This window comes from Bacteroides sp. AF29-11, from assembly GCF_003602895.1.
Lineage (GTDB): Bacteria > Bacteroidota > Bacteroidia > Bacteroidales > Bacteroidaceae > Bacteroides > Bacteroides uniformis.
In genome coordinates, this window is the sequence record NZ_QTLY01000002.1 from 355,348 (window position 1) to 413,018 (window position 57,671).

Here is a 57,671-nt window from a genome sequence, read left to right on the forward strand (position 1 = left end):
TGGGATATATGGAAAAGATTACGGAGTTCAGAAATACCTTGGCAGTACCTATTCATAAGTTATCGATAGACTCTCTGGTACAAGAGGTATGCCTCTGCCCCGAGTATTTTGAAGATATATACCGATTGACATACGATGAAAAACAGACGGTGTCATGGCGGGCAATATGGGTATGCGAGAAATTGAGCGAAATCCATCCCGGCTGGTTCATCCTACTGTACGATGAAATCATTCAACGGCTGATAGACTGCACGCACGACGGTTCCAAACGTCTCTTATTATCTATACTGTATAATATTCCCATCCCTACTCCAATCTCCGTCGATTTGCTGAATTACTGCCTGGACCACATGCTATCTCCGCAAGAAAGCATAGGAGTGCAAGCCCTTTCCATCAGAATAGCCTATCTGCTTTGCAGGAAGGAGCCGGAACTGCTGCAGGAATTGCAACTGATACTAGAAAATACAGAGCTTGATTTTTATTCAACTGGAGTCAGAACCACTGTTCGGAATACGCTGAAAAAGATACGTGCCACAAAGGGGCGCAAGTAAACAAAAAGTAATCACTGAAATAAAAAGTACGTTCTTTTGTTTTTTATTTCCGATTTTCCCTTACCTTTGTTGCCGTAAAGACAAAGGGGTGCCCCGACGGGCTGAGATTATACCCTCGAACCTGATGCAGTTAGTACTGCCGTAGGAATTGGATATTTCTTTCTTCACTGAACTTGCCGTAAAGACGCTTCTTTGTATTTACTTCCATTGTTTTATTTATACGAATCAGTAATTGAAATAGTTAAACTACCGATTTGCATTATTTCTTAATAAACAGAAAAATGAAAGTATTAGTCAACAACAAAGAAGTGAAAACCGGTGCCTCTACCCTTTCACAACTTATCGAAGAACTCGCCTTACCGACACAGGGCATTGCCATCGCCGTAGACAATCATATTGTGCTTCGCACGGAATGGCCCAAATATGCTCTGAGGGAATATATGTCTATCATCATCATCAAAGCAGCCTGTGGAGGATGAAGAAGATGAAGTACGAGAAACTGAAAAACTGCGGAATGCAGTTCATCACGCACTACACGGAACGATACTCGTATCTGGATGCTGCACGCATGGCTCTCGAAGGCGGTTGCCGCTGGGTGCAACTGCGCATGAAAGACACCCCGGTGGAAACGATAGAACCCGTAGCTTTGGAAGTGCAGGCCCTTTGCCGGCAATACGGTGCCACCTTCATCATTGACGACCATGTGGAACTGGCGCGAAAACTGCATGCCGACGGCGTACATCTTGGAAAGAAAGACATGCCCATAGCCGACGCACGCCGGATTCTGGGCGCGGAGTACATTATAGGCGGTACCGCCAATACTTTTGAGGATGTACTGCAACACTACAAAGCCGGTGCCGACTACATAGGCTGCGGCCCCTTCCGCTACACCACTACCAAGAAGAATCTGAGTCCGATATTGGGACTGGAAGGATATACAGCTATCATCCACCGGATGCAGGAGAAGGATATACACCTTCCGATAGTAGCCATCGGTGGAATAACCATAGCGGATATTCCAGCCGTTATGCAGACGGGGGTAAGCGGGATTGCCCTTTCGGGCACGGTACTGCATGCCGATAGTCCGGCAGATGAAATGAAAAGAATCATTTCTTTAATGGAGAATGAAAAATAAAGAATTAATATATGACGACTGATATGGAAAAATTAGTGATTGCGGGACGTGAGTTCAACTCCCGTCTGTTTTTAGGAACCGGAAAGTTCAATTCCGATGAAGTGATGGAGCAGTCTATCCTGGCATCCGGCACAGAAATGGTGACGGTAGCCATGAAACGCATTGAACTGGACAACAAGGAAGACAATATGCTGGTACACATACAGCATCCCGGTATCCAGCTTCTGCCCAACACCTCCGGCGTGCGCAATGCCGAAGAAGCTGTTTTTGCTGCACAGATGGCGCGTGAAGCTTTCGGCACGAACTGGCTGAAACTGGAGATACACCCCGACCCCCGCTATCTGTTGCCCGATTCTGTGGAGACGCTGAAAGCCACGGAAGAACTGGTCAAGTTAGGATTTGTGGTACTGCCCTATTGCCAGGCCGACCCCACACTGTGCAAGAGGCTGGAAGAAGCTGGTGCCGCCACCGTCATGCCGCTGGGTGCTCCTATCGGCACAAACAAAGGACTACAGACAAGGGATTTTCTGAGAATAATCATTGAACAAGCCAATATCCCCGTAGTGGTGGATGCCGGTATCGGTGCCCCGAGCCATGCGGCAGAGGCTATGGAAATGGGCGCTTCGGCTTGCCTGGTGAATACAGCCATTGCAGTGGCGGGCGACCCCGTGACCATGGCGGTAGCGTTCAAGCAGGCTGTAGAGGCGGGACGCATGGCATACGAAGCAGGTCTGGGCATACAGGCAGATAATTTTGTTGCGGAAGCCAGCTCACCGCTGACGGCTTTCTTGAATGAAAAATGACAAAACAGGGAGATTTACGATTAGACAATTTACGATTTACGATTGAAGTTACTCATGCAATCATAAACCTACCGGTTGAGAGAGGTTGTTTAACAATACAAACTCCAATCGTAAATCGTAAATTGTCTAATCGTAAATCTCTACATAACAAAACCTAAAGAAAAATGAACCAGAAGATAAAATTCCCCCGTTCCGAGAAAGTATATTTGCCGGGCACCTTGTTTCCCGAATTGCGCGTAGCTATGCGCAAGGTGGAGCAAGTGCCCAGTACGAACTTCGTTGATGGAGAAAAGGTACTTACTCCGAATCCGGAAGTGTATGTGTATGATACCAGCGGACCGTTCAGCGACCCTGCCGTCGAAGTGGATTTGAAGAAAGGGCTGCCCCGTCTGCGCGAGCCGTGGATACTGAAACGCGGCGATGTGGAGCAGCTTTCCGAAATAACGTCGGAGTACGGGCGCATGCGCCGCGACGACCGGTCGCTCGACTCTCTGCGCTTTGAGCACATCACCCTGCCCTACCGCGCCCTTCAAGGAAAATGCTGCACACAGATGTACTATGCCAAACAAGGCATCATCACGCCTGAAATGGAGTATGTGGCGATTCGCGAGAACATGAACTGCGCGGAGCTGGGAATAGAGACACACATCACACCGGAATTTGTACGCCGGGAGATTGCCGCCGGACGTGCCCTGCTTCCTGCCAACATCAACCATCCCGAAGCAGAGCCGATGATTATAGGCCGTAACTTCCTGGTGAAGATAAATACCAATATCGGAAACTCCGCCACCACCTCCGGCATTGAAGAAGAGGTGGAAAAGGCTTTGTGGAGCTGTAAATGGGGAGGCGACACGCTGATGGACCTCTCCACCGGGGAGAATATCCACGAAACGCGCGAATGGATTATCCGTAACTGTCCCGTTCCGGTAGGTACTGTCCCCATCTACCAGGCATTGGAGAAAGTGAACGGCAAGGTGGAGGACCTCACCTGGGAAATCTACCGCGACACCTTGATTGAACAATGCGAGCAGGGAGTGGACTACTTCACCATCCATGCCGGTATACGCCGCCATAATGTGCATCTGGCCGAGAAAAGGCTGTGCGGTATCGTGAGCCGTGGCGGCAGCATCATGAGCAAATGGTGCCTGGTGCACGACCGCGAGAGTTTCCTTTACGAACACTTTGATGACATTTGCGACATTCTGGCACAGTATGACGTTGCCATCTCTTTGGGAGACGGGCTGCGTCCGGGGTCTACGCACGATGCCAACGATGAAGCGCAGTTTGCAGAACTCGACACGATGGGCGAGCTTGTGCTGCGTGCCTGGGACAAGAATGTGCAGGCTTTCATCGAAGGTCCCGGCCACGTGCCCATGCACAAGATTAAGGAGAATATGGAGCGCCAGATAGAAAAATGCCACGATGCGCCTTTCTATACGCTCGGCCCCATCGTGACGGACATCGCACCGGGATACGACCATATCACGTCCGCCATCGGTGCAGCGCAGATAGGCTGGCTGGGTACGGCGATGCTCTGCTATGTCACTCCCAAAGAGCATCTGGCACTGCCCGATAAGGAGGATGTGCGTGTAGGTGTCATCACCTATAAGATAGCCGCCCATGCCGCCGACCTGGCAAAAGGGCATCCCGGAGCACAAGTGCGTGACAATGCACTGAGCAAAGCACGTTATGAATTCCGCTGGAAAGACCAGTTTGACTTGTCGCTCGACCCGGAACGTGCGTTCAGCTATTTTCATGCAGGGAAGCATGTGGATGGGGAGTATTGCACGATGTGCGGACCGAACTTCTGTGCGATGCGGTTGTCGAGAGAATTAAAAAAGAAATAAATGGGAATTGATAGAGCACTATGTTTTCAGACGAATTAGAACATATATCCTGGGAGGAAACCACGGCACGCATCCATGCCAAGACAGATGCGGATGTACGCCGTGCCCTCTCCAAAGAACATTGTAATGTAGAGGACTTCATGGCCCTCATCTCACCCGCCGCTGCCCCCTATCTGGAGACGATGGCACGATTGAGCAAGAAATACACCGAGGCACGATTCGGGAAAACCATCTCCATGTTCGTGCCTCTTTACATCACGAATTCCTGCACCAACTCTTGCGTGTATTGCGGTTTCCATATCAGCAACCCCATGCCGCGTACCATACTGACGGAAGAAGAAATCGTGAACGAATACAAGGCCATCAAGAAGCTGGCACCTTTCGAGAATTTGCTGTTGGTGACGGGAGAAAATCCGGCCAAAGCAGGCGTGCCCTACATAGCCCGTGCACTGGACCTGGCAAAACCCTACTTCAGCAATCTGAAAATAGAAGTGATGCCCTTAAAAACGGAAGAGTATGCAACGCTGAAAGAACACGGCATGAATGGCGTGATTTGTTTTCAAGAAACCTACCACAAGTCGAATTACAACATCTACCACCCCCGTGGCATGAAGTCCAAATTCGAATGGCGTGTCAATGGTTTCGACCGCATGGGGCAGGCAGGCGTCCATTCCATCGGCATGGGAGTGCTCATCGGTCTGGAGAAAGAATGGCGGACAGACATCACCATGATGGCTTATCACCTGCGCTATCTCCAGAAACATTATTGGCAAACGAAATACAGCGTCAACTTCCCCCGTATGCGTCCTTCGGAGAACGGCGGCTTCCAGCCCAATGTCATCATGAGCGACCGCGAACTGGCACAAGTCACTTTCGCCATGCGCATCTTCGACCATGATGTAGACATCTCCTACTCCACCCGCGAGCCTGCCGATATACGCGACCATATGGCAACACTCGGTGTGACAACCATGAGCGCCGAAAGCAAGACCGAACCGGGAGGATATTACAGCTATCCGCAAACACTGGAACAGTTTCATGTCAGCGACGAGCGCAAGGCTGTGGAAGTGGACAAAGCATTGAAACGCCTGGGGCGCGAACCAGTGTGGAAAGATTGGGATGCGAGTTTTGATTTGAAGGCTTTCAAGAGATGAGTGGCCGAATACAGAACCTTAATAATAATGAACAAATGAACCGATATGCCAGACAAACGTCCCTCCCTGAAATAGGCGAAGCCGGACAAGAGAAACTGCGTAATGCCAAGGTGTTGATAGTCGGTGTGGGAGGATTGGGTTCTCCCATTGCCCTCTATCTGGCGGGAGCAGGAGTCGGAACGCTGGGATTGGTGGACGATGACCAGGTCAGCATCAGTAATCTTCAACGTCAGGTTCTGTATGCTGAAGCTGACCTTGGGCAGCCTAAACCTCTATGTGGCGCCCGTAGAGTGCAGGGTTTGAACAGCGATGTAAACGTGGAAGTATACCCCTTCCGTCTGGACAAGAAGAATGCCGGAGAACTGATAAGGAACTACGATATAGTGGTAGACGGGTGCGACAACTTCGCTACCCGCTACTTGCTGAATGACGTATGCAACGCTTGGGGCAAGCCCTACGTTTATGGTGCCATTCAAGGCTTTGAAGGCCAAGTGTCCGTCTTCTGCTACGGTGAGAGTGCAAAAAACTATCGTGACCTCTATCCGGATGAAGAAGGGACACTGCTCATGCCATCTCCGGACAAATCGGTTATCGGCGTAACCCCTGCCATTGTGGGTAGCGTAGAAGCCAATGAAGTGTTGAAACTGATTTGCGGCTACGGTGAACCCTTGGCTGGAAAGCTATGGACGATTGATTTAAGGACCATGCAGTCGTATATTCTCTCATTATAGGCAAACATCCATAAAGATATGAAACTGATAGTCATTACCACGCCGCAATTCTTTGAAGGAGAAGCAGAGGCAGTTACCTCCTTATTCCAAAACGGTTTGGAAATACTCCACCTGCGCAAGCCGGGAGCTTCGGCAGAGGAGATGGGGAATTTTCTTCAACAGCTACCGATGGAATATATGCCACGCATTGTCACGCATGAGCAATTCCAGCTGGCATCCGTTTTCGGTCTGAAAGGAATTCATCTGAACGGGCGCAATCCGCAGATACCGTCCGGATATAAGGGACATGTCAGTCGCTCTTGTCACTCTCTTGAAGAAGTGTTGAAACATAAATCAGATTGTAACTATGTGTTCCTCAGCCCCATTTATGACAGTATATCCAAAGAAGGCTATTCTTCCGCTTACTCCTGCGATACCTTGCAGAAGGCGCAGCAAGCTGGTATTATCGACTCAAAGGTGATGGCATTGGGTGGCATCACCTTGGAACATCTTCCGGAAATAGCCGCTTTAGGTTTCGGAGGTGCCGTACTGCTGGGAGATGTCTGGCAGCAAGCGAAGGAAGCTTTCATCCCCCACTTCCTCCACCTGAAACAGCTTTCCTCTCACCCCTTTAATTTTTAATTTCTAATTTTTAATTATTTCATGCTTCCCCCTATTATCCTTTCCATTGCCGGTTCCGACTGTTCGGGTGGTGCAGGCATACAAGCAGACATAAAGACCATTTCCGCTTTGGGAGGTTATGCCGCTTCCGTCATCACGGCTGTTACTGCACAGAATACACTGGGAGTACAATCGGTTTATCCGATACCTGCGGATATGGTTAAGGCACAAATCGCCTCTGTTATGGATGATTTAAGGCCGGATGCCGTCAAGATAGGTATGGTATATGATGCCGGTATTGTGACCGCCATTGTCGATTGTCTTCAGACATATACTCCGGAGTGTATAGTCTATGACCCCGTCATGATATCGACCAGCGGACGGCGGCTGATGACCGAAGAAACCATACAAGTCATTAAGACGGAACTGTTTCCGCTATGCACCCTCATTACTCCCAACCTGAATGAAGCAAGCCTGCTTTGGGGGCGAACCATTGCCGGCACTGTGGAGATGCAGCAAGCGGCACAGGAATTATCCTGCAGATACAACACCGCTGTTCTTGTCAAAGGCGGACATCTGGAGGGCAATGACATGTGCGACGTGCTTTATTGCCGGCAACCTTCTGCCGGGGCTGACGTCCTGCCATCCGGATGCATCCTCTATTCCAATCCCAAAATAGAGAGCCGTAACCTGCACGGCACGGGGTGTACCCTTTCCTCTGCCATAGCTACATTTCTTGCCGGTGGCAGCAAACCCGATGAAGCAGTCTGCAAGGCTAAAGAGTATATCGGTACTGCGATAAACCGGGGGAAAGACATGAATATAGGGCACGGGAACGGTCCGTTATGGCACTTTCCCTTATAATGCGTTCTGACAAGCCTGCTCCTTAATAGCGTATACCCAGAATTTTCTTGGCGTCGTCTTTCTTGAACAGTGAATCAATGACGTCTAAAATCGCTTCGTAGTTTTCCGGGTCTACGATATTGGGAGCGAATATTCTGAGGACTTTCATCTTGTCGTCATCAAAAGTATATAGTGCCATCAAACTGGCACATTGTACACAGTTCAGACTGTTGTTTCGGGCAACGGTTCTCATCATTTCGATTTGATCATCCTTGAAAGGGCGGGACTTCACTTTTTCATAAAAATGCCGGAAGTCTTCGGGGTGCATCCCCCTGACATAAACCGGAGCTGGAGAATCTATCACTACTTCACTGGGAACAACCGGCAACGTACGTGGCTCTCCGGAGAATGAGTCCATTGCAACGACTCTCCCACCTTCAAAAGTCACGACAATCTGAGTTCGGCTGATATTACTTTTACCGGACAGCACTCTGGAATATTCCCATTCTTCTATATCCCGGTCGAAGCGGCGATACTCTGGAGTTCCCAATATCTTGGTGACCTCCTGCCTGCTCATCCCCTTCTGGATACTGTTCAACACATCTACCTTAGCATCATAAAACAAGCTGGAACAACTGCTGAATCCCATCGTCATTACCAGTCCCGCAATAATTAGTCTGATTGTTTTCATCTTATCGAGTTTTTAGTTGCCACAAAGGTAGGCAGAAACATGGATAGACCTCTTATTATCCCCCTATTTGTCAAAAGGGATTTCCCTACTTTTTTTAGCCATATACCTATTAATATGGAAATAATCCGTTATTTTTGCAGATACTATCACTATAAACAGGTAAAACACATGGAAAAAGCAAAAGTATACTACTCTGACTTGCGTACTTCCCCTACATCCAATCTTTTGGATAAAATGGAACGCTTGCTGAAACGGGCAGGCATCGAGCAACTCCCTTTGAAGGATAGCTTTGCTGCCATCAAAATCCATTTCGGCGAACCCGGCAATCTGGCATACTTGCGTCCCAATTATGCAGCTCGAATGGCAACCCTGCTCCGCAGCCTGGGAGCCAAACCTTTCCTGACGGACTGCAACACACTGTATTCCGGTCGTCGCGCCAATGCCGTAGACCACTTGCAAAGCGCGATGGAGAATGGGTTCAACCCCATTTCGGCCCAGTGCCAGGTCATCATCGGCGACGGACTGAAGGGAACGGACTACCGCGAAATCCCTCTGAACGGAGAATATTGTCCGGCACCCAAAATCGGTACAGCGATAGCCGACGCCGATATTGTAATCAGTATGAACCACTTCAAGGGACACGAACAAGCCGGCTTCGGCGGTGCTTTGAAGAATCTGGGCATGGGATGTGCCAGTGTAGGCGGAAAGCTGGAACTGCACTGCGCCTCGCAACCCAAGATTGACGTAGAAAGCTGCATAGGCTGCAACATCTGCGTGAAGCACTGCGCACACGACGCTGTGCACCTCAATACCAGCCGCAAGGCAGAAATAGACTACACCAAATGCGTAGGTTGCGGACAGTGCGTAGCCCTCTGCCAGCACGACGGTGCCGTGATGGGAGCCGAAGATACCTCCGAGCGCCTGAACTACAAGATTGCGGAATATGCCCTCGCTGTCGTTATGGGCAAGCCCCATTTCCACATCAGCTTCATCATGAACGTATCTCCCGAATGCGACTGCTGGAACCACAACGATGCCGCCATCGTGCCCGACCTCGGCATTCTGGCTTCGGCAGACCCGGTTGCACTGGACAAGGCATGTGCAGATATGGTCATCCAAGCCCCGATACTGCACGGTAACAATTGCCTTGCCACGGCACACGAGCACGACGACTTGTGTGGATGCGACAAGTTCCACTTGATGCACCCCGACACGGACTGGCTTGCCGGATTGCGCCATGCCGAGAAAATAGGATTGGGAACCATGGAATATGAATTGGTGAAGATTTGATTAAACCTTTTCAGTTTTAAACAGTCATACTAAAAATAGATTTATCAACTATAATATTATACAAATGGAAACATCTGCAAAACTTTATTCTTTGCCTTTCGGCAACGTAAAGACCTATCTATTCGCCCTGCTGTTCGTGGCAGGAAACATCGCCTTGCCGCAACTCTGCCATCTGGTCCCAGCAGGCGGTCCGACGTTGCTTCCCATCTATTTCTTTACACTGATAGCTGCTTATAAATATGGTTTCAAGGTAGGTCTGCTGACGGCTCTCTTGTCTCCGGTCATCAATCATCTGCTTTTTGCCATGCCTGCAGCAGCCGTGTTGCCGGCCATACTTATAAAGTCCGGTCTGCTGGCCGGAACCGCCGCTCTTGCTGCACGCTATGCCAAGAATATCTCTTTATTGGCATTGCTGGGTGTAGTCCTCTCCTATCAAATTATCGGTACGGTCTTTGAATGGGCGTTGTGCGGTAATTTCTTTCTGGCTGTGCAAGATTTCCGTATGGGCATTCCGGGCATGCTGATTCAGTGGTTTGGAGGATATGCACTGCTGAAAGCAATCGCAAAGAAATAAACGTATATTCTCAAACAGTATCCCTTAATCCTAAAACTTTGTTCGCACACTGCGGATACATATCCCCAGTTTGCGGATGTCTATCCCAAGGCTTGGGATAGACATCCGCAAACCATAAACAAAGTTTTTTCTTAACTGATAAAAACTTTTTCCCTAACTAAGAAAAACTTTCTCCTTAATAGAGAAGACTTTTCTCTTAATACTTTGAACTTTTTTCCGCTATTTTCCTTTCTCCCTACAATAAAATCATTAATTTCGTGCCGAACAATATATCATATTTTCAACATGGAAGTAGTAACGAACAACTGGTTCACTAAAAAATATCCAATAGGTTTTGCCTTAAGCGGCGGTTTCATCAAAGGCTTTGCCCATTTGGGTGCCATGCAATCCTTATTGGAACATGACATAAAGCCCAATATACTTTCCGGAGTCAGCGCCGGAGCCTTGGCCGGGGTATTCTACGCCGACGGCAATGAACCGCATAAAGTTCTTGACTACTTTGCCGGGCACAAGTTTCAGGACCTGACCAAACTGGTGATTCCCAAAGTCGGATTGTTTGAATTGGGAGAATTCATCGATTTCCTGAAAAGCAATTTGAAATCCAAAAAACTGGAAGAACTGCAAATTCCTCTGATTATTACAGCTACTGATCTGGACCATGGACGTTTGGTACATTTCCATAAGGGTGACATCGCCGAACGCATAGCTGCTTCGTGTTGCATGCCGGTATTGTTTGCCCCGGTCAATATAGACGGCACCCATTACGTGGACGGAGGTCTGCTGATGAACCTGCCGGTCTCTACCCTCCGCCGTATATGCGAAAAAGTGATTGCCGTGAATGTCAGCCCTCTGATGGCGACCAAGTATAAAATGAACATTGTGAGCATTGCCTTACGTTCCTATAACTTTATGTTCCGCTCCAACTCTTTTCCTGAACGCGAGAAGGCTGATTTGCTGATAGAACCTTATAACTTGGAGGGATACAGCAATACAGAGCTGGAAAAGGCGGAGGAGATATTCATGCAGGGATATAATACGACCAATGATATATTGGAACGTCTGCTCATAGACAAAGGCAGCATTTGGAAAGAATAAAATAACCATTCTATAACATAGAAAACAAAGAAATGAACGACGAAAACAAATTGATTATTTATCAAGTGTTCACCCGACTATTCGGAAACAACAATAACCACTGCATCAATAATGGCAGCATCACCGAAAATGGATGCGGCAAGATGGCTGACTTTACAGCCAAGGCGTTGGGAGAAATCAAGAAGCTTGGCGCTACACATATATGGTACACGGGCATCATCGAGCATGCTACGCAAACTGACTACCGCCGTCACAATATCCAACCCGACCATCCGGCCATTGTGAAAGGTAAAGCCGGATCTCCCTATGCCATCAAGGACTACTATGATGTCGATCCGGATCTCGCCAAGGACGTACCGGAGCGTATGAGAGAGTTTGAGAATCTGGTGCAGCGCACTCACCGTAGCGGTCTGAAGGTCATCATAGATTTTGTTCCCAACCACGTAGCCCGTCAATATCACTCGGATGCCCAGCCGGATGGCACTTCACAACTGGGTTCAAACGATGATACCAATTATGCGTTCAGCCCATATAATAACTTCTATTATATCCCGAAATCGGAACTGCATGGCCAATTTGACATGAAAGGTGCAGCCGCCGAACCTTATAGGGAGTTTCCGGCAAAAGCTACCGGAAACAACCGTTTTGACGCTTATCCAAACATCACCGATTGGTACGAAACTATAAAGTTGAATTATGGAGTGGATTACCAGAACGGCGGGACTTGCCATTTCGACCCCATTCCCGACACATGGACCAAGATGCTGGATATCATGCTGTTCTGGGCGGGAAAGAACATAGACGGTTTCCGTTGCGATATGGCCGAGATGGTTCCCGTAGAGTTCTGGGAATGGGCAATTCCGCAGGTCAAGGAACAATATCCCTCCCTGCTGTTTATAGCCGAAGTCTACAACCCGGGAGAATACAAGAATTACTTGTTCCGTGGCAAGTTTGATTATTTATACGACAAAGTAGGACTTTATGATACCTTGCGGGCTGTTACTTGCGGGTATGAATCGGCAACTGCCATCACCCGCTCTTGGCAAAGTCTGGGAGGTATAGAAAAACGCATGCTGAACTTTCTGGAAAACCATGACGAGCAACGTATCGCTTCCGACTTTTTTGCCAGTAACCCACGCAAGGCGATTCCGGCACTCATTGTGTCAGCTTGCATGAACACCAATCCGATGATGATTTATTTCGGTCAGGAGTTTGGTGAGCTGGGCATGGATAGTGAAGGTTTCAGCGGCCGAGACGGACGTACAACCATCTTTGACTATTGGAGTGTAGATACCATCCGCCGTTGGCGCAATGGCGGCAAGTTCGACGGCAAGATGCTGACGGAGGACCAGAAACACCTATACAGCATTTATAAACGGCTACTGACTCTTTGCAATGAAGAAAAGGCCATCTCTCAGGGGGCTTTCTTCGATTTGATGTATGCCAATGTCAACGGATGGCGCTTTAATGAACATAAGCAATATACATTCCTGCGCAAATTTGAGAGAGACCTGCTGCTGTTCGTCGTGAACTTCGACCATATCTCGGCAGACCTTGCCATAAATATTCCTTCCCATGCTTTTGACTTCCTACAAATACCGCAGATGGACCAGTACAAAGCTACGGAGCTGCTCAGCGGAAAAGAAGAAAACATAAGTCTGCTTCCCTATAAGGCTACTAATGTGGCCGTCGAAGGATATGGAGGAAAGATACTTAAGATAAAGCTATAACGGAGTCACAACTCTGGTGATTTATTAGATTTGACACTGATTATGCAGAACAACGCGGATTTCTTAATCGCTTCGTGGTTTTCCGCATAATCAGTGCCAAGTCTTTATTTGTTCTCTTCCATATATTCCTTCAGCCGATATAGCCGCGTGATGGCAGGATTATAAAAATCATCAGGATAATGTGCATCTATATCACTCAGGTTAGCTTGCACAAAGCGTTTCACATCCACTATGTTCTCAGCATCAGACAATGTTACACTTTGAGGGAAAGATGTGCTCTTTGCCCAATTTATCAGCGCTTTAACGCTATCTTCATCAAATTTATATTCGGCCATATTCTACATTTTTTCTTGCAAAGATAGTGCAAACCGGATGCAGAATAAAATGACCCACCCATTTTTTATGCTAAAGTTATCCTCATCTGCATGAACAAAATCCCGATTTGTTGTGTTATATAAATGTGTTTTTCATAGTATTAGATATAAGATTAATTAAAAGAGACGTACCCGCTTGTGATAAGTAAGTACATCAAAAACAGAAGCGTCTGTTTGATTGATAAATGTGTAAGGAGCATCGGTTTACCAGAGCCGATGCTTTTTTTTACCCTTCTTTGTAGCATGTTAGAAATATTATCCGTAAATTTGGCAGATAATAAGGAAAGAATATGATATGAATATCCCTGTTATATTTCAATTTTTGAAAGAACTGTCTGCAAACAACAATCGTGAATGGTTCAATTCTCACCGGGAACAGTATGAAGTCGCCCGCAGCGAGTTTGAAAACTTGCTTACAGTAATTATCTCCCGTATCTCTTTATTTGATGAAAGCATCCGTGGTATAGAAGCAAAGGACTGTACATACCGTATTTATCGTGATACACGCTTTTCCGAAGATAAAACTCCCTACAAGACACATCTGGGAGGATATATCAATGCGAAAGGAAAGAAATCCGACCATTGTGGCTATTACGTGCATCTGGAACCGGGAAACTGCTTGTTGGCCGGTGGAAGTTATTGTCCTCCCCCGCCCTTGTTAAGAGCTCTGCGACAAGCGGTATACGACAATATAGATGAATTTCGCAGTATAGTGGAAGATCCTGCTTTCAAGCAATACTTTCCCGTCATCGGAGAGAATTTTCTAAAAACAGCTCCAAAAGGATTTCCAAAGGACTATCCCTATCTGAAATACCTTCAGTGTAAAGAGTATACGGTTGCCTGCTGCCAGCCGGACAGCTTCTTTCTTGCTCCAGACTTTTTGGATCGTACAGACGACATCTTCAAGCAGATGAAGCGTTTTTCTGATTTTGTGAATTACACCATAGACGACTTTGAATAATTTACCTATATAACTAACTTAAAACATTTGAATTATGGTTATAGACAGACTTGAAAACATAGAAAAATATACTTTGCTGCATCCTCTGTTTGAGCAGGCCATTGATTTTTTAAAATCACATGACTTGCACTCTTTGGAAATCGGCAAGACCGAACTGAAAGGAAAGGACTTGCTGGTCAACGTGGCGCAGACAAACCCAAAAGAAAAAGAAAATGCCAAACTGGAAACCCATAAAGACTATATTGACATTCAAATACCCTTGTCCGGTACGGAGATAATGGGTTATACCGCCGCCCAAGACTGCCTTCCGGTTGATGCTCCTTACAATGCGGAAAAAGACATCACTTTTTTTGAAGGACTGGCGGAGGACTATATTGCAGTGAAGCCCGGAATGTTTGCTATCTTTTTCCCTCAGGACGGGCATGCTCCGGGTATTACCCCTGACGGTGTAAAAAAAATAATTGTGAAAGTTAAAGCGTAAATTTATCAAATATCCAAAACTCATCCTCTTTATGGAAACATTGAATTTAATCAAGAATGACCCATGGCTGGAACCTTTTGCCGATGCCATCAACGGACGTCATCAACATGCCATAGACAAAGAATCGGAATTGACCAACAAAGGAAAACTAACCTTGTCTGATTTTGCATCCGGATACCTCTATTTCGGCCTGCATCGTACTGACGATGGTTGGGTTTTCCGTGAATGGGCGCCTAACGCAACCCAAATCTTTATGGTCGGAACTTTTAACGATTGGAAAGAAGAAAAAAAATATAGCTTGAAGCGTAAAGCAAACGGTAATTGGGAAATCAAGCTTCCTGCTGATGCCGTGAAACACGGTGACTTGTACAAGCTGATGGTACATTGGGACGGTGGTTGCGGTGAACGCATTCCTGCATGGGCTACACGTGTCGTACAAGACGAACAGACTAAAATATTCAGTGCCCAGGTTTGGGCTCCGGAGAAACCCTATAAAATGAAAAAGCGGGTTTTCAAGCCATCTACAGATCCTTTATTGATATATGAATGCCATATCGGTATGTCTCAGCAGGAGGAAAAGGTCGGTAGCTATAAGGAATTTCAGGAAAAGATTCTTCCACGTATCGCCAAAGAAGGCTACAACTGCATACAGATTATGGCTATCCAGGAACATCCCTATTATGGTAGCTTCGGATACCATGTTTCCAGTTTCTTTGCCGCTTCTTCCCGTTTTGGTACTCCGGAAGAACTGAAGGAGTTGATTGATACAGCCCATAGTATGGGGATTGCCGTTATCATGGATATTGTCCATTCACACGCTGTGAAGAATGAAGTGGAAGGCTTGGGTAACTTTGCCGGTGATCCTAATCAATATTTCTATCCCGGTGGACGTCGGGAACATCCAGCTTGGGATTCACTTTGCTTTGATTACGGCAAGAACGAAGTTATTCACTTCCTGCTGTCTAACTGTAAATTCTGGCTGGAAGAATATCATTTCGACGGCTTCCGCTTTGACGGAGTAACCTCCATGTTATATTATAGTCATGGTTTGGGAGAAGCATTCTGTAATTATGGAGATTACTTCAACGGACATCAAGACGACAATGCCATTTGTTATCTGACACTTGCCAACCGGCTTATCCATCAGGTCAATGCCAAAGCCATCACCATTGCCGAAGAAGTATCGGGAATGCCCGGACTGGCGGCAAAATATGAAGATGGCGGCTACGGATTTGATTACCGTATGGCCATGAATATTCCCGATTATTGGATTAAGACAATCAAGGAGAAAATAGATGAAGACTGGAAGCCATCCAGCATGTTCTGGGAAGTGACCAACCGCCGCAAAGATGAAAAGACCATCTCCTATGCGGAAAGCCATGACCAAGCTTTGGTGGGCGATAAAACCATCATTTTCCGCTTGATTGATGCGGATATGTACTGGCACATGCAGAAAGGAGACGAGAACTATACCGTAAATCGAGGCATTTCTCTCCATAAAATGATACGTTTACTGACTGCGACTACTATCAATGGCGGTTATCTTAACTTTATGGGCAATGAATTCGGACATCCGGAATGGATTGATTTCCCCCGTGAAGGTAACGGTTGGTCTTGTAAATATGCCCGCCGTCAATGGGATTTGGTGGACAACAAGAATCTGGCATATCATTATATGGGTGACTTTGATGCTGCCATGTTGGTAGTTGTAAAAAGCATAAAGAACTTCCAGGCTACTCCGGTCCAAGAAATATGGCATAATGACGGTGACCAGGTATTGGCCTATATGCGCAAGGACTTGATTTTTGTATTCAACTTCAACCCTAAGCAGTCTTTTACTGATTACGGTTTCTTGGTTCCTGCCGGAACTTATGAAGTTATTTTGAATACAGATAATCCAGATTATGGCGGTAATGGTTTGACGGATGATACCATCAAACATTTTACCATCCACGATCCGCTTTATAAAAAAGACAAGAAGGAGTGGCTGAAGCTTTACATACCGGCACGTACAGCTGTTGTACTGAAAAGAACTAAATAATCATTTCATAACATTAAAAAAGAGGCAGATATCAATTCAGATATCTGCCTCTTTTTTATATAGGAGAGTCTTTTATTTCAATTGACTGTCGATGAAGTTCAACATCGTTTTTGCATTATCCATCATCTTCTTTTGAGCTGGTTTGTCTGCAGAGAGCAATGGAATAAGTTTATCCAAATATTCTTTGGCTTCCTTGAATTCAACTTTTGCTTTTTCTACATCTGTTTTCATGGTATTGGCACCCTTACTATAATACAAAGAACCCAGACTGTTAAGTGCATTTACATTATCTGCTTGGATAGCTATGGCTTGTTTAAATGCTTCTTCGGCTGCATCCATCTTTTTGGCTTTCTGCGCCATGATACCTTGATTTACGTAATAAGTGGCATACAATTTAGTCAATGTCTTATTACCGGGATTTGCTTCCAGCCCTTCCTTTAAAGTGGCAACATACTCATCATTTTTCTTCAAATCTTTCAAAGCACCGGCTTTACCTATATAAGCATTTGCCAGGTTATACTTTTTCTGTACAGCAATATCAAAATACTTCAAAGCTTCGGCAGGTTTCTTTATCTTATCGGCACAAACGCCACAGTTATATGCAATTACGGAATCTTGGTTGTTTGTTTGTGTCAGATAAGTACTAAATTTTGTGTAAGCTTCCTGGTAATTTTTAGCTTCAAGAGCAGCCTTACCATCGTTGACCAACTGGGCAGGGTCAGCATTCTGCGCAAAGAAATTCGTAGCTGCACAACATAGTGCAATAGATAAGATTAATTTTTTCATATGCTTTAATTCATTTAAAAGTTGATTCCCAAAGTTAGTTTACAATGGTATAGAAGCAAAACCTTTTTACTTTTTTTGAGGTTTTTAGCATAGTCGTAACAAGTGTTATTTTACGTAAAAGCAAATATCCGGATATGTGTGTTGGACTTTGTCACATATGTTACACTTATACTTAGAATATCATATTATCTTTGCCACAAAAAAAGATTATGGAACAATTACATGCACATGAAGTCCTTCACATGATGGAAGGTAATAGTTATACTGAGTTATCATTGAGAGAAGCCATTATCCAAAAATTCGGCGAGCAGCAGCGTTTTTTCACCTGCTCTGCCAACAATATGGATGTAGATACCCTGATAGAATTTCTTAAAAGAAAAGGAAAATTTATACCCGCCAATGGTGGATTTACAGTGGACATGACTAAAGTTTGCAATCACTGATGAGGAATATTAATTCCTTCTTCTGTTAAATTGAATATTATTTATGTTAATAGTTAACGGAAATAATATTCTACTAAACCATGTTATAATATCCGCTGATTACCCGCTAAAATTTGGATATCTCCTGCAAGTACGTATCTTTGTACTGTGTTTTTCATAGTATTAGATTTAAGGTTAATAAAAAAGATTGGCTGTCTGGGATAGATAGCCTTTTTTTATGTCTAAATGTCATCTTTTTAGTTATAGTTTTATTCTATCTTTGTAGGTCAGATAATCCACGCAGCATTAATAGAATAAACTGAATATGGGAAAACGCTTTATTTTTATCTTGATGGCATGCTCATTATTGAGTATAGCTACTGTTGTGCATGCACAGCATATTGACAAGCAAACATATACTTTTGCCATCAAAAAGGCTGATACTCTGAAACTGGACAAGTATGTAATGATTGATCAAATACAAGGGACACAATCAAAGCCCGTCATTCTTTTTGCATTTGGGGGAGGTTTCAAAGGCGGGAGAAGAGATAATCCCGATTACATTTCTTATTTTCATTTTTGGGCACGAGCCGGCTATGTGGTAGTATCAACAGATTACCGTACCCAATTAAAGGATATAGATAAATCGGAGTATTCGGACTTGCAAGGATTCTCTTCTGCCCTGCAACAAGCAATCACTTGTGCTGTAGAAGATTTTGGTGATGCTACAAATTATATAATTGAGCATAGTGTAGAATGGCAAATAAATCCTGCACAAATTATAGCTTGCGGTTCGAGTGCAGGTGCGATAACTGCCCTTCAAGCAGAGTATGAGATTTGCAATCAAACGGCTTTTGCGGACAGATTACCTGCCAATTTCAATTATGCAGGGGTCATTTCCTTTTCTGGAGCAATCTGTGCCAATGGTATTCCAAAATGGATAATGTCCCCTTGTCCTCTTATGTTGTTCCATGGTGATGCCGACAGCACGGTTCCTTTTACTAAGGCAGTAGTAGAGGAAATGGGGCTATGGGGCTCAAACTTTATCTGTATGCAACTGAAAGAAAAAGAGACAGCATACTATTTCTATATAGCGGAAGGTATAGGACATTCCCTATCCTATTCTCCTATGAAGGATAATCGTCATGACATCCTGAGCTTCCTAAACCGGTTGGTACTTGGTAAAGAAAAACGTTGCATTACGACTGTAGAGAAGAATCCGGAAATATCTAGATATAAGAGTGATTTTACAATAGAAGATTATATCTGTGAAAATATGCGTTAATTCCTATCTTTATATCCTTTCCAGAGTTTTTGTTTCTCCACCAATCAATTATCTTTGCACATTATTATTCTATAAAAACAAATCTTTAATTCTATAAATTATGTTGGTACGTATTATCAGTATGGTCATAGCCGGAGTTATTATAGTATATCTAGTCCGTTGGATTGATAATTTTTTCTCCAGGTATCGCAAATAAATCTTGCCTGCAATGTAAACCAAATACTCCAATTTGTTTCCCATTACAACCTATGCTGACAAAATGCGGACATTTTCTAATTCTAAAACAAGAAAACCGCAAAAGCTTTTTATTAGCCATTTGCGGTTTTTTCCTTGTGATTCCGTTGCGATTCGAACGCAAGACCCACGCCTTAGAAGGGCGTTGCTCTATCCAGCTGAGCTACGGAACCAGCCTTAATTGCGGTGCAAAGGTACGCTTTTTTACGAATATTGCAAATTTTTGTATCACCTTTTTTCGTTACCTATGTATAAAAGGCTCATTTGCTACATAAAAAGTAATGATTAGTTACCTTTACAAACAAGATACACGGTATTTATATACAGATGTATTAAAACATTTTGCAAATTATCAATGTTACTAATTATAAAAAGTAAAAATATGGAGGAATATTCAAATAGGAAAAGTAGCATTGACCCGAAAATGAATGAAAGAGTAATAACAGCTAAATTTTAAAGAGATGGAATGGGAAAATCAGTTGATACAAGAATTGCAATGGTCAAATAAAATCAGCAATAAGGCGAGTAAGGAATTGGTAGCCCAGGAAATTGCCGGACTGGCCAAAGACGGTGATGCCATAGGAGCAGGCTCCGGCTCTACCGTTTATCTCACTTTGTTTGCATTAGCTCAGCGAGTTAAACAAGAATCTCTGCATATAGAAATCATTCCGGCATCTGCCGAAATTTCGATGACATGTATACAGCTTGGCCTGCCGCAAACTACTCTGTGGAATAAGCGTCCGGATTGGACATTCGACGGTGCAGACGAAGTGGATCCGCATAATAACCTCATCAAAGGACGTGGCGGAGCCATGTTTAAGGAGAAACTCCTAATTAAAAGCAGTGGCAAGACTTACATCATTGTCGATGAGAGCAAGCTTGTCAGCAAACTGGGGAGCAAATACCCCATACCGGTAGAAGTGTTTCCACATGCTCTCTCCCATGTGGAAAACGAGATACGCTTATTGGGAGCTTCAAAAATCAGCCTACGTCTTGCAGAAGGAAAAGACGGTCCGGTATTTACCGAAAACGGTAATTTCATTCTTGACATTCATCTCAGCAACATTGTTCCTGATTTGGAACAGAAACTGAAAGCCATTACCGGGGTTATCGAAAGCGGGCTGTTCATCGGTTATGACATTACAGTCCTAATGGCAAACCGCTGATGTACCAAAGTACAAATAAGGTGGTCCATGCCAATAGAATGACTAAAGAATATCTCCAAGTATACTTCAGTAGTGAACCATAAGTGGATTGCCTATCATATTGCTGCATATAGGTCAAGACAAGTGGCATGTAGAACATAAAAGGTGTTATGGCATTTGTTGCACTGTCACCTATACGGAACGCACATTGGGTCATATCCGGCGAAATGCCCATACTTGCCAATACCGGAACAAAAATGAAAGACATAAAAGCCCATTTAGCTGTGGCAGATACCATAAAGAGATTGACCAGCGCCGTAAAAAGAATGAAGAGAATCAATATCCATAAACTACTCAAAGAGGCAGAGGACAGCAGATTAGCGCCTAAAATGGCAATGCACTTGTCCAAGTGGGAATATTCAAAACAAGCAAACATCTGTGAGGCAAAGAAAGCTATCACAAAATAAACGCCCAGCAGTTTCATCGGCTGCGTAAGTCCTTCTATCACATCACCGTCCGTACGGTATCGGCCGGAGGCAAAACCATAGACCATCCCCATCAAACCTATTCCAAACGAAAGCAAAAACAGAATACCAACTATAAACGGAGAACGAATCAACCCACCATTGACACTCCGCAATATCCCCCATGAAGAGAATGTAGCCCACAGAATAATGGCAATATACAGCAAGCCTGCAAATACAGCTCCCAACATAGCTCTCCGTTCCTTGCGGGACAGTTGTTTGTAGCCATTAAAATGAATATCCCCTGCATACATTCCCAAGTGCGGCAACAAGCTCCTGCGGGTAATATGATAAATGATGAATGCAAGCAGGAACGTGGAAACAAAGAGAAAATAATAATTGCACAGCGGTCCAGTCTGCCCCGGAGCAATATTCATCCTATCAGCCGCTTCTTGCGTTACAGAGGCAATCATGGGGTCTAATGTACTCAAAAACACATTAGCGCTATAGCCACAAGAGACTGAAACATAAGCTGTAATTATACCTCCAATGGGGTGCAGACCGACGGACTGGAACAAAGTTGCAGCTATCGGCAACAGAATGATATATCCTGCATCTCCCACTATATTGGACAACAGTCCTAAGACAATGACCAGCAGAATAATGCGCCAAGGATCACGTGGACGTCGTACCCCCCTGCGAATACATGCATCGATGAAACCCGAATGCTGTGCCACCCCTATTCCGAACATAGCCACAATCACCAGCCCTAACGGAGCGAATCCCGTAAAATTGGTTATGACATGGCGCAGCAGCCAGCGTATGCCCTCCGGACTCAGCAGGCTCTGCACCCGTATTTCTTCTCCAGTCTGCGGTTGCAGCACGCTCAGACCATAGACATCGAATATCCATGAAAGGAGGATGACTGCCAGCGTCAGCAGGAAGAACATCGTAGCGGGATGTGGCATTCGGAGTTTACTCATCGTCGGCTTCCAGATTGTCTATATTCAAGATTCGAAGTTCCAATGCACGCACCACCAGACGAGTGGCATTCACCCCCACCCGTTCACTAGGCGGGAAAAGACGGCCGACCAAGTCATTCTGCCGTTTCTCCAGCGACTTGACTCCAAAAGGCATTCCCCTAAGATTGGCAATCATTTCTTTGGTATAGCCCAGTGCCAAATGACGGAGGAAACGCTCGTCATACTCATCAATATCATAGCTTATGATTGCTTCCTGACGTTTTGCATCATTCAGGACAGATTTCTTGAAGCGTTCCACTATCTTCTCCAGTATCGGATAGTTAAAGACCAGCTTCTTGCCGTCCATCACTGCCTGCACATCGGTTTTGGTCAGCAACTCTCCGGTTTTCAGGATAATGCCGTCAGCGCCGGCTTCAAGTACGTCCACCCATAACTTCTCATTCAATATTTCTCCCGTGAATATCAGCACATGTACTCCCGGATAACGCTTGAAGATATTCCGGCAGATGTCCACCCCGATTGTGGTCGAACCTCCCAGTCCCAAGTCCAGCAGAACAAGATCCGGCACGCCGGCTTCAATCAATGTCCAGAACTCCTGCTCAGTCATAGCAGTACCTATTACCTCCGCATTGGGAATTTCATGGCGGAAAATCTCTTCCGTCCCTTTCAGCTCCAACTTGACATCTTCAACGATGATTACTTTAAATTTTTTGTCTTCCATATTTCATTTTTTCGGTAGCGTAAAATATATTGTAAAACCTCCTTCCTTTCCCGGTTCGGCATTGATACGGCATCCCCGGCGTCCGGCAAACTCGTCATGGTCGCGGATAATCTGCTTGCACACCAGATATTCCGTACCATACAGTTCTCCTTTCTCACCGGCCGTCATGCGGGACAAGTCGGGATAGAACAATTGGTTCAATTCTTCACGGGTCTTTTCCCTGCGCATATCTGTAAACAGAAAACGTATAAATTCCCCATCTTCCCGGGCCGACAGACAGACAGCTCCATCCAGAGTTACGGAGCAAGCCTCGTCTATCAGGTTTTCAAGCAGGAAACGCAACTGGTGCCAGTCACCGGTAATCCGTCCTTCCAACGGTTGTATCTTAAAATCAATATGCGCCTTGTTTCCCTTATACACTTTGCGGAAATATTTCCCGGCAGTAGCCATAAGTTCCGGCACAGATATTGTCGCACGCCTGAAAGTCACCTCTTCCAACTGGCGGGAAGCGCATGAACTGAGTGTCGTAAAGATACCTTTGTAATACTCTATCAATTCGCTGATGGCAACCACCGTTTCCCGCTCCTCCGCTTCTGTCTGTTTGCCGGACCGCAGTTTCCCTATCAGCTGCTTTATCTTGTTCGGATAATAAATCGTTTCATGCTTGATGGTCGAAAGACAATTATCCAGCACCATGTTCTGTACATGCAGCAAACTGTCTTCCCAGGAAGCTCGCCGGGCTTCATCTTGAGCCACTTCGATGTCCCGGTATTTCGTAGCCAACTTAACCACTGCATTGAAGATTACAATGGAGACATAACGGGCTATCAGTTCCAAAAGCAAATGGTCGGTCTCCTGCTCCGTACCTTCCCTGCGTTCCAGACACAGCACACCTATGCAACGACACATATTGCCTGCATCCACAACAAGCGGCAATGCTTGTATACCCTTTTCCGATATGTACACTTGCTGCTCAAAACAATTCTCCATATATTTCCTTCGGACAGGCAACTCGTCCACGGCGGTATCTTCCACTGGATTGGAAGTGTATTCCAGCTTATGTGTAGTCTCGTTGTATACAGCTATGCTTAACCGGTCGATACTCAAAAGTTCGTTCACTGCATCAAAAGCGGAACCTACAATCTGCCGCGGGATTTCCTTCAATGTATCCTCCTCACGCTGCAACATTTCCTCCGTATCCGAAACCGGCAACAAGGAGGCATTGAACACCTTTCCATTAATTTCCAGCACTTGCTCCAGATTCCAGCGGTTCACCAGACGTTTACGGAAGTAAAGTATGTAATATCCCAACAGCAATACGAACAGCAAAATCACCGCCAGCAAAATGCCCACCATCTTGTTGTTGGTGGAACGCTCCAGCTGCCGGCAATATTCTTCCAAGGATTGGTCTTCTCCCAACAGTTTGTATAAGGTAGTGTAGGCAGCATTATTATAACTATAGTCATCCCATTGCTTCAATGCAAGAAATGAGACTGCCGCTTCATTCCTGATATCCAGAATTACATGGAAATCCGAATTGAACATCTGGTTCCACCAATCCAGTTCCGCAGGCGCCCCGTCTCCCGTCAGCGTCATATAGCGATGTATAGGATGGGCGTATTGCTTGTAATGTTCGTTCAGGCAATACATTGCCGAATCTATGTATTGTAAAGCCAGTTCGTATTCTCCGTCCACATTGCAGTAATAAGCTTCATTGGCATAATCGGAGGCTTCGTCCAGCAAAGCTTCGTATTCATTCTGTGCAAGCAGTGCCAAAGAATCCGGCAACACCTCTCCGGAAGCAGTCTGTTCCACAGCATGCCGGCAGGATGACATGCACAAAGACAACACGACGAGCAACACCGACACAGACTTACGGATACCGGCAGGCAGACGGAAATAAAAACGGCTGCCTTTTCCCAGCCCGCTCTCCACATTGAACAGACAGACCTTGAACAAATCATTCGTCTTGCGATATTTTTCAATGATGCCCTTACAGTTCATCAGTCCAAAGCCACTTCCTTTGTTCTTCCTCAATTCCTCCTTGTCGGGAGCGTCACTCATACCGATGGCTTTCGAGTCATATACTTTTTCTCCCACAATGCGGGCTACATCTTCCGGTGACAATCCACAACCATTATCCTCTACCGAGATTTCCACATAATCTTCCTCCTGCCGTGCATATACTTTCACCATACCGCCCTGAGGGGTATATTTACGGGCATTCTCCGCCAGTGTATTTATCATAAACAATGTAAGGGCTTTGTCTGCCTTTACCCGGATATCCGTAGGCTGCACCTCCAACGACTGTCTCTTCATCTCGAATGTACGGCTTCCCTTCCTAAGCAGCTCGAAAAGTTCATTCAATTCGAACGTCTCTATGTTCAGGCTAAGGCTTCCTTGCTTCATCTTTATCCAAAGGGCAAGAATATCATTGTATTCATTGATGGTAGTAACCAACTCGTCGATATACTGGTATTTCTCCTCTTTGATCCGCTCCTCTTTGATGAATCCTTTTTGAGTCAGTTTCTGCACTTCGTTGATGATACGGTCTATGTACGGGTGAATTCCGTTGACAATAGCCATACATGCTTTCTTTATCAGATTTTGCCGTTTGTTCCCCGCGATGTGCTGCTCGTAAATGTAGCGTTGCTTTTCCAGTCTGCGGCGTTCGTCGCCAAGGGAGATGGACGTCATGCCGTTGTCGATTGCCCATTGGATATAGGGAGTTATCACCCGTACCATCGCCTGCTCATCCTTGCTCATCCGACGCGGGAACACTAATTGCCCGTTATCTATGCGGATATCCTTCACTCCAAACAGCTTTTCCAATTCCGGGCAGACAGCCGTCCGGATAGAGTCGACGATTTCCTCCTCAGTCTGTGCATCTGCCGGAATGGATGCCGTTATCTTCTGACAAATATCCAGCATCAGCTGCAGACGGCGGAGATGCACTCTGTTCCGGTCTTTGGAACGCTTGTTGAAAAACCAGAAGAAGAGGGATACAAGCACGAAGCCCACAATGACCAGTGACAACACGACGTTGAGTTGCCCCGCCTCCTTTTCCAATGCCTGATAGCGGCTTTCCAGTTCTTTATCCTGGCGTGTATCTTCAAGGATATCCAGGTAAATATTGCGGTTATAGTCTGATTTTTCTTTCATTCCGAGTCCTGCATACGAAACGCTCAACTGTTCACGAATACGTGAAATCCACTCGGGCACGGTTTTCAGTTTCTGCTCCATCCATGCCTTCTCCGCACAAATCGTATCTCGACGGTCAAATGCTTTCAGCCAGTCCAAACTATCGTGGCAGTCATAGAATAGGCGGTGATGGTCATTTACACATTCCAGAGCAAGTTTTAGCGTGTCAAGAGCTTCTGTATAGTGACTGTGGGCATTCAGGTATTTGCCGATAGATACATATGCACCTGCTATCTGATACAAATCCTTGTATTGGCTGAATTTTTGCAATGCCAACTGCCCCAGACGCATGGGAAGCAGCGAATCTACCGGTACTCCAAAACGTGTCAAGGCATGGGAGCGGCGGTCTTGAAAAAATGCGTAATTATCCGGTGAAGCCATCAAGTTGGCAAGTCCCTGCACTCCATTGCCCTCAAAGTAAAGATAGCCCTTGCGCGAAGCCAACCGCCATGCGGTATAGAGCTCATCAAATTCTCTCAGTCTTCGCTCATCCGGTGTCTCACCCTCGCATAAGGCAGCAGAACCTTTGATGTAGTGATAATACAACAGCTGATTGGTATCTGCCAGCAACTCTTGTTTTTTAGTAACTTCATTAATAGAGGCTACAGCTTCCGGACGCTGTTGCAAATAATAATAATACACAGCAGATACAATATAAAATTCCGAACGGGCATAATTCAAACGCATTTGCTCGTGTTGGTCCACAAACAGATTGTCATCCTCCGCTATTCTTTTCATACGGTGCAAGGCACTATTGCGATAATCGTAGAACTCCTTGTTCAACGCCGTCCGCTGATAAATCTTCATCAAACCGATGTCGGCAATAAGGAGTTCCAGTTCATTCTTGGTCAGATTATAGACATCCATATGAAACTTTTCGGCCTGCTCAAAATCCATGCGCATAAAAGCACAAAAGCCCAGATTATTGGATGCTTCCGCTTTTCCTTGTTTATAGAGGCTGACTTCACGGTAGGCTCTTGATGCCGCATGGCAGGATGAATCCAGGTTTTTATAACGAAAAGCATAAGCCACCTGGTTTAGAGAGTCGATAAGGCGTACTTCCTTCATGGGTGCCGTTCCCACACACGAAACCATTGTTGTACAAAGGCACAACAACCCCGCAAACCATATAAAAGAAAGTCGTTTCATAAAGCAAAGCTACGAATAAATCCGGGAAAGAAAAATAATTTTTATACAATAACTCTTGTTTTATGTAACGGGAAATTCCTACCTTTGCATGCAAATTAACAAATAGGTAACATCTATTACACAAATGAGCGAAAAAGCACCCTTTATGGTATTCTCCGGAACAAATTCGAGATACCTTGCAGAGAAAATCTGCGCTAGCCTTGATTGCCCTCTGGGAAAGATGAACATCACCCATTTTGCAGATGGTGAGTTTGCAGTCTCTTATGAGGAATCTATCCGTGGCTCGCATGTATTCCTGGTTCAATCAACCTTCCCTAATTCTGACAACTTGATGGAACTTCTGCTGATGGTTGATGCTGCTAAAAGAGCATCGGCAAAAAGCGTTGTAGCCGTTATCCCTTACTTCGGTTGGGCACGTCAGGACAGAAAAGACAAACCCCGTGTTTCCATCGGCGCCAAGCTGGTGGCCGACCTGCTCTCTGTTGCAGGTATCGACCGTCTGATTACGATGGACCTTCATGCAGACCAGATTCAGGGTTTCTTCAACATTCCGGTGGATCATTTGTATGCATCAGCAGTATTCCTCCCCTATATTGAATCCTTGAAACTGGAAGACTTGGTAATCGCCACCCCGGATGTCGGCGGTTCAAAACGCGCCAGCACATTCTCCAAATACCTCGGTGTACCCCTGGTATTGTGCAACAAGACACGCGAAAAAGCAAACGTGGTTGCCACCATGCAAATCATTGGTGATGTAAAAGACAAGAATGTAGTATTGGTAGACGATATTGTAGATACAGCAGGAACCATTACCAAGGCTGCCAACATCATGCTGGAAGCAGGAGCCAAATCTGTCCGTGCCATTGCCAGCCACTGCGTAATGTCCGACCCTGCTTCTTTCCGTGTACAAGAATCCGCACTAACGGAAATGGTATTTACTGATAGTATCCCCTACTCTAAAAAATGTGACAAGGTTAAACAGTTGAGCATTGCCGATATGTTCGCCGAAACCATCAAGCGGGTGATGAACAATGAATCAATCAGTTCACAATACATTATCTAACCGCGGAGCGGTTAGAAATTAAAAATTAAAGGCTGCGCGGTTCTGAAGTGAACATTGCGCAGCCTTTAATTTTTAATTTCTAATTTTTAATTCTAATTCTCCAGCCTTCCCATCTTGTAGGTTCCTTTTCGTATCACCTTTCCGTTCTTGTCTGTTTCTACAAACGGACCGTGTTTCTTGCCTTGTTTGAAGAAGCCTTCATAACGGTTTCCGTTCTTGTCCTCCTGGATACCGCTACCTTCTTCCATACCGTTCACAAAACCGCCTTTATATTTGGTTCCATCGGTCTGAATCAGGGTACCTTGGCCGTTGAACTTATTGTCTTTCCATTCACCTTCGTAAGAGTCACCTACATTCCATTTGTAAGTACCGTATCCGTCACGTTGGTTATCTTTCCAATTACCTTCGTAAACGGCGCCGCTTGCCCACGTAAATGTGCCGTGGCCTTCCTGCTTTCCATCCTTGAAGCTGCCCACATACTTGTTGCCGCTGGCATGGTAATAAATGCCCTCTCCGGTACGTTCACCTTGAACATAAGAACCTTCGTAACGGTCGCCGGTATGGAAAAAGTAAATACCTTTGCCATGCTGCATGTCGTCCTTCCAGTCACCTACGTATTTGTCACCGTTGGCATATTCAAAAGTTCCTTTACCGTCCCGGACATCATTTTTCCATTCCCCGTCATATTTGGAACCGTCATTCCAGGTCAATGTTCCTTTGCCGTCTTTCTTGTCATTCTTCCACGAGCCTACATACTTGGAACCGTTCTTCCAGGTATACGTTCCCTGGCCTTCGCGTTTGTCATTCACCCAGTCGCCCTCATAAATATCACCATTGTAATAATACATGGTTCCTTTCCCATGCTGGTAATCCTGAAACCACATGCCGTCATAACGATTGTTATTCATAAAATAGTAGATACCCCTGCCATGCTGCTGGTCTTGAAACCATTGCCCCTCATACTTTTCACCGTCGGGAAACATATATGTACCGTAGCCTTCACGCTTGCCCTTCACATACTCACCCTCGTAGACGTCGCCGTTCTTAAAAACGGTCTTTCCCTTTCCATTGGGCTTGCGGCCTTTTATTTCACCGGTATAGACGGCCCCGTTGTCTTTGAACGTATAGGTACCTATCTTTATCTCCGAAGAGAATGTACTTTTCACTTTATCGAAAAAGCCGCCTTTTTTTTCCTGGGCAGTGGCTCCGCCTTGACATAAGAAAGCCAGAATGAGTGCAGTATATAGATATTTCATTAATTGATAATTGATAGTTGATAATTGACAAAGGTAGGATTTATCCGGTAAAATGATGCGATAACTCCCGCTTTTTATGACATTTTTTTGCCGCACACTATTTCTTTTAATTTCTCTTTGCATAAATGCCGCCCTGCAAGTTCACGGATTTCTTGTGGAGTAACCTCCTTGACAGCATCCAGTGCTTCGGCAAAGTAGGTATCCTGCAAGCCCGATACCTGCACAAAAATCCAGGCATCTGCCAGCGAGAATGCAGATTCATAACTACGGCACATGTCTCCCAACATATAGTTCTTCACCATGGAAAGCTCTCCATCGGAAGCCAGCTCGTTCTGAAGGCGGTCTATTTCATGATAGACCTCACCGATAAGAGGCTCCACAAATTCGTTGGCGGCTTCGGCACTGACCGCCAACACTCCCTGCCCCGGATAGGGCATGATGGCTGCGGAGATACCGTATGTGTATCCTTTATCTTCCCGGATATTGGACATCAGGCGACTGCCAAAATAACCCCCGAACAGTGTGACCAGTACGCGGGCCTTCAAGTAGTCCGGATGATTACGGTCCAGGGAAAGCATGCCCATACGGACGGCACTTTGCAGGGCGTCCGGACGTTCGATGAAGATACGTTTTCCGGAAGCGGTAACCGGATGGAATTCTGTCTTCTCCGGTTTGCGGAAATCCGTACCGAAAGCCTCGCAGCCAAACAAGGACTCTATCCTGCGGATACAATCGTCGGTTACCTTGCCCGAGAGGTAGATGCTGCAATTATTGGAATGATAATAACGGTCATAAAACTCGCGTAGCACAGCAGGGGTGATACGCCGATAATCCTCTTCCTGCACCAGACGTCCGCCGGGATGCTGCCCGCCGTACAGAGCCTTCACCAATCCGCGGTGCGCCAGAAAGTCCACCTTGGAAGAGTTGACAAGAAACTGCTGGATATTATTGTCTACAATCACTCCCAGCTCTTTCTCGGGAAATACCGGCTCTTTGACGATAGATTCCAATACATCAAGCGTTTGGGGAAGGTATTTATTCAGAGAATAAAGGGTGACATAGGCATACTCGGATGCACTGGACAATTCCAGCCAGGCTCCATAATAGTCCAGCTTTTCCGCTATCCGGGCGGCATCGTAGCGTCGGGTGCCCTCGCGAAGCATGCGGTTCGTAAACAACGCCTGCAAGGGCTGTTTCTGTTGCCATCGGCCGCCTGCCATGAGGAGATCGATACGTGTCACTTCATTGTCACCGGCATTGAGCACGCTCAATGGTACGCCATTAGGCAACTTGATACGTTCCGGCCTTTGCACCACCAGTTGTTCCGGTTCGAGAATCCGGGGTTGGTCACTTCGGTTCAGCATGGGCTTTCTAGTTTACAGCCCATGGCTTTTAAGAAATTCTTCTGCCCGTTCCAAATCTTGAGGAGTATCTATGCCGATAGTTTCCACATCCGTGATACCTGCTTTGATAGTGTATCCGTTTTCCAACCAACGAAGCTGTTCCAATGATTCGGCAATCTCGAGGGATGACTGCGGAAGGGCGGTTATCTCTTTCAGTACCTCTACGCGATAGGCATAAAGGCCGATATGCTTATAATACGTATGGTTCTTCAGCCAGTCTTCCTTCGCCGCATTGCGCTGGTAGGGAATGATGGAACGGCTAAAATAGAGGGCATTCCTGTTTTTGTTGAGCACAACCTTCGGAGAGTTCACATTTTCCAGTGCCTCGAAACCATTATCTACCGTAAAGGGTTTCACCAGAGTGGCTATCTGGGTGGCCGGATCGTCGAAACATGCTTTGACGGCTTGTAACTGCGAAGGCTGGATGAAAGGCTCATCCCCCTGGATATTCACCACGACATCAAACTGTCCTCCTATTTTTGTACAAGCTTCCTGACAGCGGTCGGTGCCGCTTTTATGTTCGGTGGAAGTCATTACCACCTTTCCTCCGAATGCTTTTACTGCGGCTTCAATACGCTCATCGTCCGTAGCCACGTATGCATCGTCCAAGATTCCTGCCACTTGCTCGTATACTCGCTGTATCACGGTTTTTCCACCTAACACCGCCAATGGTTTGGCTGGAAAACGCGTAGATGCGTAACGGGCAGGTATGATTCCTAAAAATTTCATTTTCAATCTTCGTTTTTTAAAATGAGAGTGTATCCGAAAGTGTTCATATACTATCGACACATCTCCTTATATTCTTTATTAATTATAACAGTTGTTTCAATCCTCGCAGGATATAATCACGTTTCAAATCTTTTGGCTTATAGACAGTCCCGTCACAAGACAACAAGTCTATATCCAGCCGTACAATTTCCTGCTCCTTCTCCTCGGGCTTCCTTCCGGCTTCCCGTTCGATGGCTTTCAGGCAGGCGGTGACTTCCTCTACCGGATTATCGGAAGCAAAGCATGCCACCTGATTGGAGAACAGATTCGGACGGTGAAAGAACAAAGGTGCCGTCTCCTCCTCTTCCGAGAAACGTATTCCCGAAAAAAGTTCCGTCAAGCGTCTGCGAGCCAGTTCCATGTTCTCCCTCCGCTGCTCGTTGCTCCCAATACTAATCGTATAATCCATTTTTTAAGGTGAAAGGGGAAAAGGTGAAAATTGAAAGTTTACCTTTCCACTTTCAATTTTCACCTTTCAACTAATTAAACAGTTCGTCGAGTCCCTCTATCGGTTCTTCTATATGGGTGTCTCCTTCCAGATTCACATCATCCTTGCACGGGTCATAGCCTTCGGGCAACTGGAATGTTTCATTTTCATCATATCCCAGAGATTTGTCACCGAGCACTTTCACCATGTATTTGGTCCAGATAGGCAATGCCATGGAAGCACCTTGTCCGTGAAGCATCGTATCGAAGTGGATGTCGCGGTCCTCACCGCCCACCCAGCAACCGGACACAAGCGAAGGCGTGAAGCCCATAAACCAGCCGTCGGCATTGTAGTTCGTCGTTCCGGTCTTGCCGCCCATGTCGGCTTTCACACCCAGACGGCGCACACGGCCTCCGGTACCTTCGTTGACAACGGCACGCAGCATGACCAGCATCTTGTAAGCGCTGGATACGCTGATGACTTCCTGCATTTCGGGAGCAAAGGTTGCCAGCACGTTTCCGTCGTTGTCCTCGATGCGGGTCACGAACAGCGGAGCTACCCGGATACCCTTGTTGGGGAATGCGGTATAGGCACTTACCATCTCGCCGACGGAAATCTCGCACGGGCCCAGACAGAGTGAAACGGAAGGTACTATATCACGGTTGCGGACACCGAAAGTATGTATAAGACGTTTCAGATTATAGGGATTCAGCTTGCTCATGAGATAGGCCGTAATCCAGTTGTCCGAGTTTGCCAGCCCCCACTTCACAGTCACCATGTCACCAATCAGCTTTTTGTTGGCATTACGCGGCGTCCACGGTTTTCCGTTTTCATCAATCAGCGTGTATTCCACGTGGCGCACTTCGTCGCAGGGAGAAAAACCGTTCTCCATAGCCAATGTATAAAGGAAAGGCTTGATGGTAGAACCTACCTGGCGGCGTCCCACCATGGCCATATCGTACTGGAAGTAATGGTAGTTCGGTCCGCCTACGTATGCCTTGACATGTCCGCTGCGCGGGTCCATGGACATGAAACCGGCACGAAGGAAGAACTTGTAGTAACGGATGGAATCCATCGGGGTCATAATGGTGTCTTTCTCCCCTTCCCAACTGAATACGGACATCTCCTCCGGGGTATCGAAGGCTTTCTTTATTTCAGCTTCGGTGGCTCCGGCTTTCTTCATGAGGCGGTAGCGGTCGGACAACCTCATGGCACGTCCCAGAATCTCGTCCACCTGCTCCTGGGTCAGACGGAAGGTGTAGGGAGCTTTCTTGGCCCCTTTCTTTTCCTTGAAGAAGTAACCTTGCAGTTCCTTCAGATGCTCTGTCACGGCATCCTCGGCATACTGCTGCATACGCGAGTCGAGCGTGGTATAGATTTTCAGCCCGTCGGTGTAGAGGTTGTATTTGGTACCGTCTTTCTTGGTGTTCTTTTCGCACCATCCAAAGAGCGGATTGTTCTCCCAATCAAGTGAATCCTCGTAGTATTTCTGCATCTGCCAACCGCGGTAGTTGGCCTTGTCGGGCTTCTTGGCGGTGAGCACGCCGCGCAGGTATTCGCGGAAATAAGTGGCCAACCCTTCCTTGTGGTCCACACGGTTGTACTTCAGTTTCAGAGGCAACGCCTGGAGGGAGTCGCGCTCGGCTTCCGTAATATATCCCGCTTTCCGCATCTGGTCGAGCACCACATTGCGCCGTCCGCGGGAACGTTCATTGTAGCGCACCGGATTATAGAGAGACGGATTCTTGCACATGCCCACCAACGTAGCCGCTTCCTCAATCTTCAAATCTTTCGGTTCGCAACCGAAGTAGGTAAAGGCAGCAGTCTTGATGCCTACCGCATTGTTCAGGAAATCGAACTTGTTGAGATACATGGTGAGGATTTCCTCTTTTGTATAGTAACGTTCCAGCTTTACGGCAATCACCCATTCGATAGGCTTCTGGAACAGACGTTCCATCACATTGTCGGCACTGGGAGAATAAAGCTGTTTGGAAAGCTGCTGGGTGATGGTACTGCCACCGCCGGCATTCTTCTGCATCAGGATACCGCGCTTCACTACGGCACGCGTCAGGGCGTAGGCGTCAATGCCCGAATGTTCGGCAAAACGTACATCTTCCGTAGCTATCAAGGCGTTAATGATATTGGGCGACAAATCATTGTATCCCACAAACACGCGGTTTTCCTTACTATAGGAATAAGTACCCAATACTTTTCCGTCCTCGGAAAAGACTTCTGTGGCAAATTTGTAATTCGGATTTTCCAGGTCTTCCACCGGAGGCATATAGCCTATCCAGCCCTTGGCTATGGAAAAGAATATAAAGACACACACCAGCGAAATCAGTGCGATGAAAATCCATAGGATTTTGACGACTTTCCTTATCATGTTTCAGTTACTAAAATCAAAGTTCAATAATAGGGCAAAGGTACGGAAATATATTGGATGTGCCTATGCTTTTTATATCTTTTTCAGGATAAGATTTCCGGCATCCACAAAAAAAACGCCCGTTTATTTTAATGGAAACTCTCAGTGAAATGCAAAACGATTGCAAAACAATTAGAAAACTTGAAGAAAGAATCGGAAAGGAAAAATACATCGTAATGAGCTATAATACAGATTGGGACAACGAAAACTTGCCCTCGCGCGCGTAAGAGGAGATAAGATAAGAAGAGAAGAGAAAAAACGACGTTGTCGTTAAAAAGAACGACGGCGACGGCGTAAAGAGATACCACACTTCACTGTCCGGAATGCCACACTTCGACAAGGCAAACACCGCACTTGACTAAGGCAAATGCCACACTTGAACATTCGCGAAATGCGGCATTTACTTTGTCGAAGTGTGGCATTTCGGATGATGAAGTGTGGCATTCCGGACAACAAGCCACACGGTTAAAAAAACAGCCCATATTTCGCAAAAAACTTCCCCGCATATTTCCGTAGCCCGCATATTTTCCGTAACTTTACACTCTCGAAAAGTATAAATGAATTCAACGATATGGAAAACAGAAGTTTAGTCACCATTGCCGAGCATAGCCGGGAAAAAATCCTCTATATGCTCGAGATGGCGAAAGAGTTTGAAGCCCATCCCAATCGGCATATATTGGACGGGAAAGTAGTTGCCACCTTATTTTTCGAGCCTTCCACCCGTACACGCCTCAGTTTCGAGACTGCCGCCAACCGGCTTGGAGCACGTGTCATCGGGTTCAGCGACCCAAAGGCCACCAGCTCATCCAAGGGCGAGACGCTGAAAGACACCATCAAGATGGTGAGCAACTATGCCGACATCATCGTGATGCGCCACCACCTCGAAGGGGCCGCACGCTATGCCAGTGAAGTCACCACCGTGCCCATTGTGAATGCCGGAGACGGTGCCAACCAGCATCCCTCACAAACCATGCTCGACCTCTACTCCATCTACAAGACGCAAGGCACGCTGGAGAATCTGAATATCTTCCTGGTCGGCGACTTGAAGTATGGCCGTACCGTCCACTCCCTGCTGATGGCCATGCGCCACTTCAACCCCACTTTCCACTTCATCGCTCCCGACGAGTTGCGGATGCCCGAAGAATACAAAATCTACTGCCGCGAGCACAACATCAAGTACGTGGAACATACGGACTTTACGGAAGAAATCATCGCTGATGCCGATATCCTCTACATGACCCGTGTGCAGCGCGAGCGCTTCACCGACCTTATGGAGTACGAGCGGGTGAAGAATGTCTACATCCTGCGCAACAAGATGCTGGAACATACCCGTCCCAACCTGCGCATCCTGCATCCGCTACCCCGTGTCAACGAAATAGCCTATGATGTGGACGACAATCCCAAGGCATACTATTTCCAGCAGGCACAAAACGGACTGTATGCCCGTGAAGCTATTCTGTGCGATGTACTGGGCATCACGCTGGATGACATCAAATAACGTAAACAAGTGGAAAACTGAAAGTTGAAAAAAGAAATGAAGAAACAAGAATTGCAAGTGGCCGCCTTGGAAAACGGCACTGTAATAGACCATATCCCCTCTGAGAGACTGTTTACCGTAGTCTCGCTGCTCGGACTGGAACACATGAGCAACAATATCACCATCGGCTTCAACCTCAAAAGTGGCAAGCTGGGTACAAAAGGCATCATCAAGATTGCCGATAAGTTCTTCTGCGACGAAGAGATAAACCGCATTGCCGTGGTAGCTCCCAACGTGAAGCTGAACATTATCCGCGACTACGAAGTGGTGGAGAAACGCGAAGTCCGTCTGCCCGAAGAGCTGCGCGGAATCGTGAAATGCGCCAATCCCAAATGCATCACGAACAACGAGCCGATGCCTACGTTGTTTCATGTAGTAGACAAGGACAACTGCGTCATCAAGTGCCATTACTGCGAAAAGGAGCAGACCAGAGAAGATATTGAGATTATATGAAAGAAGACTGGAAACCCGGAACCATGATTTATCCGCTGCCTGCCGTATTGGTGAGCTGCGGAAGCACTCCGGAGGAATATAACATTCTGACTATCGCATGGACGGGGACGATTTGTACGAACCCGCCCATGTGCTACATCTCCGTACGCCCCGAACGCCACTCCTACGACATCATCAAGCGGAATATGGAATTCGTCATCAACCTCACCACGAAAGATATGGCACGGGCCACGGACTGGTGTGGCGTACGCTCCGGAAAGGACTACAACAAATTCGAGGAAATGCATCTGACACCGGGGAAAAGCACCGTAGTCAGCGCGCCTCTTATCGAGGAATCACCGCTTTGCATAGAATGCCGGGTAAAGGAGATTATGGCTCTCGGTTCGCACGACATGTTTATAGCAGATGTGGTAAATGTCCGTGCCGATACCCGTAATCTGAACCCTGAAACCGGCAAACTGGAACTGGCGGAAACGAATCCGCTGGTCTATGTGCACGGCGGATATTATGAGCTGGGAGAAAAGATAGGCAAATTCGGATGGTCAGTAGAGAAAAAGAAGTAATAATGCGATAAAGGTTTTAAGAGATGGAGTTGCGACGAATCTTGATGGGCTTATATCTGTTGGCCTTCCCCGCCATGATGTGGGGACAGACTCCGGTTGTGCCCGGTACTGCCGACGAAGAGCATTCCGGACACCGCAAGGAAACTCCGGTCAATTTCGGTTTCAAAGGCGGTTTCACCTCTTCCTTGTTCCTTGTATCCCAGTTCAGCGTCAACGGAGTGCCCATCGACGAAGTGCAGAACAATTACAAGATAGGATATTTCGGCTCCCTTTTCATGCGGATAAACTTCGACCGCCATTTCCTGCAACCGGAAATATCCTACAACATCAACCGGTGCAACATCACCTTCGAGAAACCTCTGCCCGAAGACGCCGCATCAGGAGCCCGGCCGGAGGAAGCCTCCATTACATCGTCCATCCACAGTATAGACATCCCCGTCATCTACGGATACAACTTCATCAAGGAGGGGCCGTACAGCCTTGCCGTCTTTGGAGGACCCAAAGTGCGCTATATATGGGACAGGAAAAGTGACATCGACTTCGAGAATTTCGACCAGGTGAATATCCGTGAAAGGCTGCGTCCGCTCAATCTCAGTTTCACCGTCGGCGTATCCGTCACCATCTCACGCGTCTTTTTCGACTTCCGTTACGACATGGGGCTGCACAACATCTCCAAGAGCGTGACATACGATATTCCGGCCGACAACAACGCTGCTGACGAAAACACGAAAAACGAAATTCGTTTTCACCGCAGGGACAATGTGCTGAGTTTTTCTTTCGGAGTGTTCTTTTGACAGTAAATTTCTTCCTTTTCTTTCAATTTATTCATTTATTTCCCGTAAATTTGTGCGCTTAATAAGAGAACACAGATTTATCAAACTTATCTAATAAGCAGAATGAAAAGAGATGATTTAATTTTCGAACTTATCGAAAAAGAACACCAACGTCAGCTCAAAGGCATTGAACTGATTGCATCAGAGAACTTTGTAAGTGACCAGGTTATGCAGGCAATGGGCTCCTGCCTCACCAACAAGTATGCTGAAGGATACCCCGGCAAGCGTTACTATGGTGGTTGTGAGGTAGTAGACCAGAGTGAGCAGATTGCCATCGACCGCTTGAAACAGATTTTCGGCGCAGAATGGGCCAACGTACAGCCGCACTCCGGTGCACAAGCCAATGCAGCCGTATTCCTCGCCGTGCTCAATCCGGGCGACAAATTCATGGGACTGAACCTTGCACACGGCGGTCACCTCTCCCATGGCTCACTGGTCAACACTTCCGGTATTATCTATACTCCCTGCGAATACAATCTGAACCAGGAAACCGGACGTGTGGACTATGACCAGATGGAAGAAGTTGCCCTGCGCGAGAAACCCAAAATGATTATCGGCGGCGGTTCTGCTTATTCCCGCGAATGGGACTACAAGCGCATGCGCGAAATCGCGGACAAGATAGGTGCCATCCTAATGATTGACATGGCTCATCCTGCCGGACTGATTGCAGCCGGTGAACTGGATAACCCCGTGAAATATGCCCACATCGTGACCTCCACTACCCACAAGACTCTGCGTGGTCCTCGTGGTGGCGTTATCATGATGGGTAAGGACTTCCCCAACCCCTGGGGCAAGAAAACTCCGAAGGGAGAAATCAAGATGATGTCCCAGTTGCTGGATTCAGCCGTATTCCCCGGTATCCAAGGTGGTCCGCTGGAACATGTCATCGCAGCCAAAGCCGTTGCCTTCGGCGAAATCCTGCAACCGGAATGGAAAGAATATGCCAAGCAGGTGAAGAAAAACGCCGCTGTCTTGGCACAAGCCTTGATAGACCGTGGCTTCACCATCGTTTCCGGCGGTACGGACAACCACTCCATGCTGGTGGACCTGCGCAGCAAATATCCCGATTTGACCGGTAAGGTTGCCGAGAAGGCGTTGGTATCTGCCGACATCACCGTAAACAAAAACATGGTTCCGTTTGACAGCCGCTCGGCTTTCCAGACTTCCGGTATCCGTCTGGGTACTCCTGCCATCACAACCCGTGGTGCCAAGGAAGACCTGATGCTCGAAATTGCCGAGATGATTGAAACCGTTCTGTCCAACGTAGACAACGAACAAGTCATCGCAGAGGTACGTGCACGCGTCAATGCGAAGATGAAAGAATACCCGCTGTTTGCTTATTAATAAGCAAACAGAATTAAAAATTAAAGGCTGCGCAATGTTCGCTTTGAACTGCGCAGCCTTTAATTTTTAATTCTTAATTTTTAATTCTAAACGCGCTCCGCGCGTTTAGCTCAGCCCTTCTATATTTCCGTCCACAATATCAATGTGTTCGGCTTGTGGTTTCTTGGGTAATCCCGGCATACGGAGAATTTCACCGGCGATGGCTACAATCATTTCCGCACCGTTATTGACCACAATATCCTTGATGTGGAACTCAAAGTTGTTGACTGCACCATATATCTTCGGGTCGGCAGAGAAGGAGTACTGCGTCTTGGCAATACAGACGGGGTAATGGCTGATACCCATCTGCTCTATCAGTTTGATAACCTTGCGGGAGTGGAGACTGTAAGTCACTACGCTTGCCCCGTAGAGGTTGCAGGCTACCTTTTCTATTTTACGTTCCACGCAATCGCTCTCTTCGTAGGTGAAGGTCAGCGGTTCGGATGGTTTGTTCTCGATAGTATCTACTACCAGATTGGCAAGGTCAACGGCTCCCTCTCCTCCTTTGGCAAAGGCGTTGTTCACGGCAAAACCTACCTCAAGCTTTTCTTCGCAATGGCAGCGGATAGCTTCCACCTCCTCGTCCGTATCACTGGCAAAACGGTTGAATGCCACGATGACCTGCTGGCCGAATGAACGCAAATTGCGTACATGCTTGTCCAGATTGCCGAAGCCCTCTTTCAGTCCTTCCATATTGGGTTCCTTGATGCGGTCCAGACTGACGCCGCCATGCATCTTCAATCCTTGTGCGGTAGCAACGATTATCGTCAACTTGGGCTGTAGGCCGCTCTTGCGGCACTTGATGTTGTAAAACTTCTCCGCACCCAGGTCAGCCCCGAAACCGGCTTCCGTCACTACATAATCGCCGAATGTCATGGCCATTTTTGTGGCAAGAATGGAGTTGCAACCATGGGCAATATTTGCGAACGGTCCTCCATGAACAAAAGCAGCAGAGCCTTCGGTAGTCTGTACCAAGTTGGGGTTGATAGCATCTTTCAGCAGAACAGTAATGGCACCGGCTACTCCTAACTCTTTCACAGTGAATGGAGTACCATCAAAACGAAATCCCAAGATAATGTTTTCGATGCGGCGGCGGAGGTCATCAAGGTCTGTTGCCAAGCAAAGAATGGCCATAATTTCGGAAGCCGGAGTAATGTCGAAGCCCGACTCCTCGGTAATGCCGTTAGTGCTCGGACCCAATCCGGTGACAATACTGCGCAAGGAACGATCGTTTACATCGAGTACACGCCGCCAGATGATTTCTTTCAGTCCGAAGCCGTCCGCCTGATGTTGGTACAAATAATTGTCGAGCAAGGCGGAAATCATGTTGTGTGCCGAAGTAATGGCGTGAAAGTCGCCCGTAAAGTGCAGGTTTATCTTCTCCATGGGCAGCACCTGGGCATATCCTCCACCGGCGGCACCGCCTTTCATGCCGAAACAAGGACCCAAAGAGGGTTCGCGCAGAGCGACAATTGCCTTTTTGCCTATCTTGTTCAGTCCGAGTGCCAGACCGATGGATACGGTTGTTTTACCGATACCCGCCTTTGTCGCAGTAATTGCCGTCACCAGTATCAGATTACTTTTCTTCACCTTCTCTTCATCAATCAGATGAGTGGGAATCTTGGCTATGTATCGTCCATAGTTCTCTACCTCATCACGTGGGATATCCACACTTTCGGCAACCTGCTTTATCTTCTTCAGCTCTATGCTGCGGGCTATTTCAATGTCCGATTTCATACAGAGTCTTTTCTTTAGATAACAACTTTAATGTTTTGAAAGTTGCAAAAGTACGAAAAATCCCCGATTATTCCATCTGTATTTGATACTAAGAATAGCTTTCCGTCAGTATACATCCATCCATCATCCGGACAATCCTTCCCGCTTCGCGGGCATTCTCCTCCGAGTGAGTCACCATCACCACAGTGGCGCCTTCACTGTTCAGTTCTTTCAGCAACGCCATCACTTCGTTGCCGTTGATAGAATCCAGGTTACCCGTAGGCTCGTCGGCAAGAATGAGATGGGGATTGGTAACAATGGCACGGGCAATGGCAACGCGCTGTTGCTGCCCCCCCGAAAGCTGCTGCGGATAATGCTCCGTGCGGTGTGCAATCTGCATCCGTTCCAAAGCACAATTTACACGCTCCACACGCTCGCGAACGGGGACTCCGGCATAAAGCAGAGGTAATTCTACGTTTTCAAAAACCGTCAGTTCGTCTATCAAGTTGAAACTCTGGAAGACGAATCCGATGTTTCCATTACGTAAGTCTGTACGACTGTTCTCCGAGAAGCGGGACACCTCCTGCCCGAGGAACCAAAGTTCGCCCGATGTCGGATTGTCCAGCAATCCCAGTATATTCAATAAGGTGGACTTGCCGCATCCGGACGGCCCCATGATTGCCACAAACTCGCCCCGATTGATTTCAATATTCACCTCATTCAAGGCTGTGGTCTGCACATTCTCCGTGCGGAAGATTTTACTGAGTCCGATTGTCTTTATCATATATCTTTATTTTATGTTATCATTCATATCTCAATGATTTCACCGGATTCTGCGACGCCTTTCTCCATGTCTGCCCAATGACCGTCAGCAAAGCAATGCCTGCAATGACAGCACCCACTGCCACGAATAGCCACCAGCTGATTGGTGTCTGGTAGACAAACTCGCTGATCCAATGCCGCATGAAGAAATATCCCAAAGGGCAAGCTATGATGAAGGCAATCCCCACCCACTGCAAATATTCGCGGCAGAACATTTTCACGATACGGTCGGAATGTGCACCGTTCACTTTACGGATGCCAATTTCCTTGGTCCGTTGCTCTGTAGAGAGGGCAACCAGGCCAAACACTCCCATCATGGCTATGACGATGGCAAGCACTGTGAAGAACAGCAACATCTTGCTCTGCTGTTGCTCTTTGGCGTAGTTCTTGTTTAAGGCATCAGAAAAGAACTGATAACGAAATTCTTTCATAAAAAGCGGTGCCATCTCATCAAATTTCTGCTGTATGAATTTCAAAGTCTCCTTCTTGTTTTCGGGAGAGATTCTAATAAAAAGATATTGCATCTGTTCAGGTGAATAAAAGATAAAAGCAGGCCTTATCTTCTCACGCAAGGACTGGAAGTTGAAATCCTTCACCACCCCTACTATCCGATAATTAAAATGCCCCCACCAAGTATCCGTAAGGCGGAATTCCGTTCCGATAGGATCTGCCACCTTCATAGCCTTCCAGGCAGACTCATTGATTACGACGGTACGCTGTAGAGCGCCTCCACCCCAGTAGTTGTCATAATCTGCCTCCAGCGATTCCCCCTTTATCATCTCCAGGTTGAAAACCTTTATGAAATCATCGTCTGCAATGATAGGCACCATTTTCAAAGTATTCACCTTTCCATCCATATCTATCCATTCCGCTTCGCCCCCCTCTTTCTTTTCTCCGTTTTCATACAGATTTTCTATCGGGCTTCCCATTGCCACACTCTGCACATTGGGATTCTTCAGAATTTCCTGCCTAAAGTCATTGACATTGTACCACAGATTGGTATAGACCGTCACTACATTTTCTTTGTTCAAGCCCAAGTCCTTATTCTGCATAAAATACAGTTGCTTATAAACCAACATCGTAGCAAGCATCAAGGTGATGGTGATGATGAACTGTACGCATATCAGGCCTTTCAGCATCCCTCCCTTCTTACCGGTTTTCTTGCCCCCCTTGAATGCTATCAGCGGATTGACGGATGAAAGGTAGAATGCCGGATAGCTGCCTGCGACACACCCTATCCCAACAATGCCGAACAGGACATAAAGCACGACACTCCAACTCAAATTCAGTGATACTTCAGTACCCATTGCCTCATTGAAAAGAGGAAGCATCAGTTCCGTCAGAGCCAAAGCCAACCCCAAAGAGATGACAGCCTGCACCATACCTTCGGACAAGAACTGTGTAATCAACGTCTTGCGCTTGGCGCCTGTCACCTTGCGCACCCCTATCTCTTTGTAACGCATGGATGCCCTTGCCGTAGAGAGTGTCATAAAGTTGAATGCCCCCATAAAAATGACCAGGACAGCCAGTCCGATAAACAAATAGATGCTTGCCATACTGCCATGATTCTTTACATTGGGATCGGCAAAGTTTGTCTTCAGGTGAATATCCTTGATAGGCTGGAAACGAATCAGTGTATTCTTGTCTCCAAGCTTGGAAAATACCCGGCTCATCTCGCTGTGTTCTTTCGCATACATCTTTCCTGCATCTCCAAGTTTCATCTTGACGTAGACATGCTGATCCTCACGGAAAGTGTTACGATCGATACCATATGCTTTTGCAAAATTATCAAGGTCACAGAGTATATCAAAATAGATATGGCATTTGGAAGGAATCTTCACGACTGCCACCACTTTCTTTGCTTCCCAGCCATATAAATCGTCAGCCACTTCTTTCAATTTCTGCCCGATTGCCGCCGTGGCGCTGCCAAACAGTTTAATCGCCATCTTCTCGGATAACACAATGTAATTACCCTTTTTCATATCAGTAAGGTTACCCGCCATTACTTCAAATGGAAAAACTTGAAAAAAGGCCGTATCCGTATACACACGATATCCTGAAAGACTTTTTCCTTCACCAGTCTCCATGCTCCCTTCTCCGATATACTTGATGGCAGTGGCAGCCTCTACTTGTGGGAAGTTTTCTTTGAAGATTTCAGGCAAGGCGAGAACAGTACTGGATGACTCTGTTATTTCACCGGTTTGCTGCCGGACAACTTCTACTACCCGATAAATGCGGTCGGTATCGGGGTTATAATCTTCATAGGTCAGTTCGTTCACCACCCAAAGATAAATAAGAAATGCCGCCGCCATACCAAACACAAATCCCAGCATGTTGATGAGAGAAAAAAGCATGCTCCGTTCGATAAGACGGAGCGCCACTTTGATGTAATGTTGTATCATACCATTCTACTATTTTACAATGACGATAGAGCTTTTTTCGTTGCAAAGCTTATCTACGGATAATTCGCAACAACCATACCAAAACCGTAAGCATCTATTTATCAAATATTTAGTTTAAATCCACTTACATAAAAATGCACGGTATCGTACACCAAATGCACGCTTCCGTACACTGTACTTTCAAAAAGTTTCTGTACCTTTGCCCATATCTGTAAGGAGAAGATGTTTTTTAATCTCTATCTAATCACTTAATTATCCGCAATGAAAAAAGGCAAAATACTGATTGTCGATGACAATGAAGATATCCTTTTCACTCTGAAGCTGCTGTTGCGCCCACTGGCAGAAAGCGTCACGCTCCTTTCCGACCCTCGGGAATTACTTCCCGTCATTTCCCGTACTCGTTTCGACGTCATTCTGCTGGACATGAACTTCCGACGGGATGCCGTCAGTGGAAAGGAAGGATTCCACTGGCTGGAAGAGATTCTAAGGTTGGACGCAAAAGCCGTCGTCATCTTCATCACAGCCTATGCCGATACGGAAAAAGCCGTGCAAGCCATCAAACAAGGTGCTACAGACTTCATTCCAAAACCGTGGCAGAACGAAAAACTACTGGCCACCGTGTCTTCTGCCCTGCAACTAAGTTTCAGCCGTACGGAAGTGGAAGCCTTGAAGAAGCAAAAGGAAAAACTGAAGAAACAGCAGGAGACCTTGAAAGGACAAGCCGGAACTCTCTGCATTCCTGCCGAACCGACAAAAGTAATCGGGGAGTCGGCTGCCATGCACGCCATTTTCCAGACCATCCGCAAATTTTCCGACACAGACGCCAACCTCCTGCTACTGGGAGAAAACGGAACGGGAAAGGATTTGATTGCCAGATATGTCTACGAACAATCGCCCCGGAAAAAGGAAGTGTATGTGCCGATAGACTTGGGAAGCATCCCCGAAACATTGTTCGAAAGCGAGCTCTTCGGCTATGAAAAAGGAGCTTTTACCGATGCGCGCAACGGTAAACCGGGACGGATGGAAGTAGCTTCGGGAGGTACCTTGTTCCTCAACGAAATAGGCAATCTGAAACTGCCGCTACAAGCCAAACTGCTCTCAGTCATCGAGCAACGGAGAAGTTCACGGATCGGCTCCACCGCTTCTTATCCGGTGGATGTGCGGTTGATATGCGCTACCAATTCCGACCTATACGCAGCTATTGACAAGGGAGAATTCCGCCAAGACTTGCTGTACCGCATCAATACGATTGAAATCCGTATTCCTCCTCTGCGTGAACGGGGCAATGACTTATTCCTACTGGCCGATTTCTTTCTGCAACGCTACAAGAAGAAATACAGGAAAGACCTTCGTGGCATTTCAAAAGAAGCACGCAAGCAGATGCAGCTTTATCGCTGGCCGGGAAACGTAAGGGAATTGGAACATGCCATCGAACGTGCAGTAATTCTTTCCGGAAGTACACTGCTGACTGCGGAAGACTTCAACCTCCGGAACAGGCAATCACAAGAAGCGGTCTCCGAAAGGGAAAGATACAATATAGAACGGATGGAAAAAGAGAACATCAACGAAGTACTCCGCATCTGTGGCGGCAACATCACGCTGGCGGCAGAAATGTTAGGCATCACAAGAACATCACTCTACAGAAGAATCGAGAAATTTAAGCTATGAAACAAACCTGGACAAAATCTCCCCTCTGCCTGACAATGGCCTTGCTGCTATGCTGCATAACCACCGCCTGCCTTGCCCTTCATGGCTTCTACATCAGTTTATGCATCTCCATCCTGCTAACGCTGGGCGTAGCCTATGCCATCTACCGTTATATTCTGCGTTCAGCCCGGGCTATGGCACAATTCATATGGGCTGTACGTTATTCCGAATTTCTTTCTTCTCCGATACAAGGCTGTGAAAGCCAACGTTCGCTGCCGCCGGAACTGCTGGCAGAGATGCAGGAAGCATTGGAGCACTACCGCCGTAATCTGCAAAAGAAGGAGAGTCGGCTGCAATACTTCCAGGCACTTGCCAACCACATAGACATTGCCATACTGGTCTATACCCCGGACGGAACTATGGAGTGGATGAACGAAGCGGCCAAACGGCTCATCGGCTCAAATACCGACAATATAGCCCTCAAAGTACCCAAAAGGATCGACGACCTTCATCCTTTCCACTCCGAATTGCCCGGAAAATTGTATAAGCTCAAGGCCGGTGACCTATCTGTCCTGCAAATTAAACGGAAAGATGAGCATATCCAACTTGCCCTCTCAGGTATGGAATTTACCATTCAAGGCAGACAACTCATCATCGCCAGCATGAAGAACATACACTCTGCCCTGGACAGCCAAGAAACGGAGGCTTGGCAGAAACTGATCCGCGTACTGACGCATGAAATCATGAACTCCATCACCCCCATCATCTCTCTCACTGAACTGCTGTCCAGACAGATAGAAGAGCTGAAGGGCGATGAGGGAACCAAATCCGAAATACTCCAGATGCTCCAGACCATCAGCCGACGCGGCAACGGATTGGTACACTTTGTCGGCAACTACCGGGAGGTTTCCCATCTTCCACAGCCCTTACTGAAACCACACACCGCGCAGGATATTCTGCAAGATACCCTGCAACTTATGCAAAGTGAACGGAACGACTTACAGCTCTCGCTTCCCAGAAACTCCCTATGCATCATTGCAGACAAAGCCCAGATTGAACAGATCCTTATCAACCTCATAAAGAATGCCCGTGAAAACGAGGCAGAACATATCGTTCTTTCCTCAGGCATCACTTCCACTGACCACCCCTACCTGCGTGTGGCAGACGACGGGACCGGCATCGAACCGGATGTACTGGAACGTATCTTCATCCCTTTCTTTACTACCAAGCCATCCGGTTCAGGAATCGGGCTGACCATTTCACGACAAATCATGCACCAGCACAACGGAAACATCACTGTCAGCTCTCACCTTGGAGAAGGAAGTACCTTCACGCTGCTATTTCCATCTATTTGAACCGCGACGTATCCACCGCCTCCCGTTGCTTCTCCTTATATCCACCGAATTTATAAGTAAACGATACGCCGAATTCGCGGAAGCATGAGTAATGATTCGTCACATTCTGCGTCTGGAAGCGGATGCGGGGAGAAATCTGTCCCGTCTCAAAAATATCGTTGCAGTAGAGGTTGAGGATGGCTTTGTTCTTGGCAAAGCCGTAGCGCAGGGCAATATTCACATTGCCCGACGTAGGCAGGTCGTAGATGCCCTGAATGGCTTTACTATGCACAAATCCGGTCACCGTCAGCTTCAAGTCGGGTTTGGTGGAGAGAGTAAAAGTATTGTTCATCTGGGCAATGCCATAGCATTGCTTTCTGTCGAAAGGAATATCCCAGAAATCACCATCCTTTTCGCGATGCCACAAGCCGATGAGGGTAAGACGAGAATTCAACCAATTCTTCACCTTAAACGGTATAGAGGCTTGTATACCTGCTTGTTGCTGATAATCAAAATTGAGTGTCTTGTAGATTTCAACCAGACGTTCGGAGGATTGGTAGAGCGTCTGTACGGAGTAGTCCTTGGTATGATTGAACCAAGCGCTGAAGATGTATTTGCTCTTCAAAATATAGGTCATTTTAAGTTCATACTCTTGCGCCGGTTTCAGCAACGGATTACCATGCAGTTCGGAATATCCGCCGCCGATGTAAGAGACGGCATCCTGCACCGCCCAGTAGTCGGGATAGTCCTTGTCGCTGCTCAGAGAGAGCTGAAGGATATGTCCCGGTGCCGGCATATAGTTCAAGTTGACGATGGGATACCAGTCCCACTGGTTCCAGACGGGAGTCTTGTAATGCTCCACAGCCAGGGAAGCGTCCAAAGCGAGTTTGTCGCCGAAACTCTTGCTGAAACCTGCATAGATATTCCAGGTCTGTTCGCGGCGGCGGGACTTCATATTGCTTAAGGCATCTGAGGAGGTCAGTTGTTCGCCGGTTTCGGGGTCGTAATAATATTGGTAGCTGTTGTCGATGCTGGTAGTATAGATGGCTCCGTAATTCAAATCCCAACCTTTTCCCAGACTATGCTCCTGGGCCAGAAAGAATTTCCATCGGTTGATGCGTTGGCAATCTTCGGTGTAGAAGTCAAGTTCCTCATCCTGCATGCGGCTATGCAGCAACTGGTCGGACGGGGAACGGTAGTAGGTCAGTTCGGCACCGGCTTTGAGGCCGAAAGGGGTACGATAGTCCAGACGGCCGTTGTGCAGCCAGTCGGTGCTATTGCCATGAGTTGTGGACACCTGCGTGCCCGTCACGCCCGTCCAGTTGTGGGAGGTGGAATAGCCACCGTTATAGACGAAACTCAGCTGATGGTCCTTGGCGATGTTATAGTCCGCCCCTACCCTGAAATTATGGGTATGGCTGCGGCCACGGCCCACCTCATCTGTTGTCATGGGGTGAACCGAGCCGTCTGCCAGAGTGTGCACAGCCTCTTTGTCGGTAGTAGAGTAGCCCCGGCCATGACTGTGCGAGTAAAGAAAATCTGCTGAGAATTTATTTTTGCTGAAGAGCAGGCTGGCGCGTTCCTCAAAGCCTTCGTTATGCTTCTGGCGATACTTGGCATAGAGTTCGCCTTGCCAGGAGCCGGGGCCGCCTACCGATTGTTTCAAGGTGATATTGATAAGTGCGCCACGCACCTGGTAGCGTGCAGGGGCGTTGTACATCACTTCCGCCTTCTCTATGCGGCTGGCAGGGATGCTGCGCAGCAAGGCATAGAGCTGCCCTGTGCTGAGGGTGGTTACTTTACCGTCCAGGATAACGGTGACTCCCTGGCCTGCCAACTGCAGCCCGCCATTCATCTCGATGACGCCGGGAAGCTCTTTCACGGCATCGTAGGCATTGTCTACGGGGAGGTTCCGGATAAGGCGGGGCAGGTCGTACACCAGCTTGCCTTGCGCTGCCTTTACGATGGGGCGTTCACCGGTAATCATCACTTCCGGCAAGGTCTGATAAAGGCTGTCCAGACGGGCATCGGTCGTGATAAGGCTGTCGGCGCTGAGGATGCGGTTGTCGTCCGCACCGGAGGTGGTTGCAGTGCCGTTGTTCTCTTGTGCCGAAAGACTGATGCTCAAAGCACAGCATACAATAGGGAGTAAATAGAATCGTTTCATGTTCTTCTTTTTATTTATGTTTATATTCTTCTTCTGCAAATCTTCGTCTGCAAAGTACGGCAGAATCAGCAGAAACTTGTGTTATCAGCGGCTTACCAAGTGTTATCCAGTGTTATCGGGAGTGTTATTTAGTCTTATCGGATGATAGGGTTCACAATATTAATCTTACCTTTGTATGTATAAAAGTAACCGGAAACAAACATGAAACTGCCATTCAAATATATTGCCATACTTGTCATCGTCTCCCTGGCCGGCATCTTCGCCTACCAAGCCTACTGGCTGACGGGGCTCTACCATACCATGCACAGTGAAATGGAAAGGGACATCACCGAAGCCATGCGCATGAGCGACTATAACGAAATGATGATACGCGTGGATAAAATGAAGCAGGACGACATAAACCACGGTGAAGTCAGCGTATCAGCCGGATACAGCGATGACGGAAAATCATTTGTCCGTAGCAGTACCACCATCTCCCGTGAAGATTCTTTGGACAACACCACCCTGCACGAAACCTTCATGCCCAAAGGAGACAGTGTTTACGTGACCCACCCGAACGATTCAACCCGCGTGGAAGTCAGTGTCAGGGACTCGGACAGCTCTCCCCAATCCGCATTGAGTGCCAAAGGGGGACTGGATGTGATTTTGCGCGACCAAAACAGTATGCTGGAACTCGCCACCTACTTCCAGCGCGGACTGCATTCGGGACTGGACATCATTTCCGACCCCGACGTAGTGCTTTATGACAGCCTGCTGACTTCATTCCTGCATGACCGTAACATCAATCTTCCCCATAGGCTGCTACATCTTCACAAAGGCAGTAAATGGGACTCTACCATTCTCTATATAGATACATTGGTAAACATCGGTACCCCCGGCTATGTGCCTACCTCAAAAGCTGTGGAATATAATTATTCTTTCGACATCAATACAAGTCAAAGCTACCGTCTCATCATGGAACCGGTCGGCATGCTGGTTCTGCGGCAGATGTCGGGCATTCTCACCACGTCATTCATCATCTTGATTGTACTCGCTTTCTCCTTCTGGTTCTTGATACGCACCATCTTGAAACAGAAGACACTGGAAGAGATGAAGAGCGATTTCACCAACAACATCACCCACGAACTGAAAACCCCCATCGCCGTAGCATATGCCGCCAACGACGCTCTGCTCAACTTCAACCAAGCGGAGGAAAAGGCCCAGCGCGACAAATACCTGCGTATCTGCCAGGAACAGCTTCAGCGCCTCAGTGGACTGGTTGAACAGATACTTTCCATGAGTATGGAACGCCGCAGGACTTTCCGCCTGCACCCGGAGGAGTTTGCAATACGTGATATTCTGGAAACGCTCATCGAACAACACAAGCTGAAAGCGGAAAGCTCCGTCCACATATCGGTGGACATCGAACCGGAAGATTTGAGCGTACTTGCCGACCGTACGCATTTCAGCAACATCATCAGCAACCTGATAGACAACGCCATCAAATATTCGCACGGAGAAGCCGAAGTGGCCATCCATTGCCGCAAGGTAACCGTCGAAGGGCAGAATGAACAGACCGAAATCTCCGTCAGCGACCACGGTATCGGTATTGCTCCCGAGAAGCAGAAGCACATCTTCGACAAATTCTACCGCGTACCCACGGGTAATCTGCACGATGTGAAAGGCTATGGGCTGGGATTGTTCTATGTGAAGACCATGATAGAGAAGCATGGTGGCAGCGTATCGGTAAAGAGTGAGTTGGGAAAAGGAAGTACCTTTACGATAAGGATATGATAACATTATTTGTTAGGGTACTTTACATTACTTGTTAAGGAGCTTTACATTACTTGTAACAAAAGCGACAATTATGGAAAAGATAACCGTACTTCTGGTTGAGGACGAACAGACCCTCGCCATGATTATCAAGGACACATTGGAAGGGCAGAACTTCATCATCCACACCGCAGCAGACGGTGAAGAGGGATTGCGCAAGTTCTTCGACCTCCGTCCCGACGTGCTGGTGGCAGACGTGATGATGCCCCGCATGGACGGCTTTGAAATGGTGCGCCGCATCCGGCAGACCGACAAACAGACCCCGGTACTGTTCCTTACCGCCCGCTCCACCATCAACGATGTGGTGGAAGGGTTTGAGCTGGGTGCCAACGACTACCTGAAAAAGCCTTTCGGAATGCAGGAACTCATTATCCGCATAAAGGCCCTGGTAGGCAAAGCTTTCTCCTTTACAGAAGAAAATCCCAAGGAAACTACCGTTTTTGAAATCGGTGACTACCGTTTCAATTCCGTCACTCAACGACTTGCTTTTGCAGGCAGCACCCCGACTTCACCTGACGCGGATACGGAAGTGGAACTCTCCCACCGCGAGTCCGAAATACTGAAACGCCTTTGCGAGAACCGCAACCAGGTGGTCAACACCCAGAACGTATTGCTCGACCTCTGGGGAGACGACAGCTTCTTCAACTCCCGCAGCCTGCATGTGTTCATCACCAAACTGCGGCATAAACTGGCCAAAGACGAGCGCATCCGTATCGTCAATGTGCGGGGAATAGGATATAAACTAATAGTGAACTAAACTAAAACTAAACTACTATTTATGAGAAAGTTATTATTCATTACTTTTATCTGTTCCTCACTCTGCGCCTATGCACAGAGCGAGATTCCGGAAGACACAATAAAGAACCGGCCTCCCGTAAAGAAAGAGCAGATTCCCTTTTCTCCAAAAGAGAACAAGCGTACGGGCCTTGATGAAAGCCAGCCCCAACAAAGCCTGCAGGGCGAACAGCAGGAAGAGATAAATCTCCATCTCCCTCCCTCCGACTATGTGGAGCCCCTGCCCTGGACGGACATGAAAAAGATACACTTTCAGAAAAACATCTTTGAATGGGACTTCCAGCGCTTCGCCGATTTCCTGCTCTCGCCGGAAGTCGTACTGACGATGTACGGCAGCCATAACACCTATCCTGCAATGGGCTCCATCATGCAGGCTGGCGCAGGAGTCACTTATTACAGTCCCGACGGACATTGGGAATTGAGCGGAGGGGTATATGCCGCCCATTATTCCATCTCCCAACCTTCATCCATTACAGGTGCCCAGTATGCCAAAAGGGATGCCCCCCGAGGTACTCAATGGGACATAGGCTACAATGCCTCCGTATCCTACCGCATCAATCCCTACATGCGCCTGCATGCCTTCGGCCAGTATTCGGGCTACGGGAGAAGCAACTCCTTTCATGGATATATGAACCCGATGTATCCGCAAAGCGGTTATGGCATGGTACTGGAACTGAAAGTGACGGACTGGCTCGACCTCAACGGAGGGATGGAACGAAGATACGACCCCACCAAAATGAAATGGGTGACTTCGCCCGTCTTCGCCCCTACCATTCGTATAAAGAAATAGAAATAATACAAAGATATTTCCGGAAATAGAGGGAAACGAGTATCTTTGTTCAGTCCGCCCCTATGCGGCAGACAGCAACTGAAATTGTGAACAAAGAACTATGAAACGAATCTTCTTCTGCATCATCATTTTACTTGCAGGCATGTCATCCGTCAGCGCACAGAGCGAGATGCCTGCCGATACGGTACGTACTGCAGTACGTGGCGAAGCGTCTCCCGAAAGCATGTCTCCGTCTGAAAAGGAGCTTCTGCCGGACGTGAAGAATTACGACGGCTTCCTGCTGGATATGGGGCTGATGAATCTGTCCGCCCCCACTCTTCCCAAATTCACTTTGGAGATACCGGATGCCAGCAAAGACTATAGCCGCATCTTCCGGTTGAACCCGAACGTGACTTATTCACAAGGTCTTTCGAACATATTCTCACTCAGCAACTCCCGGTATTTCAGTTCGAATCCCTTCGGACTGACGGGCTTCTGGGGCTCTACTGACAACCTGCAAATGGGAAGTTTCACTTTGAAGAACGGCATGCGCATCCATACGTACGGCGAATATGACAAGGACGGCTGGAAAGTGCCCAACCCTTCCGCACTGCCTTGGGAAAAGAACAATTTCAAAGGGGCGTTCGAGCTGAAATCAGCCAACGGAGCCTTTGGCATACGCATCGAGGTACAGCAGGGCAGACACGTGCCCTATTGATGCCCATCACTTAACAACAGAATCAATGACAAGAAAGAAAATACTGGTGATAGGCGCCAACGGTTTTACCGGCAGACGCATCCTGGATGATTTGTCCCGCAACTTGTCTTACCAGACAACGGGCTGTTCCCTGCACGACGACATCTGTCCTCATTCGGGCGACTATCGCTTTATCCGTACGGATATATGCAACTGCCAGGCGGTGGAAAAGCTTTTCCAGGAAGTACAGCCGGATGTTGTAATCAATACCTCCGCCCTCTCCGTCCCCGATTATTGCGAAACGCACCATGCAGAAGCGGATGCCGTCAACATTACTGCCGTGGAGCATCTGGCAGAATGCTGTGAGGCAAGAGGCAGCCGTTTTATCCATCTTTCCACCGACTTCGTTTTCGGTGGTGTTACGGACCGGCCCTATACGGAGGAGGATATTCCCGCTCCCGTTAATTATTACGGCTACACCAAACTGGAAGGTGAGAAACGTATCGCTGCCGTTTGCAGGGATTATGCCATCGTGCGTGTAGTGGTAGTGTACGGTGCCGCCCTGCCCGGACAGCATGGCAATGTGCTCCAACTGGTGGCAAACAGATTAAGGAACAATGAGGAAGTGTTCGTCGTATCCGACCAATGGCGTACGCCCACCTTCGTGGGAGACGTGTCGCAAGGAGTGGAGAAGCTGATAAGTCATCCGCAAAACGGTATCTATCATCTCTGTGGCAGCGAGTGCCTGACCATTGCAGACATCGCTTATCGGGTAGCGGACGTATTGGGGCTGAATCGCTCGCTCATCCGTCCCGTCACTACGAAGGAGATGAATGAAAAGACGCCACGTCCCCGTTTCAGCGGGCTGAGTATAGAAAAGGCAAGCCGGGAACTGGGGTATCAGCCGCGCACGCTGGAAGAAGGAATAAAGCAGATGTTCGGATGGTAAATAATGCAGGTGCGGATGGCAGCAGATTCGACTACAGCAACTCCGGCTCTGCCAGTCCTTTCTCTTTGCGATACACACGTACCATCTCCAGAATCACATCTCCATATTTCTCCACCCCTTTTTTCCGAAATACGGAATGCGTACAAGCATGGCCTTATCCGAAGGAAGCAGATTGCTGATACCTAGAATTGCCTTCTGCTGAATGACGGTGTATACGGGTAGCCCTAATGCGGAAGCTTCTGCATTGCGCCATGCTACCAAGCGGTTGTAAAGTTCCGGATGCAGCACATCCGTGGGTACTTCAACAGCCGCAGCATCGCGTTTCCGCTCACGCGGACGTTTCTCTTTATCAGCCTGCTTACTGCTTCCCTGCCCTTCTTTGGCAGAAGCACTTCTCCCTTTGCCTTTACCCTTCTGCGAAGCCGAATCATCAATGGAAAGCAGTGCTTTCTGCTTCAAGTATCCTGCCATATGGAAACCATTCTCCAGCACATAATCCAGCAAATCAGTCTTCATGTCAAACACTTCCTCCAGTTCCTCCATGGCATCCCGGAGCTTCTTCTTCAACTCTTTATTATCAGAAGTTACCGTACTCGCCATCACCGCATCCAGCGGTTGCAACTGCTCTTGAAAATAAGTGGCGGCAGAGTGTATGCGCCCCTGCAAAGTCGGGTCGGCTGCATAGTCCTGCGCAGTATCAATCAGGCGGGTATACTGGATACTGAACTTCTGGGCTACTTTCGTCACTTTGTCGTGAAAACGTTCCATTTCCTCCTTACAGGCTGCGAGTTGCTTGGGAAAGAGCTTGTACAAGTGTTCGTCTATCAGCCGCACATACCGCCGCAAAGCCTGCTCCATGGGCTGGAAATCGAACAGGCCCGACAGCAGTTCCAGGAAATAGGTCTGCTGCAAGGAACGGAAGCGTTTCTCGTCCGGCTCGTTTCTCCGTGCCTCCATCGTGAAGGTTTCCACCGCATTGTCATTGATTATGGCTCTTGCAGAAAGCGGAGCACTGAGCACCACTCCCTCCAGCGTCTTGCAGCGGCTCAGGGCCACATACGTCTGCCCATGCGCAAAGGAGGCGCTGGCATCAATCACGGCACGTTCAAACGTCAGTCCCTGGCTTTTGTGGATGGTAATCGCCCAAGCCAGTTTCAACGGATACTGCCGGAATGTTCCTTCAATATCTTCTGTAATCTCCTTGGTTTCCTCATCAAGCACATACTTGGCATTCGTCCACTCTTCCTCCTGAAGTAAGAAGGTAGCGTCACTTCCCTTACTGCGCACTTCAATTCCATCTGCCGACACGGCTGTCACCTCTCCAATCATGCCATTGTAGTAACGGTGTTCGCCGGAGGTGTCGTTCTTCACGAACATTACCTGGGCACCGCGTTTCAGTTCCAGCACCTCATCCGTGGGATAGGAATATTCGGGAAACTTTCCGTCAATCTTGGCACGAAAGGCATACGAGCGTCCCGGAAGTTGTTCCAGCTCATGGTCATTAATCCGTTGGGCCTGATAGTTGTGGGTCACCAGGCGGATGTATCCTTCTTCTTTATCTGGTACGAAATTGGGAATATACCGGCGGTTCAAGGCTTCCAGCACTTGCCCGTCACAACGGTTTTCGCGAATGCGGTTCAGTAATTCAAGAAAAGTCCCGTCGTTCTGCCGATAGACTTTCTTTAGCTCTATGGTGCAATATTCCGTCTGCTTCAAGGCCTGGCTGGAGAAGAAATAAGGCGTGTCATAGTATTTGCGCAGCATCTGCCACTCATCGTCTTTCACTACGGGAGACAGCTGCTGTAAGTCGCCAATCATCAGCAGTTGCACGCCGCCAAAGGGTTTGTTCCGGTCGCGGAACCGCCTCAAGACGGCATCCACCGAATCGAGCAAGTCGGCACGGACCATACTGATTTCATCGATGACCAATAAATCTATGCTGCGTATAATGTTGATTTTCTCTTTCCCGTAACGAAAACGGTAGGTTGCCTTGCCATCTGCGCTGAATGAGCTTTCGGGCACATAAGGAGCGAAAGGTACTTGGAAAAAAGAGTGGATGGTGACACCGCCTGCATTGATAGCGGCAATTCCCGTCGGTGCAAGTACAATCATCCGTTTCGGACTCTCTGCCCTCAGTTTTCGCAGGAAAGTTGTCTTACCGGTACCTGCCTTGCCGGTCAAAAAAAGATGAGTGCCTGTGTTTTCAATGAATTGCCATGCAAGCGCTATTTCGGGATTATTCTCCATTGATATGTTTATTATTCAACCAATCCGCTCTCTCTCAGAATGATACGGATTTCATCAGTAGCCATATATGATAATAGGACAAAGATAGCGGTTATTTCGTTATCCTTGTCCTATTATTCCATTTATTTGTACCCATCCTGAGAAAGCCCTTTACGGGGCAATCCGGACTATTTCAAGCTACCGCCGATAATATCGAGCAGCTCATTCGTAATGGCCTGCTGACGGCTCTTGTTATACTGTTTCGTCAAATCTTGAATCAACTCGTTGGCATTATCTGTCGCCGTCTGCATGGCTAGCATACGGGCAGCATGTTCCGAAGTATTGGAATCGAGAAGCACGGTAAATATCTTCTGACTCAACACTTTTGGCAGAAGTTCCGCTATCAGTTCGCCGACGGAAGGTTCCACAATGTAATCATTATTAAAACTGCGGGCATCCTCCGGTACATCTTCTGCCGCCTCCTGCGCTACTTGCGTCAGGTCAATGGGCAGATAATTCTCGCGGAGCAGCACCTGCGAACCCATCGATTTGAAGTGATGGTAAATCAGCTCCACATGGTCAATCTGCTTTTCCACAAACTCATGCATCAACTTCTCTGCCAGCTCATACGCTTCAACGTACGAAGGCTTGTCTGCCATCACCTGGTAGCTGCCTTGCGGCACATATCCCATTTTCTTGACGGCTTCCTCCACCTTTCTCCCAACGGGATATATCAGAATATTCTCCTTGCCCAGCGACTGGTAATCTTCCAAAGTCCGTTCCAGCATCTTCGCCACATTCGAGTTGAATGCACCGCACAAGGAACTATTGGACGAAAACGCCACAACCGCTACTCTCGTCACGGGTCTTTTCTCGGTATAGGGCGACTCGAAGGAAGCATCCGTACGCAGAAAGTTCGTCAGAATCTCATTCAGC

Annotated in this window: 48 protein-coding genes, 1 tRNA gene, 1 pseudogene and 1 riboswitch (1 of these 51 running past the window's edge); of the genes and pseudogenes, 32 read left to right on the plus strand and 18 right to left on the minus strand. The window is 47.3% G+C overall.

All coding sequences use genetic code 11. From position 1 onward, the window contains the following. Window positions 1-8 precede the first annotated feature (8 nt). The 9 genes from DWZ03_RS04180 to thiD all read left to right on the plus strand — a co-directional run bounded on the left by DWZ03_RS04180 (window position 9) and on the right by thiD (window position 7,685). Window positions 9-551 carry a hypothetical protein gene (locus DWZ03_RS04180; protein ID WP_165859847.1) on the plus strand — a complete coding sequence of 181 codons (543 nt, stop codon included), beginning with the start codon at window positions 9-11 and terminating at the stop codon, window positions 549-551. A 74-nt stretch (window positions 552-625) separates the two neighbouring features. Further along, window positions 626-716: riboswitch (TPP riboswitch) on the plus strand. 116 nt (window positions 717-832) lie between these two features. After that, window positions 833-1,030 carry a sulfur carrier protein ThiS gene (gene thiS, locus DWZ03_RS04185; RefSeq protein ID WP_016273741.1) on the plus strand — a complete coding sequence of 66 codons (198 nt, stop codon included), beginning with the start codon at window positions 833-835 and terminating at the stop codon, window positions 1,028-1,030. Continuing rightward, window positions 1,027-1,686, plus strand: a complete 660-nt coding sequence (locus DWZ03_RS04190; RefSeq protein WP_195657551.1) for a thiamine phosphate synthase — start codon at window positions 1,027-1,029, stop codon at window positions 1,684-1,686. The genes thiS and DWZ03_RS04190 overlap by 4 nt, the downstream gene beginning before the upstream one ends. A gap of 23 nt (window positions 1,687-1,709) precedes the next feature. Next, entirely contained in the window at window positions 1,710-2,489 is a 780-nt protein-coding gene (locus tag DWZ03_RS04195) for a thiazole synthase (protein ID WP_035448505.1), read from the plus strand. Between the two features lie 164 nt (window positions 2,490-2,653). Beyond that, on the plus strand, window positions 2,654-4,336 hold the full coding sequence (gene thiC / locus DWZ03_RS04200; RefSeq protein ID WP_005837102.1) for a phosphomethylpyrimidine synthase ThiC: 1,683 nt from the start codon (window positions 2,654-2,656) through the stop codon (window positions 4,334-4,336). Window positions 4,337-4,356: 20 nt separating this feature from the next. Further along, window positions 4,357-5,490, plus strand: coding sequence for a 2-iminoacetate synthase ThiH (gene thiH / locus DWZ03_RS04205; protein WP_008664609.1), 1,134 nt, complete (start codon window positions 4,357-4,359; stop codon window positions 5,488-5,490). 35 nt (window positions 5,491-5,525) lie between these two features. Continuing rightward, the gene (locus tag DWZ03_RS04210; RefSeq protein ID WP_009038438.1) at window positions 5,526-6,221 is read left to right on the plus strand and encodes a HesA/MoeB/ThiF family protein; all 696 of its coding nucleotides are present in this window, start codon (window positions 5,526-5,528) and stop codon (window positions 6,219-6,221) included. Between the two features lie 18 nt (window positions 6,222-6,239). Beyond that, window positions 6,240-6,842: a thiamine phosphate synthase gene (locus DWZ03_RS04215; protein ID WP_016273738.1), complete on the plus strand. Its 603-nt coding sequence runs from the start codon at window positions 6,240-6,242 to the stop codon at window positions 6,840-6,842. Window positions 6,843-6,863: 21 nt separating this feature from the next. Continuing rightward, entirely contained in the window at window positions 6,864-7,685 is an 822-nt protein-coding gene (thiD, locus tag DWZ03_RS04220; RefSeq protein WP_120128951.1) for a bifunctional hydroxymethylpyrimidine kinase/phosphomethylpyrimidine kinase, read from the plus strand. A gap of 22 nt (window positions 7,686-7,707) precedes the next feature. Here thiD and DWZ03_RS04225 read toward each other — a convergent pair whose 3' ends face one another. Then, on the minus strand, window positions 7,708-8,355 hold the full coding sequence (locus DWZ03_RS04225) for a DUF4476 domain-containing protein (protein WP_120128953.1): 648 nt from the start codon (window positions 8,353-8,355) through the stop codon (window positions 7,708-7,710). 168 nt (window positions 8,356-8,523) lie between these two features. On the opposite strand from DWZ03_RS04225, the gene DWZ03_RS04230 reads away from it, so the two are divergent. The 4 genes from DWZ03_RS04230 (at window position 8,524) to DWZ03_RS04245 (ending at window position 13,044) form a co-directional block, all read left to right on the plus strand. Beyond that, window positions 8,524-9,645: a DUF362 domain-containing protein gene (locus DWZ03_RS04230; RefSeq protein ID WP_005837094.1), complete on the plus strand. Its 1,122-nt coding sequence runs from the start codon at window positions 8,524-8,526 to the stop codon at window positions 9,643-9,645. 64 nt (window positions 9,646-9,709) lie between these two features. Continuing rightward, window positions 9,710-10,219, plus strand: coding sequence for a hypothetical protein (locus DWZ03_RS04235; RefSeq protein WP_044467741.1), 510 nt, complete (start codon window positions 9,710-9,712; stop codon window positions 10,217-10,219). A gap of 285 nt (window positions 10,220-10,504) precedes the next feature. Beyond that, window positions 10,505-11,314: a patatin-like phospholipase family protein gene (locus DWZ03_RS04240; RefSeq protein ID WP_005837092.1), complete on the plus strand. Its 810-nt coding sequence runs from the start codon at window positions 10,505-10,507 to the stop codon at window positions 11,312-11,314. A 32-nt stretch (window positions 11,315-11,346) separates the two neighbouring features. Then, complete coding sequence (locus DWZ03_RS04245; RefSeq protein WP_005825570.1) at window positions 11,347-13,044, plus strand: alpha-amylase family protein; 1,698 nt, start codon at window positions 11,347-11,349, stop codon at window positions 13,042-13,044. A 104-nt stretch (window positions 13,045-13,148) separates the two neighbouring features. Here DWZ03_RS04245 and DWZ03_RS04250 read toward each other — a convergent pair whose 3' ends face one another. Beyond that, on the minus strand, window positions 13,149-13,379 hold the full coding sequence (locus DWZ03_RS04250; protein ID WP_016273735.1) for a DUF6965 family protein: 231 nt from the start codon (window positions 13,377-13,379) through the stop codon (window positions 13,149-13,151). A 334-nt stretch (window positions 13,380-13,713) separates the two neighbouring features. On the opposite strand from DWZ03_RS04250, the gene DWZ03_RS04255 reads away from it, so the two are divergent. The 3 genes from DWZ03_RS04255 to DWZ03_RS04265 are packed head-to-tail and all read left to right on the plus strand — an operon-like array spanning window position 13,714 to window position 16,901. Beyond that, window positions 13,714-14,379 (plus strand): DUF2461 domain-containing protein, encoded by a 666-nt coding sequence (locus DWZ03_RS04255; RefSeq protein WP_005825574.1) that lies wholly within the window; start codon window positions 13,714-13,716, stop codon window positions 14,377-14,379. A 34-nt stretch (window positions 14,380-14,413) separates the two neighbouring features. After that, window positions 14,414-14,860: a YhcH/YjgK/YiaL family protein gene (locus DWZ03_RS04260; protein WP_005825575.1), complete on the plus strand. Its 447-nt coding sequence runs from the start codon at window positions 14,414-14,416 to the stop codon at window positions 14,858-14,860. Window positions 14,861-14,891: 31 nt separating this feature from the next. Beyond that, window positions 14,892-16,901: an alpha amylase C-terminal domain-containing protein gene (locus tag DWZ03_RS04265; RefSeq protein ID WP_098032631.1), complete on the plus strand. Its 2,010-nt coding sequence runs from the start codon at window positions 14,892-14,894 to the stop codon at window positions 16,899-16,901. A gap of 72 nt (window positions 16,902-16,973) precedes the next feature. Here the strand turns inward: DWZ03_RS04265 and DWZ03_RS04270 are convergent, their stop codons facing one another. After that, a complete protein-coding gene (locus DWZ03_RS04270) occupies window positions 16,974-17,687 on the minus strand; it encodes a hypothetical protein (protein ID WP_008664631.1) in 714 nt (237 codons plus the stop codon). Between the two features lie 209 nt (window positions 17,688-17,896). Between DWZ03_RS04270 and DWZ03_RS04275 the strand changes: the two genes are divergently transcribed. Beyond that, on the plus strand, window positions 17,897-18,130 hold the full coding sequence (locus DWZ03_RS04275; protein WP_005825578.1) for a YecH family metal-binding protein: 234 nt from the start codon (window positions 17,897-17,899) through the stop codon (window positions 18,128-18,130). 304 nt (window positions 18,131-18,434) lie between these two features. Continuing rightward, entirely contained in the window at window positions 18,435-19,394 is a 960-nt protein-coding gene (locus DWZ03_RS04280; protein WP_120128956.1) for an alpha/beta hydrolase family protein, read from the plus strand. Between the two features lie 333 nt (window positions 19,395-19,727). Here DWZ03_RS04280 and DWZ03_RS04285 read toward each other — a convergent pair. Next, window positions 19,728-19,801: transfer RNA gene (locus DWZ03_RS04285), tRNA-Arg, on the minus strand. Window positions 19,802-20,089: 288 nt separating this feature from the next. Between DWZ03_RS04285 and rpiA the strand changes: the two genes are divergently transcribed. Next, window positions 20,090-20,794 carry a ribose 5-phosphate isomerase A gene (gene rpiA / locus DWZ03_RS04290; protein ID WP_016273732.1) on the plus strand — a complete coding sequence of 235 codons (705 nt, stop codon included), beginning with the start codon at window positions 20,090-20,092 and terminating at the stop codon, window positions 20,792-20,794. Here the strand turns inward: rpiA and DWZ03_RS04295 are convergent. The 3 genes from DWZ03_RS04295 to DWZ03_RS04305 are packed head-to-tail and all read right to left on the minus strand — an operon-like array spanning window position 20,769 to window position 27,291. After that, window positions 20,769-22,220, minus strand: coding sequence for an AbgT family transporter (locus DWZ03_RS04295; RefSeq protein ID WP_119958392.1), 1,452 nt, complete (start codon window positions 22,218-22,220; stop codon window positions 20,769-20,771). The genes rpiA and DWZ03_RS04295 overlap by 26 nt on opposite strands. After that, window positions 22,213-22,941, minus strand: coding sequence for a DUF5932 domain-containing protein (locus tag DWZ03_RS04300; protein ID WP_005829066.1), 729 nt, complete (start codon window positions 22,939-22,941; stop codon window positions 22,213-22,215). The genes DWZ03_RS04295 and DWZ03_RS04300 overlap by 8 nt, the downstream gene beginning before the upstream one ends. A 3-nt stretch (window positions 22,942-22,944) precedes the next feature. After that, window positions 22,945-27,291: a DUF5113 domain-containing protein gene (locus DWZ03_RS04305; protein ID WP_120128959.1), complete on the minus strand. Its 4,347-nt coding sequence runs from the start codon at window positions 27,289-27,291 to the stop codon at window positions 22,945-22,947. A 124-nt stretch (window positions 27,292-27,415) separates the two neighbouring features. Between DWZ03_RS04305 and DWZ03_RS04310 the strand changes: the two genes are divergently transcribed. Next, window positions 27,416-28,354, plus strand: a complete 939-nt coding sequence (locus tag DWZ03_RS04310) for a ribose-phosphate pyrophosphokinase (protein ID WP_005829068.1) — start codon at window positions 27,416-27,418, stop codon at window positions 28,352-28,354. Between the two features lie 92 nt (window positions 28,355-28,446). On the opposite strand, the gene DWZ03_RS04315 is transcribed toward DWZ03_RS04310, so the two are convergent. The 5 genes from DWZ03_RS04315 to DWZ03_RS04335 all read right to left on the minus strand — a co-directional run bounded on the left by DWZ03_RS04315 (window position 28,447) and on the right by DWZ03_RS04335 (window position 34,591). After that, entirely contained in the window at window positions 28,447-29,610 is a 1,164-nt protein-coding gene (locus tag DWZ03_RS04315) for a phosphatidylinositol-4-phosphate 5-kinase (RefSeq protein ID WP_120128961.1), read from the minus strand. Between the two features lie 74 nt (window positions 29,611-29,684). After that, the gene (locus tag DWZ03_RS04320; RefSeq protein WP_120128963.1) at window positions 29,685-30,974 is read right to left on the minus strand and encodes a M16 family metallopeptidase; all 1,290 of its coding nucleotides are present in this window, start codon (window positions 30,972-30,974) and stop codon (window positions 29,685-29,687) included. A gap of 12 nt (window positions 30,975-30,986) precedes the next feature. Next, window positions 30,987-31,742 carry a 3-deoxy-manno-octulosonate cytidylyltransferase gene (kdsB, locus tag DWZ03_RS04325; RefSeq protein ID WP_016273726.1) on the minus strand — a complete coding sequence of 252 codons (756 nt, stop codon included), beginning with the start codon at window positions 31,740-31,742 and terminating at the stop codon, window positions 30,987-30,989. A gap of 82 nt (window positions 31,743-31,824) precedes the next feature. Continuing rightward, window positions 31,825-32,190 (minus strand): 2-amino-4-hydroxy-6-hydroxymethyldihydropteridine diphosphokinase, encoded by a 366-nt coding sequence (locus tag DWZ03_RS04330; protein WP_016273725.1) that lies wholly within the window; start codon window positions 32,188-32,190, stop codon window positions 31,825-31,827. Between the two features lie 70 nt (window positions 32,191-32,260). Further along, a complete protein-coding gene (locus DWZ03_RS04335; protein ID WP_044467769.1) occupies window positions 32,261-34,591 on the minus strand; it encodes a transglycosylase domain-containing protein in 2,331 nt (776 codons plus the stop codon). A 610-nt stretch (window positions 34,592-35,201) separates the two neighbouring features. Here DWZ03_RS04335 and pyrB point away from each other — a divergent pair. The 5 genes from pyrB (at window position 35,202) to glyA (ending at window position 39,360) form a co-directional block, all read left to right on the plus strand. Further along, window positions 35,202-36,128: an aspartate carbamoyltransferase gene (pyrB, locus tag DWZ03_RS04340; protein WP_025833804.1), complete on the plus strand. Its 927-nt coding sequence runs from the start codon at window positions 35,202-35,204 to the stop codon at window positions 36,126-36,128. 36 nt (window positions 36,129-36,164) lie between these two features. Then, a complete protein-coding gene (gene pyrI / locus DWZ03_RS04345) occupies window positions 36,165-36,620 on the plus strand; it encodes an aspartate carbamoyltransferase regulatory subunit (protein WP_120128966.1) in 456 nt (151 codons plus the stop codon). Next, window positions 36,617-37,183, plus strand: coding sequence for a flavin reductase family protein (locus tag DWZ03_RS04350; protein WP_005829084.1), 567 nt, complete (start codon window positions 36,617-36,619; stop codon window positions 37,181-37,183). The genes pyrI and DWZ03_RS04350 overlap by 4 nt, the downstream gene beginning before the upstream one ends. A 23-nt stretch (window positions 37,184-37,206) precedes the next feature. Continuing rightward, window positions 37,207-37,977, plus strand: a complete 771-nt coding sequence (locus DWZ03_RS04355) for a porin family protein (RefSeq protein ID WP_005837005.1) — start codon at window positions 37,207-37,209, stop codon at window positions 37,975-37,977. 102 nt (window positions 37,978-38,079) lie between these two features. Further along, window positions 38,080-39,360, plus strand: a complete 1,281-nt coding sequence (glyA, locus tag DWZ03_RS04360) for a serine hydroxymethyltransferase (protein ID WP_005829088.1) — start codon at window positions 38,080-38,082, stop codon at window positions 39,358-39,360. Window positions 39,361-39,465: 105 nt separating this feature from the next. Here glyA and DWZ03_RS04365 read toward each other — a convergent pair whose 3' ends face one another. The 3 genes from DWZ03_RS04365 to DWZ03_RS04375 form a co-directional block, all read right to left on the minus strand. Continuing rightward, window positions 39,466-41,136 carry a formate--tetrahydrofolate ligase gene (locus DWZ03_RS04365; protein ID WP_044467770.1) on the minus strand — a complete coding sequence of 557 codons (1,671 nt, stop codon included), beginning with the start codon at window positions 41,134-41,136 and terminating at the stop codon, window positions 39,466-39,468. 88 nt (window positions 41,137-41,224) lie between these two features. Next, window positions 41,225-41,899: an ABC transporter ATP-binding protein gene (locus DWZ03_RS04370; protein ID WP_117748782.1), complete on the minus strand. Its 675-nt coding sequence runs from the start codon at window positions 41,897-41,899 to the stop codon at window positions 41,225-41,227. A 19-nt stretch (window positions 41,900-41,918) separates the two neighbouring features. Continuing rightward, a complete protein-coding gene (locus tag DWZ03_RS04375) occupies window positions 41,919-44,339 on the minus strand; it encodes an ABC transporter permease (RefSeq protein WP_117748783.1) in 2,421 nt (806 codons plus the stop codon). 261 nt (window positions 44,340-44,600) lie between these two features. Here DWZ03_RS04375 and DWZ03_RS04380 point away from each other — a divergent pair, with 261 nt between their 5' ends. Beyond that, entirely contained in the window at window positions 44,601-46,007 is a 1,407-nt protein-coding gene (locus DWZ03_RS04380; RefSeq protein WP_117748784.1) for a sigma-54-dependent transcriptional regulator, read from the plus strand. Further along, a complete protein-coding gene (locus DWZ03_RS04385) occupies window positions 46,004-47,341 on the plus strand; it encodes a sensor histidine kinase (protein ID WP_117748785.1) in 1,338 nt (445 codons plus the stop codon). The genes DWZ03_RS04380 and DWZ03_RS04385 overlap by 4 nt, the downstream gene beginning before the upstream one ends. On the opposite strand, the gene DWZ03_RS04390 is transcribed toward DWZ03_RS04385, so the two are convergent. Next, a complete protein-coding gene (locus tag DWZ03_RS04390) occupies window positions 47,334-49,487 on the minus strand; it encodes an outer membrane beta-barrel protein (protein WP_120129108.1) in 2,154 nt (717 codons plus the stop codon). The two genes, DWZ03_RS04385 and DWZ03_RS04390, sit on opposite strands and share 8 nt — an antisense overlap. A gap of 201 nt (window positions 49,488-49,688) precedes the next feature. On the opposite strand from DWZ03_RS04390, the gene DWZ03_RS04395 reads away from it, so the two are divergent. The 5 genes from DWZ03_RS04395 to DWZ03_RS04415 all read left to right on the plus strand — a co-directional run bounded on the left by DWZ03_RS04395 (window position 49,689) and on the right by DWZ03_RS04415 (window position 54,509). Continuing rightward, on the plus strand, window positions 49,689-51,260 hold the full coding sequence (locus DWZ03_RS04395; protein WP_120128968.1) for a sensor histidine kinase: 1,572 nt from the start codon (window positions 49,689-49,691) through the stop codon (window positions 51,258-51,260). 73 nt (window positions 51,261-51,333) lie between these two features. Next, on the plus strand, window positions 51,334-52,056 hold the full coding sequence (locus DWZ03_RS04400) for a response regulator transcription factor (RefSeq protein ID WP_120128971.1): 723 nt from the start codon (window positions 51,334-51,336) through the stop codon (window positions 52,054-52,056). Window positions 52,057-52,077: 21 nt separating this feature from the next. Continuing rightward, window positions 52,078-52,884: a hypothetical protein gene (locus tag DWZ03_RS04405; RefSeq protein WP_120128973.1), complete on the plus strand. Its 807-nt coding sequence runs from the start codon at window positions 52,078-52,080 to the stop codon at window positions 52,882-52,884. Window positions 52,885-52,984: 100 nt separating this feature from the next. Next, a complete protein-coding gene (locus DWZ03_RS04410) occupies window positions 52,985-53,581 on the plus strand; it encodes an occludin (protein WP_120128975.1) in 597 nt (198 codons plus the stop codon). A 25-nt stretch (window positions 53,582-53,606) separates the two neighbouring features. After that, a complete protein-coding gene (locus DWZ03_RS04415) occupies window positions 53,607-54,509 on the plus strand; it encodes an SDR family oxidoreductase (RefSeq protein WP_120128977.1) in 903 nt (300 codons plus the stop codon). 31 nt (window positions 54,510-54,540) lie between these two features. Here DWZ03_RS04415 and DWZ03_RS04420 read toward each other — a convergent pair. Together DWZ03_RS04420 and DWZ03_RS04425 are read right to left on the minus strand one after the other, a co-directional pair. Further along, a pseudogene (locus DWZ03_RS04420) lies at window positions 54,541-56,756 on the minus strand (AAA family ATPase). A gap of 167 nt (window positions 56,757-56,923) precedes the next feature. Continuing rightward, window positions 56,924-57,671 carry the 3' portion of a F0F1 ATP synthase subunit gamma gene (locus DWZ03_RS04425; RefSeq protein WP_008663556.1) on the minus strand. 143 nt of this gene lie beyond the right edge of the window, so only the last 748 of its 891 coding nucleotides appear in the window; the start codon falls outside the window, past its right edge — the gene reads right to left on this strand; it ends in the stop codon at window positions 56,924-56,926.

Excerpts from the sequence above, each read along its gene's own strand:
- DWZ03_RS04180 (WP_165859847.1), top strand. The coding sequence starts at position 9 with ATGGAAAAGATTACGGAGTTCAGAAATACCTTGGCAGTACCTATTCAT.
- thiS (WP_016273741.1), top strand. The coding sequence starts at position 833 with ATGAAAGTATTAGTCAACAACAAAGAAGTGAAAACCGGTGCCTCTACC.
- DWZ03_RS04190 (WP_195657551.1), top strand. The coding sequence starts at position 1,027 with ATGAAGAAGATGAAGTACGAGAAACTGAAAAACTGCGGAATGCAGTTC.
- DWZ03_RS04195 (WP_035448505.1), top strand. The coding sequence starts at position 1,710 with ATGGAAAAATTAGTGATTGCGGGACGTGAGTTCAACTCCCGTCTGTTT.
- thiC (WP_005837102.1), top strand. The coding sequence starts at position 2,654 with ATGAACCAGAAGATAAAATTCCCCCGTTCCGAGAAAGTATATTTGCCG.
- thiH (WP_008664609.1), top strand. The coding sequence starts at position 4,357 with ATGTTTTCAGACGAATTAGAACATATATCCTGGGAGGAAACCACGGCA.
- DWZ03_RS04210 (WP_009038438.1), top strand. The coding sequence starts at position 5,526 with ATGAACCGATATGCCAGACAAACGTCCCTCCCTGAAATAGGCGAAGCC.
- DWZ03_RS04215 (WP_016273738.1), top strand. The coding sequence starts at position 6,240 with ATGAAACTGATAGTCATTACCACGCCGCAATTCTTTGAAGGAGAAGCA.
- thiD (WP_120128951.1), top strand. The coding sequence starts at position 6,864 with ATGCTTCCCCCTATTATCCTTTCCATTGCCGGTTCCGACTGTTCGGGT.
- DWZ03_RS04225 (WP_120128953.1), bottom strand. The coding sequence starts at position 8,355 with ATGAAAACAATCAGACTAATTATTGCGGGACTGGTAATGACGATGGGA.
- DWZ03_RS04230 (WP_005837094.1), top strand. The coding sequence starts at position 8,524 with ATGGAAAAAGCAAAAGTATACTACTCTGACTTGCGTACTTCCCCTACA.
- DWZ03_RS04235 (WP_044467741.1), top strand. The coding sequence starts at position 9,710 with ATGGAAACATCTGCAAAACTTTATTCTTTGCCTTTCGGCAACGTAAAG.
- DWZ03_RS04240 (WP_005837092.1), top strand. The coding sequence starts at position 10,505 with ATGGAAGTAGTAACGAACAACTGGTTCACTAAAAAATATCCAATAGGT.
- DWZ03_RS04245 (WP_005825570.1), top strand. The coding sequence starts at position 11,347 with ATGAACGACGAAAACAAATTGATTATTTATCAAGTGTTCACCCGACTA.
- DWZ03_RS04250 (WP_016273735.1), bottom strand. The coding sequence starts at position 13,379 with ATGGCCGAATATAAATTTGATGAAGATAGCGTTAAAGCGCTGATAAAT.
- DWZ03_RS04255 (WP_005825574.1), top strand. The coding sequence starts at position 13,714 with ATGAATATCCCTGTTATATTTCAATTTTTGAAAGAACTGTCTGCAAAC.
- DWZ03_RS04260 (WP_005825575.1), top strand. The coding sequence starts at position 14,414 with ATGGTTATAGACAGACTTGAAAACATAGAAAAATATACTTTGCTGCAT.
- DWZ03_RS04265 (WP_098032631.1), top strand. The coding sequence starts at position 14,892 with ATGGAAACATTGAATTTAATCAAGAATGACCCATGGCTGGAACCTTTT.
- DWZ03_RS04270 (WP_008664631.1), bottom strand. The coding sequence starts at position 17,687 with ATGAAAAAATTAATCTTATCTATTGCACTATGTTGTGCAGCTACGAAT.
- DWZ03_RS04275 (WP_005825578.1), top strand. The coding sequence starts at position 17,897 with ATGGAACAATTACATGCACATGAAGTCCTTCACATGATGGAAGGTAAT.
- DWZ03_RS04280 (WP_120128956.1), top strand. The coding sequence starts at position 18,435 with ATGGGAAAACGCTTTATTTTTATCTTGATGGCATGCTCATTATTGAGT.
- rpiA (WP_016273732.1), top strand. The coding sequence starts at position 20,090 with ATGGAATGGGAAAATCAGTTGATACAAGAATTGCAATGGTCAAATAAA.
- DWZ03_RS04295 (WP_119958392.1), bottom strand. The coding sequence starts at position 22,220 with ATGAGTAAACTCCGAATGCCACATCCCGCTACGATGTTCTTCCTGCTG.
- DWZ03_RS04300 (WP_005829066.1), bottom strand. The coding sequence starts at position 22,941 with ATGGAAGACAAAAAATTTAAAGTAATCATCGTTGAAGATGTCAAGTTG.
- DWZ03_RS04305 (WP_120128959.1), bottom strand. The coding sequence starts at position 27,291 with ATGAAACGACTTTCTTTTATATGGTTTGCGGGGTTGTTGTGCCTTTGT.
- DWZ03_RS04310 (WP_005829068.1), top strand. The coding sequence starts at position 27,416 with ATGAGCGAAAAAGCACCCTTTATGGTATTCTCCGGAACAAATTCGAGA.
- DWZ03_RS04315 (WP_120128961.1), bottom strand. The coding sequence starts at position 29,610 with ATGAAATATCTATATACTGCACTCATTCTGGCTTTCTTATGTCAAGGC.
- DWZ03_RS04320 (WP_120128963.1), bottom strand. The coding sequence starts at position 30,974 with ATGCTGAACCGAAGTGACCAACCCCGGATTCTCGAACCGGAACAACTG.
- kdsB (WP_016273726.1), bottom strand. The coding sequence starts at position 31,742 with ATGAAATTTTTAGGAATCATACCTGCCCGTTACGCATCTACGCGTTTT.
- DWZ03_RS04330 (WP_016273725.1), bottom strand. The coding sequence starts at position 32,190 with ATGGATTATACGATTAGTATTGGGAGCAACGAGCAGCGGAGGGAGAAC.
- DWZ03_RS04335 (WP_044467769.1), bottom strand. The coding sequence starts at position 34,591 with ATGATAAGGAAAGTCGTCAAAATCCTATGGATTTTCATCGCACTGATT.
- pyrB (WP_025833804.1), top strand. The coding sequence starts at position 35,202 with ATGGAAAACAGAAGTTTAGTCACCATTGCCGAGCATAGCCGGGAAAAA.
- pyrI (WP_120128966.1), top strand. The coding sequence starts at position 36,165 with ATGAAGAAACAAGAATTGCAAGTGGCCGCCTTGGAAAACGGCACTGTA.
- DWZ03_RS04350 (WP_005829084.1), top strand. The coding sequence starts at position 36,617 with ATGAAAGAAGACTGGAAACCCGGAACCATGATTTATCCGCTGCCTGCC.
- DWZ03_RS04355 (WP_005837005.1), top strand. The coding sequence starts at position 37,207 with ATGGAGTTGCGACGAATCTTGATGGGCTTATATCTGTTGGCCTTCCCC.
- glyA (WP_005829088.1), top strand. The coding sequence starts at position 38,080 with ATGAAAAGAGATGATTTAATTTTCGAACTTATCGAAAAAGAACACCAA.
- DWZ03_RS04365 (WP_044467770.1), bottom strand. The coding sequence starts at position 41,136 with ATGAAATCGGACATTGAAATAGCCCGCAGCATAGAGCTGAAGAAGATA.
- DWZ03_RS04370 (WP_117748782.1), bottom strand. The coding sequence starts at position 41,899 with ATGATAAAGACAATCGGACTCAGTAAAATCTTCCGCACGGAGAATGTG.
- DWZ03_RS04375 (WP_117748783.1), bottom strand. The coding sequence starts at position 44,339 with ATGATACAACATTACATCAAAGTGGCGCTCCGTCTTATCGAACGGAGC.
- DWZ03_RS04380 (WP_117748784.1), top strand. The coding sequence starts at position 44,601 with ATGAAAAAAGGCAAAATACTGATTGTCGATGACAATGAAGATATCCTT.
- DWZ03_RS04385 (WP_117748785.1), top strand. The coding sequence starts at position 46,004 with ATGAAACAAACCTGGACAAAATCTCCCCTCTGCCTGACAATGGCCTTG.
- DWZ03_RS04390 (WP_120129108.1), bottom strand. The coding sequence starts at position 49,487 with ATGAAACGATTCTATTTACTCCCTATTGTATGCTGTGCTTTGAGCATC.
- DWZ03_RS04395 (WP_120128968.1), top strand. The coding sequence starts at position 49,689 with ATGAAACTGCCATTCAAATATATTGCCATACTTGTCATCGTCTCCCTG.
- DWZ03_RS04400 (WP_120128971.1), top strand. The coding sequence starts at position 51,334 with ATGGAAAAGATAACCGTACTTCTGGTTGAGGACGAACAGACCCTCGCC.
- DWZ03_RS04405 (WP_120128973.1), top strand. The coding sequence starts at position 52,078 with ATGAGAAAGTTATTATTCATTACTTTTATCTGTTCCTCACTCTGCGCC.
- DWZ03_RS04410 (WP_120128975.1), top strand. The coding sequence starts at position 52,985 with ATGAAACGAATCTTCTTCTGCATCATCATTTTACTTGCAGGCATGTCA.
- DWZ03_RS04415 (WP_120128977.1), top strand. The coding sequence starts at position 53,607 with ATGACAAGAAAGAAAATACTGGTGATAGGCGCCAACGGTTTTACCGGC.